This is a genomic window from Streptomyces sp. NRRL F-2580, from assembly GCF_000720115.1.
Taxonomy (GTDB): Bacteria; Actinomycetota; Actinomycetes; order Streptomycetales; family Streptomycetaceae; genus Streptomyces.
The window spans coordinates 57,672-104,986 of record NZ_JOIR01000021.1; the positions used below are offsets into that span (position 1 = coordinate 57,672).

Genomic DNA, 47,315 nt, shown 5'->3' on the forward strand with positions numbered 1-47,315 from the left:
ACCCGCGCCCGGCGTCACCGGAGTGAGGACATGGACCTTGAGCAGCTTCGCGCGACGTGTGAGGCGCGCGTCGAGGCACTTCGACTCCCGCACCGCTTCAGCACCCGCGACCTCCGCGACGCCGTGGCCGAACAACGCGGACGCCCCATCATCCTGCGCCCGCTGAGCACCCTGGGCGCCACGGACGCCCCGTGCGGCATCCGCCTGGAGACCCCGGACGCCGACCTGTTGTTCTACGAGGAGGCCACCTCCCCCCTCCACCAGAACCACATCCTCGCCCACGAGATCAGCCACATCATCTGCGACCACCCCGGCAGTCTGGAACTGGACCAGGACACCCTGCGCGCGATCGGGTTCGACCCCACCCTCGTCCGGCGCATGTCCGGCCGCACCAGCTACACCAGTGAGGACGAACGCGAGGCCGAGGTGATGGCCAGCGTGATCCGGCAACTCATGTACCGGGGACGCGAAAGCCCGTCGAGCCGGCCCGCCAGCGGCGCCGAGAGCTGGGACGCGCTGTTCGCCAAGCCCCACAGGAAGAAACGCCACCGGAAATGATCAACATCCTCTTCACGGGCACGGCCGTCGTGCTGCTGTGCTTCGCCGCGTACTGGGTGGCGCGAGGACGCGGCGGACACCGCCCCACGGGCACCTGGGCGATGGCGGCGCTGCTGACCTCGTTCGCCCTCGCCTTCGCCTCCTACGCCCCCGCCGTGGAGCGCGCGGTCGAATCGGTGGTCCCGCACGTCGCCCGACTCCTCAGCAACACCTTCACCCTGACGGCGGCCACCTCGGTCCTCGCCTTCCTCTTCCAGCTCAATCTGGACCGCGCACGGGCCCACCGGCAGATCCGGCTGCGCGTCATCGCCCTCGCGCTCTCCGTCGCCGGCATGACCGCCTTCTTCCTCGCCGAACAACTCGCCGGCCGAAACCCGGCGTTGTACGCGTGCTACGTGCTCATCTACATCTCCTACCTGGGGTACACGGCCAAGGACTTCCTGCTGCAGACCTGGGCCCAGTCCAAGCGCTCGACCCGCCGCAGTCAGCGCTGGGGCCTGCGCACGACCTCGATCGGCTGCGGCTTCGCCCTCGTCTACGCCGCGTACAAGCTCTTCGCCCTGGTCTCCATCGGCCTCGGACTGGGGCTCGTACCCGACCACGCCCGGTGCTCGACGCCACTGACCCCCGTCCGCTGCACGTTCAGCGTGACCGCGCCCGCCGTCGCCGTCCTCCTCATCACCGTCGGCCTCACCCTCCCCGCCCTGCTGTGGCCGCTCAGCCAACTGCGCCGCCGTCGCTGGGAACGGAACTCGTTCACCGCACTGGAACCCCTGTGGCGTGAGGTCACCTCGGCGGTCCCCGAGGTCGTGCTCGACCCGGGCAACACCGGGGCCGACATCCACGACCTCGACTTCCACCTCCACCGCCGGGTCATCGAGATCAACGACTGCGTGCTGGCCCTGCGCCGGTACCGTCGAACGTCGGTACGGGACGCCGCGGCCGCCGAGGTCGCCCGCCGGGGCACGGCCGACACTCCCGAGGGCGACGCCGAGGTGGAGGCGGCGGTCATCGCCGCGGCCGTCCACGCGAAGCGCGCGGGCCTCCCCCTCGACGGCGACGAGGCCCCGCCCGCCGCCGGCACCCGCTCCCGCAAGGGCGACCTCCCGGCGGAGACCGCGTGGCTGCTGCTCGTGGCGGACGCCTACGCGCGGTGCCCGGCACCCGAGACCGCGGGCGCCGCCTCGTGACCGCCCCGCGGCAGGACCCCCTGCGCGACCCGCACTTCTTCGCCGACCCCTACCCCACCTACGACCGGCTGCGCGGGGGCTGCCCCGTCCAACGGGTCCCCACCGGCTCCGGCGGACACCACGCGTACCTGATCACCGGCCACCCCGAGGCCCGCGAGGCGTTCACCGACCCCCGCCTGTCCAAGGACACGGCCCGCTTCTTCGCCGACCGGCCCTCGAACCGCGACCTGCACCCGGCGATCTCCCGCAACATGCTGGCGAGCGACCCACCCGCGCACACCCGCCACCGGCGGGTGGCGACACGGATGTTCACGACCGGACGCGTTCGGGAACTCCGCCCGTTCATCACCCGCGTCGTGGACGACCTCATGACCACGTGGCGACCGGGCACGGACATCGACCTGGTGGCGGACCTGGCGGTACCCCTGCCGGTCACCGTCGTCTGCGAACTGCTGGGCGTGCCCGAGGCCGACCGCGCCACCCTCGCCGCCCGGTCCCACGACCTCTTCGACGCGACCGACACCGCCCGCATCGACGCCGCGTCGCACCACATCGGCGACTACCTCACCCACATGATCGACACGGCCCGCGCGAACCCCGGCGACGGCCCGCTCCACGCCTTCCTGCGTGACTGCGACGAGGGCGGCCTCGACCGGGACGAGACCGTCTCCCTGGCCGCCCTCCTCCTGGTCGCCGGGCACGAGACCACCACCCAATTCATCGGCAACGCCGTCCTGACCCTGCTCCGGCACCCGGAGGCGTACGACCGCCTGCGCCGGGATGCGGACCTGATCCCCGGCGCCCTCGACGAACTGCTCCGCTTCGACTCCCCGGTGAGCGTGGCCACCTTCCGTCACAGCACGGAGGACCTGCGCGTCGGGGGGGTCGACATCCCGGCGGGCTTCCCGGTGCTCATCGCCCCCGGGGCCGCGAACCGCGACCCTGCGGCGTTCCCCGACCCGCACCGTCTCGACCTCGACCGCGACGCCGGCGGCCACCTCTCCTTCGGCCACGGCATCCACCGCTGCCCGGGCGCCCCCCTGGCCCGCGCCGAGGCCGAAATCGCCCTCCGCGCCCTGCTGACCCGCTTCCCGCACACCCGCCTGGCCATCCCCGCGGAATCCCTGACCTGGCGCCGAACCCGTCTCACCCGAGGCCTGACCACCCTCCCCCTGGCCCTCGCCTGACGAACCTCAAAGCAAAAGCCCGCCGCGGACTCCCGGTCAGGGAGCCCGTCGGCGGGCGTCGGTCGGGGCGGGGTGGATCAGTTGCCGGGCCGGCGGCCCTCTTCGTCTCGATGCGGCCCGTTCCGCGTCCTGGTCGGGCGGGACGTCCGGTCGCGCTTCCACAACGTGTAGGCGGTCAGGGTCAGCGCGCTTGAGATCAGGACCCACGCCATCTGGTACCAGTAGAAGAAGGGGACTCCGCCGAGCATGGGTTCGACCTTCGCGTACGAACCGACCCAGAACATCGCCCCGAACGGCGCGAACAGGCACAAGCCGATGATCACGCGGACCGGAGTCACCGCCGGCGGCTTCGTCTGAGGCGCCCCTGGTCTGTCGCCATGGGCATGCCCCGTCCTGCACGTGGTTCTGGTGATCGGCCGTCTGCGTGATCCCAGTTAATGCTCCGGCAGTCGCGCGTTCACCAGTGCGCCGGGTGTCCGTTTCCCGGGGCGAGGAGGTCGATGGTGCTCCTCATCGTGGCCGTCGTCTGCGCGATCGGCCTGGTGACCCTCTCCAACGCGTCGCCGGACACCCATGTGATCTTCAACAACGACGCCGCCGCCGGCGAGCCGTTGGTCACCCCCACCGGCCACTGAACGCGTCAGCCAGTCGCCGGAGTCCGGTCGAGGCCGATGACGAGGCCCAAGCGGCCGCGCCGACCTGCTTCGACCCCCGCGAGGGCATCCTCCACCACCGCGCAGCGGGCCGGGTCCACCCCTAGCCGTACGGCCGCTTCGAGGAACAAGGCGGGGTCCGGCTTGCCCGCCAGTCCCAGTCCGGCAGCGTCCGTACCCTCCACCAGGTCGATGCCACGGGAGCTCAGGAAGGAGCAAGCCCCGTCCAGCCGGGGCTTGCCGTCGACCCACTGGCGGTCACGGTCCGCATCGAAGGGAGGCTGCCGCCCCTTCCCGGACGCGGCCCGGCGACCAGACAGCTGTCGAAGGCGGTCTTCCAGGCCGCGGTGTGCAGCCGCGCCGAGTCGAGGAGTACCCCATCGGTGTCGAAGACGACGGCGCGCGGGGTGCTCACCCGGATCCCACACGGCGGCCGGTGATCCGGGTGGGGGTCACGGACATCCAGTGCGTACGGGGTCCGCCGGCCCAGGGGAGCGAGCGGGCGACGGAGTACAGGTGGCTGACGCGCTCGCCGTCCGTGACGCCGGAGAGCTCGCCGACGGCCATGACGCTCCAGCCTTCGCGCATCGCGTCGTCGATGTGGTCCACCTCGAAGGCGACCTCGGTCCCTGTCGCCTCGGCGAGGCGCGAGTAGGCCGCCGTGCGGAACGCGATCTCATTTCCCACAACGACGTAGTTGACGGGAAAGACGGCAAGTCCTTCCATGCCGGAGAACCCGACCCGGCCGATGCCGTGGGTGGAGAGCAGGCGGCGACACTCGGCCTCGCTCAGCACCGTCGACGCGGAATCACGCATCGCGGTCCCCATGCCGGGAGGGCTGTCGGTCGTTCTCCCGGTCAGCTCGGCAACGGTGGTCCCCAGCCCGTCCGCGAGACCCACGAGCATGCCCATGCTGGGCGCCGCCGCCCGCTCCTCCACGTAGGCGATGTACGACGCGGCGACCCCACAGCGCTCTGCGAGTTCCTCACGCGTGATTCCCAGCTCTTCGCGGCGGGCGGTCACGCGCCGTCCGAGGTCACCCCGGGCAGCCGGAACCTTGATCGGGGACGCATCTGCGGTGGTCTCTCCCATGATCGTCACACCCTTGCGGTTCGTAGCAGGGACAGGAACTTGGCGACGCACTGGGCGTCAACCTCAGGCTGTACCCGCCGCCGGTGCACGCACAGGGCCGGACGGTCCCCTACCGGGGCCGGTCGGACCCCTGCGGCCCTCTCTCGGGTATGACGGCGAAGGCCGGTTCCCCCGCTGCAGGAAGGCTGGCCATATCCGGGGCGGCCCCGCTCCACTGCGCTTCCTCGGCACCGTGCGGACCCTCACCGGCAGGACCCAAGTCGGGGCAAGCCATCTTGGTTGACCGGAGCCGCTCAAGCCCCTGAACTGTGCCATCGGCCTCGCTGCGGGCCTCTTCACTGCGCGGGAGGCCCACACTCCATGCGGCCGTTGTCGCACAAGGGACCGACCGGCCCCATGCAGGGGCCGGTCCTGCCCTTCCGCCCCCCGGCCTAGGGGAGCACGGTCCAAGCATCGGCTCAACCGGCCATGCCCCGGCCTGCGGTTCGAAGGAGCGCTCATGACGACCACGTACCGGATCGCGGAGCTGGACGCCCACTGGCGTGCCGCGAACTATCTGGCCGCCGGCCAGATCTACCTCATGGACAACCCCCTGCTCGCAGAACCCCTGCGGCCGGACCACATCAAGCCCAGGCTGCTCGGCCACTGGGGCACCGCCCCCGGCCTGAACCTCGTCCACACCCACTTGAACCGGGTGATCAAGGAGCGTTCCCTGGAGGCCCTGTGCGTCTGGGGACCCGGCCACGGCGGGGCGGCCGTCCTCGCCAACTCCTGGCTGGAGGGCACGTACACCGAGACCTACCCGGACATCGGCCGCGACACGGACGGGATGCGCAAGCTGTTCCGCCAGTTCTCCTTCCCCGGCGGAGTGCCGAGTCACGTAGCACCGGAGACACCGGGCTCCATCCACGAGGGCGGCGAGCTCGGCTACTCACTGGCCCACGCGTACGGGGCCGCCTTCGACCACCCCGGCCTGCTCGTTGCGTGCGTCATCGGCGACGGGGAAGCCGAGACGGGCCCGCTGGCCGCCTCCTGGCACTCCAACAAATTCCTGGACCCGGTCCACGACGGCGCCGTACTGCCGGTCCTGCACCTCAACGGGTACAAGATCGCCAACCCGACGGTGCTTTCACGGATCCCCGAGGCCGAGCTCGACGCGCTGCTGCGCGGCTACGGGTACGACCCCCTCTACGTCTCCGGCAGTGACCCCTCCCTCGTCCATCCGGCCATGGCCAGAGCCATGGACCAGGCCGTCGACCGCATCCACGCCATCCAGCGGCAAGCGCGCTCTGCCGGAACGGATCCGGGCAGTGAGCGGGCACGGTGGCCGATGATCGTCCTGCGGACGCCCAAGGGCTGGACCGGACCGGCGACCGTCGACGGGCAACCCGTCGAGGGCACCTGGCGCGCTCACCAGGTGCCGCTCGCCGGGGTCCGCGAGAACCCCGAACACCTGCGGCAGCTGGAATGCTGGATGCGCTCCTACCGGCCCGAGGAACTCTTCGGCGCCGACGGCCGCCCGACGGCACAGGTCCTGGCCTGCGTACCGGAGGGCGAGCGCCGCCTCGGCGCAAGCCCGTACGCCAATGGCGGTCGACTGCTGCGCTCGCTCCCCCTGCCCGGACTGGATGCATGGGCCGTCCCCGTGGACAAGCCGGGCAGTACCCTGCACGAGCCGACCCGCGTCCTGGGCCACTACCTCGCACAGGTCATGAGGGACACGGCCGGACGACGAGACTTCCGGGTCGTCGGGCCGGACGAGACGGCGAGCAACCACCTCGACGACCTGTACGACGTGACGGGCAAGGCCTGGCAGGGCCTGACGGAGCCCACCGACCAGAACCTCTCCCGCGATGGCCGGGTCATGGAGATCCTCTCCGAGCACGTCTGCCAGGGCTGGCTGGAGGGATACCTCCTCACCGGCCGCCACGGCCTGTTCTCCACCTACGAGGCCTTCGCCCACATCGTCGACTCCATGGTCGCCCAGCACATCAAATGGCTGAAGAGCGCGCGCGAGCTGAGCTGGCGCGCGCCCGTCGCCTCTCTCAACTACCTGCTCACCTCGCACGTATGGCGCCAGGACAGCAACGGCTTCTCCCACCAGGACCCCGGATTCGTCGACCACGTCCTCAACAAGAGCCCGGGCGTCGTACGCGTCTACCTGCCGCCGGACGCCAACACCCTCCTCGTGGTGGCCGATCACACGCTGCGCAGCCGTGACCAGGTGAACGTGATCGTCGCGGGCAAGCAGCCCTGCTTCGACTGGTTGAACATGGACGAGGCGCGTTCACATGTCGCGCGGGGCGCCGGGATCTGGGCGTGGGCCGGCACGGACGACGGGACCCGCGAACCGGATGTCGTGCTGGCTTGCGCCGGGGACGTACCCACCATGGAGGTCCTGGCTGCCTCGGCCTTGCTGCGCGAGCACCTCCCCTCGCTGGCCGTGCGTGTGGTCAACGTCGTGGACATCGCCCGCCTGATGCCAAGGGGAGAGCACCCCCACGGGATGACCGACACGGAGTACGACGCTCTCTTCACCACCGACCGGCCGGTCGTCTTCGCGTACCACGGCTATCCGTGGCTGATCCACCGCCTCGCCTACCGCCGGACCGGCCATCCGCACCTGCACGTGCGCGGCTACAAGGAGTCCGGCACGACCACGACGCCCTTCGACATGGTCGTGCGCAACGACCTCGACCGGTACCGGCTCGTCACGGACGTCATCGACCGCGTCCCCGGCCTCGCCGGCCGGGCGGCGGCCCTGCGCCAGCGCATGGACGATCAGCGGATCCGCCACCACGACTGGATCCGCGCCCACGGAACGGACCTGCCGGAGGTCGCCGACTGGTCCTGGCCCTACTGATCATCCGCCCGAGTCGGTACGGGTGGGCCGCACAGGTCCGGAAAGGTACCGAACGGCCCTTTCCGGGCCGGCCGCCACCGACGGAGAGTGGAAGCGGACCCGAACGGAGAACCGCCATGAGCACCTCTTCCCCTCACCGGCTCACCTCCTCCCCCAACCGCTTCGACCACGCCTTCTCCCCGGACCAACGCGGCAGCCTGCTGGCCCTCGCCCACCGGGCGGACTTCCCCGCCGGCGCGCGCATGTTCAACCAGGGTGGGCACACCAGCCACTTCTGGGTCATCCGGTCGGGGAACGTCGGCATGGACGTGCACGTTCCCGGACGGCAGGCCGCGGTGGTCGAGACGGTCGGTCCTGGCGAGCTCGTCGGCTGGTCCTGGCTGTTCCGCCCCTACACCTGGCATTTCGGCGCCGAGGCCAAGACGCCCGTGCGCACCGACGAGTTCGACGCCGCCGCCGTGCGCGAGCTGATGGACGCCGACCCCGCGCTCGCCTCCGCGATGTGGCAGTGGGTGGGTCAGGTGCTCGCCCACCGGCTCGTCTCCACCCACGTCCGGCTCCTCGACCTGTACGCGCCCCACGGCAGCGGAAGCGGTATCTGAGACAATTGTCCCCAGACGTATCCCGACCCGAGGGTGTGGCGTGGATGTCCGATGCACCAGCTGCCGCCCCGGCGCCCACCCGGGTGTTCCTCCTCGACGACCACGAGGTCGTCCGCCGCGGCCTGCACGACCTGCTGGATTCCGAGCCCGACATCGAGGTGGTGGGCGAGGCGGGCACGGCCGCCCAGGCCCTGGCCCGGGGGCCCGCCCTGCGGCCCGACGTCGCGGTGCTCGACGTCCGTCTGCCTGACAGCGACGGAATCACCGTCTGCCGCGAGCTGCGCTCGCGCATGCCGGACCTGGCCTGTCTCATGCTGACGTCCTTCGACGACGAGGACGCCCTCCTCGACGCGATCATGGCCGGCGCCGCGGGGTACGTACTGAAGCAGATCAAGGGCTCGGACCTGGTCGCCGCCGTACGGACGGTGGCGACGGGGCAGTCGATGCTCGACCCGGCGACCACCGCCCGCCTGATGAGTTCGCTCCGGGGCCCGACCGCCGGGAAGCCGCCCGGGGACGAGCGGCTGACGGTCCTCTCCGAACGCGAGCGCGCCGTACTCGAGCTCATCGGCGAGGGCCTCACCAACCGGCAGATCGGCAAACGTCTCTTCCTCTCCGAGAAGACGGTCAAGAACCACATCTCCCGGCTCCTCGCCAAACTGGGCGTCGAACGCCGCGTCCAGGCCGCCGTCATCGCCGCCGAGGTCCGCGAGCACGACGACATCGGCCACTGAGGCCCGCGCTCACGGAGCAGGTTCAATCGGGATCCGCCATTCCAGAAGGGTTCCGCCACCGTTCGGACGCGGTGAGACGGACAGTCCGCCCCCGCAGGCTTCGGCGCGCTCCGCGAGGTTGCGCAGACCGCTTCGACGGCCACCGTCCGTGAAACCCACCCCGTCGTCACTCACCGTCACGGCCAGCACGCCGTCCGCCAGGACGATCCCGACCTCCGCCCGCGCCGCCCGCGAGTGCCGGGCCACGTTGGTCAGGGCTTCGCCCAGCACGGCCACCACGTGGTCGGCGACCGGCACTGGCACATCCGTGTCGATCAGTCCCTCCATGCGCAGGGCGGGGGCGAAGCCCAGTACCGCCGCCGCCGCGCCCACGGCGCGCACCGCGCGGGCCCGGAGCCTCGGGCTGCCCGCCGCCTCGTGGTCGCGGAGGCCGAAGATGGTCGTACGGATGATCTTGATCGTCTCGTCCAGGTCGTCGATCGACCGGCTCAGCCGCTCGGACGCCTCAGGGTGCTCCACGAAGCGCCGGGCGCTCTGCAGCGTCATCCCGGTCGCGAAGAGCCGCTGGATCGCGAGATCGTGCAGGTCGCGGGCGATCCGGTCACGGTCCTCCAGCAAGCTCACCTGCTCACTGTCCCGGCGCCGGTCCGCCAGCTCCAGCGCCAGGGCGGCCTGCCCCGCGAAGCCGGGCAGGGGCGCGACCTCGGCCCCGGCGAACGCCCGCCGACCGGTACGCCTCGCCAGCATCAGCACGCCCCTCAGCTTTGCCCGTGTGCCCACCATGACCGCTACAGCCGGCCCGAAGCCCGTCCAGGCGTCCGGCTGCGCCGCGATCCGGGCATCGGTGGCCACGTCGCCCAAGGTGACCAGACCGTCCCGTGCCAGGGCGAGGGCGGCCAGGATCCCCTCGCCGCCGGGCAGCACGATCCCGCGGTGCGCCTCCGCCCCCTCCCCCAGGGCCAACGACCCGCGCAGCTCGCCGCTGGGCCCCACCTGGTAGAAGACGCACATCTCGGCGGAGATGATGTCCCTGGCCCGCTCGAGCATGCCTTCCAGTACCTCGATCTCGGAGGAGCCCGACAGCAACGCGCTCGTGAAGTCCGAGCCGGCCTCCAGCCAGCGCTCCCGAAGTCGGACCTCCTCGTACAAACGGGCGTTGTCCACGGCGACACCGGCGGCAATCGCGAGGGTGGACAGGACCCCCTCGTCCTCCGCGTCGAAGCCCCTCCCGCCCCGCTTCTCCGTCAGGTAGAGATTGCCGAACACCTCGCCCCGGACCCGGATCGGTACGCCGAGGAAGGAACGCATCGGCGGGTGGTGCTCCGGAAAGCCGGCGGAGGCCGGGTGTTCCGAGAGATCTCCCAGACGCAGGGGCCGCGGGTGCCTGATCAGCTCGCCCAGCAGGCCGTGGCCGGTGGGCAGGGCTCCGATCCGCGCCCGGAGCTGGTCGCTGATGTTCACCGGGAGGAACTCGGCGAGCTTCTCGTCGTCCTCCCCCACCACGCCCAGCGCACCGTACTCCGCGTCCACGAGGACGACCGCGGCCTCCACGATGCCGCGCAGCACCTGGGCCAGGTCCAGTTCCTGCCCCAGCGACATGACCGCTTCCAGCAGGCCTGTCAGCCGGTCACGGGTACCCCGCGCGTCGGTGATCTCTGCCTGGAGCGCGTCCAGTCTCGGCTGCGGAATCCGGCTCGCCGGCGCGTCGCGATCGTCCTCGACCATGGACACCTCCACCGGCATCGAGGGGCTCTGCGCACCAGCCCGGCCTTCAGCGTAGTCCCCCCTGCCCGCGGCCGGTCATGGTCGAAGCCCTGGGTGACGGGCATGAGGGGTCGAGCCGTGGCGAATCCGGTCAGGCTGTTGCCCACGAGCGAGGGCTTGGCCCCCGTTCACCTGCCCGGGACAGTGACGACAGGGCAGTGGGCACGGTGCAGCCGCCCGTGGACGACCGATCCGAGCCGGATGCCCGTGCAACCGCCCCTGCCCCGCCGGTCCACGACCAGGGCCAGGGCCAGGGCCAGGGCCAGGGCCAGGGCCAGGGCCAGGGCATCCTCAGCCGCCTCGGCGAGGCACTCCACCGGGTGCCCGGTGAGCACCTCGCGGGTCAGCGCCGGTTCCGTCCCGGGGTGGCGCTCACGCGCCCGGACCGCGGCCTCTTCGAGGGCCTCCGGGCTGGTGTGGGGCGGAGCCTTCCATGGCTTCCTCCTCTGTCGAACAGCGTCGGGGAGTGCCTTCACACTGCAGCCCGAGCCCGCGCGAGGAACGGGCCGCAAGGGTCAGTCAAGGGACCGAAGGTCCCTTGCCCACCCCGCACCGCCTCACCGGCCGCGCACCGCAGGGGGACCGATCAGGCCTGACACAGGACCGTTCGGCCCCTCGCACCGCGGGCGTACGGGGCGGATGGTGGCTGATGAGGGCCGCTCCGCAAGGTGCTCTCACTGGCCCAATGCCGACAGGAGGGCCGCACATGAAGCATGCCAAGGTCGGCTTCCTGATGACTGACGAGGTCGTTTCGGTCCTCGGAAGGACACCGTCCACCGACGTCGCCGCGCTGCTCGTCGAGCACGACATCGGCGGCGTGCCGGTCGTGGACGCGGACGAGCGCGTCCTCGGAGTCGTTTCGCGGACTGATCTGCTCGTCCAAGACCATCTCACCGCTCAGGACTTGATGACCGCGCCGGCCGTCACGATCCATGCCGAACAGACGGTCACCGAGGCCGCCCGCCTCATCACCCGACGCGGCGTCACGCGGCTGCCGGTGATCGACGACGAGGACCGTCTGGTCGGCATCGTGACCCGCCGGGACCTGCTGCGCGTGTTCCTCCGGCCGGACCACGAGATACGCCGTGTACTGGTCGAGGACGTGCTGGCGGGCACGATGGGCATCGGCGCCGACGCCGTGAGCGTGAGCGTAGTGGACGGGGTCGTCACCCTGGCCGGCCGCCTGCCCGCGAGCAGCCAGATCCCCATCGCACTCCGTCTCGCCGGACAGTTGGACGGCGTGGTCGCGGTCACCGACCGGCTCACGGCCCACTCCGACGACACCCCCACCCGCACCCGCACCCGCACCGCTCCACTGGACCGCGGTACCGAGGACGCACCCCGCTGATCCAGGGTGTGGACCGTTCGGCCCCTGCCCGCCCCACTCGCACCGCGCGAGCATGGAAGGAGGCAGGCTCGCCGCCCCCGAGCGCAGAGGTGCCGAGTCCTGCGGACGGACCCGGGTCATTCCCTCGCTCCGCCCCCGCACTTCTTGAGGAGCACCTTCATGGAAGTCCTGATCTTCGCGCTGATCGCCCTGGCCGTCGTTGCCCTGATAGGGCTGCCGATGGCCTTGAAGATCGTCAAGCAGTACGAGCAGGGCGTGCTGTTCCGCTTCGGCCGGCTCACCGGGACCCGCGCGCCGGGCCTGCGGGTCATCGTGCCGTTCGCGGACGTCCTGCACCGGGTGTCCTTGCGGATCATCACCATGCCCATCCAGTCCCAGGGCATCATCACCCGGGACAATGTCAGCGTCGATGTCTCGGCGGTCGCCTACTTCCGCGTCGTCGACGCCGTGAAGTCGGTCATCGCGATCGAGAGCGTGGGCCCGGCCATCAACCAGATCGCGCAGACCACCCTGCGCAAGGTCGTCGGCCAGCACACCCTCGACGAAACCCTGTCGGAGACCGACCGCATCAACCTCGACATCCGCGAGATCCTCGACGTCACCACCGCCGAATGGGGCGTCGAGGTCACCCTGGTCGAGCTGAAGGACATCCAGCTGCCCGACAGCATGAAGCGCGCGATGGCCCGCCAGGCCGAGGCCGAACGGGAGAAGAGGGCCAAGATCATCAACGCGGAGGGTGAATCGATGGCCGCCGCCGCGCTCGGCGACGCCTCCGACACGATGATGGCCCACCCCCTCGCCCTGCAACTGCGCAATCTGCAGAGCCTCGTGGAGATCGGCGTCGACAAGAACACCACCGTGGTCTTCCCCGCACCGCTCATGAGCACCATCGGCGAACTCGGCGCCTTCCTCGCCCGCGAAACCGCGGCCGCCACCGCCGCTCCGGTCCAGGCACCGCCCATCGCAGAGCTCGCTACGACGATCCCCCGCCCTCCTCAGCCGAACGGAGCGTCAAAAGCCGTGTAGTCGGCAGTCGGTACCGCCGTGCGGAGGCAAAACCTCCGCACGGCGGTACCGACTGTCGGCCACACGGAGTGCCTGCGGGGCATTCGTTGGCTCGCGGGGGCGACGCGTCCCGACGGTGTGCGCAGGGCGGGGGACGGATGGCCGGGGTCGAGGGGCCGAGATCTGGATCGAGGCATGGTGGATCACCCCTTCGGGAGCGGAACCGGAAGGGGTCCGCACTTCAGAGTCACCCCGTGGGACGTCCGTGGGGGCAGGGCCGACGGGATCAGACGCGGGGGCCGACCGGCCCCCGCGACGTGCCGCACCCGGGCCGTCAGGCCTTCTGGACGCGCGAAGGGTTCGAAACGGCCAGGTCGTCGTGGCGCGGCCCGCCCAGTACGACCTTCAGCGCGCCCGTGTCACCGGCGCGGGAGAACACCTCGTACGCCTCCTCCATCTGTCCCAGTTCGAAGCGATGGCTGATCAGCGAAGAGGTCGGCAGCCGTCCGGCCGCCAGCATGCGCAGCAGCATCGGAGTGGAGCTGGTGTCCACGAGCCCGGTGGTGATGGTGACGTCCTTGATCCACAGGTCCTCGAGGTGCAGGGTGGCCGGTTCGCCGTGGACGCCGATGTTCGCGACCCGGCCCCCCGGGCGGACCATGCGGGTGCACATCTCGAAGGTCTCGGGCACGCCGACGGCTTCCATGACGACATCGGCACCGAGACCGTCGGTCAGGTCGCCCACGAGCATCTCCGGTTCCTCGGCGGCGTTCACGACCGCGTCCGCCCCCAGCTCCCGCGCCTTCGCCAGCCGGGACGGCACGAGGTCGACGACGATGACGCGGGCCGGCGAGTAGAGCCGGGACGTGGTGATGGCCGCGAGCCCCACGGGTCCGGCGCCGACCACGACGACGGTGTCCCCGGGCCGCACGTTGCCGTTCAACACCCCCACCTCGTAGGAGGTCGGGAAGATGTCCGCCAGCAGGACGGCATCGGCGCTGTCGACCGTGCTCGGCAGCGGGTACACGGAAAGGTCGGCGAACGGCACGCGGACGTATTCCGCCTGGGTGCCGTCGACGGTGTGCCCGAGTACCCAACCGCCGCCCCCTCGGCACTGTCCGTAGCGGCTATCACGGCAGAACCGGCACCGGCCGCACGAGGAGACGCAGGACACCAGCACCCGGTCACCGGGCCGCACCGAGCGGACGTCACCGCCGCTCTCCACCACCGTGCCCACGGCCTCGTGACCGAGCACCCGGCCGGGAACCACCTCCGGCAGGTCCCCCTTGACGATGTGCAGGTCCGTACCGCAAATGGTCACGATGTCGACGCGCACGATCACGTCGCCGGGGTCCTGGATGCCCGGATCCGGCACCTCCTGCCACGCGGTGTGCCCCGGCCCCTGGAAAACGAGTGCCTTCATGACGCCACCTCTCTCTGTCTCCCGTGCTCCGGCACAGGTCACCTCATGCTGTGCCCGCCTCTCGCTTCCCGGACAGGGCCGGACGGGCCCGCACCGGGGCCTGACAGGCCCGTCCGGCCCGTGCCGCAGGGATGTGATGGTAGGTGGCGGGGTCTCCTTCACGGGGACGACCGCCGATCTCCATGACAGCCCGGAAACCTTCCGCTTTCCCATCGAGGACCATGCCATGACCTCCCGTCCGCATCTCGTCCATGACGTGATGACGAGAATCGTCGTCAGCGTCACACCCCTCGCCGAATTCAAGGAGATCGTCGCCGTCATGCAGCAGTGGCAGGTGACGGCAGTACCGGTCATCGAAGGCCAGGGCGCGAGCAGGATCGTCGGTGTGGTCTCGGAAGCCGACCTGCTTCCGAAAGAGGAGTTCCGCGCTCACGGTCCCGGCCTCATCGAGCAGATGCGGCGGCTGGGTGACACGCTGAAGGCCGGCTCGACCCTGGCCAAGGACCTGATGACGACCCCCGCCGTCACCGTTCCGCCCGATACCACCCTGTCCCAGGCGGCCCGGCTCATGGCGGAACGGCACATCAAACGACTGCTGGTCATCGACCCGGCCGGCGCCCTCCAGGGCATCGTCAGCCGCACCGATCTGCTCAAGGTGTTCCTACGGCCGGACGGTGAACTGGCGGAAGAGGTACAGCGCGAGGTGGTCGGCCGGCTGTTCCCGCTCGCACTGCACAGGGTGCGGGTCGACGTCCACCAGGGCGTGGTCACCCTCTCCGGCGGGATCCTCGACGCATCGCTCATTCCGGTGGCAGCACGCCTCGCACGCGCCGTGGAAGGCGTGGTCGACGTCAACTGCGCCCTGACCACGTCGGCCGCGCAGACAGCCGGAGCGTGAACCTCCATCTCAGCCGAAATACCTGGTCAGAACCCCCTTTGATCCCCGTACCGGAGTAGGGTGGAGATACCGGGAGTATTTCGCGCACCGGATGCAACTCAGGTGCCATTTCCGGCGATCAATACGCCGGGCCGTCAAACTGCGGGCGGCCCGGGGACAGGTCTTCACCATGACCATCGCCCTGGAACGTGCCGCAGCTGCCACCACGTCACCCGTGCTTCCCGCCGTCACGCCTCCTCGCCGCGCTCGCATCGTGCTCACGCCGAAGACCGCCCTCGCTGGGCAACTGGACGGCGCCTGGTGGCCCCGCTCCCGTGATCTCGAGGCCGAACTCCCGGTCCTCGTAGCCGCCTTGGCCGAGCCCTGGGGGCGCATCACCCGCGTCACTGTGAACCCCGACCGCTGGCCGGTCATTCCGCCCAAGGTGCCCGTCGCCGGGCACACCGTGCACGTGGGCTGGTTCACCGAACAGGACCCCGACAAACTGATCGTGCTTTCCTACACCGTAGGCCGCTGGGACCTCCTCGTCGTCCCACCCCAGACCGCACCCGCCGCCGCGGCCCGCCTGATGGCAGCGGCCTCCGTCCCCGGCAGCGTCCTCACCGCGGGCGCACTGATCGCCGCCGAAGCCGTCATCGGCCGAAGGCCCGACGTCCGCAGCCGGGAAGACGCCTGGGAGGACGAAGGCGGAGCTGGCATGTCCCCCATCGGGTCCCCCGCCAGGCAACCGGTCGGCCCCCTGTCCGCCGGCGCATGGTGGTGAGCCCGGCATCGGCCTGACCGCAAGCGGTGACCAGCATGTACTGGTCACCGTTCGTGCGTTCGGGTGCGGGGAGACCACGTCATCCATGCGGGTCCAGACAGCGGTCCTGGCGCCCCGGGTACATCACCGCGGCCGCGTCCACACGGGGGCTCAGGGCCGCGGAGACCGGGAAGTAGAAGGGGGCGGATCCTCCCGCGTGCGGGAAACGCACCAAGCGGTGTTCAGCGCCGCCGGCCGGGTGGAGCGGCGCACCCCCAGGTTGTGGTTTCTGGGGCCGTGGATGTGCCGGGTGGACAGCACGCTGCCCTGCACCTGATCGAGGTGCAGGGCAGCGTGGTCGGTCGTCGTGCTTTCAGGACTCCCGTGTGCCCTGTTCGGCCCGCGCCTGGTCGATCAGCTCCTGGTACGGGACGCCGTCACCGGCGTCGTCCGTCTCGGCCGAACGGTCGAGCAGGCTGACGGACCAGGGAACGGGGCACGGCGGTGCGTGCTCGGGCTCCGGGCACAGCAGCCGCGTGATGCGCTCTTTGATCTCCTCGGCCTGTGCGGGGGTGGCATACAGGCCGAGGCGGATCTCGTGGACGCGTGGGCTCTCGGATGTCATCGGGTCGCTCTCTTCCCGGTGGGCGACGAGCGCGACTCTGGTGGTCCTACCAGATGCGCTTGGTGTCGCAGTGGCGCTTGTAGTGACCGGACGGGACGGGGATGTTGCGGGCCGCGTCCGTAACGGCGGCCTGCTCGGTGTTACCCGTGCCGTCGGCCCGGTCGTATCCAACGACATTGTTGTCGCTGATGCGAACGATCTGGCACTGGACAGTGGCGTGCCAGACCTTCTGTATGCCGAACTTCGCCTGCGAAGCCTCGGACACGGATACCGCGGCAGAGGACGTGCCCGTCACCGGAGCAGCCGAGGCGGTCGGGGCCAGCAGAGCGGTCGCGGCCAGGGCAAGGCCTGCAGCGGCCAGAGTGTGGGAGCGGTACGTCTTGATGAGGGACATCGCAGGTCCTCCAGAGTCGGTAAAGAGCAGTGCATGTTCCAAGTCCGCCGCGGGTGAGCACCAGGGCTGACCTCGGCGGTATCCCGAGACTCGCATCTCTCGTCGCCGAATTGGGTTCTGCGGGGCGGAGTTGGCAGTGCGGTGTCAGGAACCTGCCTTCGGATCCGGGTGAACTCGGAGCGTGAACCGGGCGAGCGGAAAGGGCTACGTACCTCCATGCACGCGCCTTTCGCCGAACAGGAGAACTTCATGCGCCAAGGATCGGTCGCACCGCCTCGCCCCGTACGGCGGGACGACCCTTCAACGCTGACCGTGGTGGGCACGGAACTCGCGCGCAACAGGCGGGGATTCGTGTTCTGGTACCACCTCGTCTCGCCCGTGATCATCACGATTCCTCTCTTTCTGGGGTCGCTCGGCGCGGCGGACGCGGATTCGGAACGGACCTTCGAGGTGTTCCGCAACGTAACGCTGGAGTTCTGGGGGGTCCTCATCCCGATGACCGCCGGACTCGCGGCCGCCCTCTCGGTCCGGGCCGATCAGGACGCCTGGCGTCTGATGCTGTCCTACGGAGTGCCCCGCGGCCGTTACTTCGTCGGGAAATTCGCCGCGCTGGGTGTCCTCGGGTTCGTTTCGTCGACCGTGCTCCTGGTCATGCTGGCGATGGGCGCGCTGCTCAGCGGCCAGTTCCCCGACGGAATGGGGACGGTCGCAGCGGCCGTCTATCTGCCGTGGCTGGCGGGGCTGGCCATGACAGCGCTCGCCGTGCTGGTGGCAGTGCTGTGGGGAATGGGACCGAGCCTCGGAGCCGGAATCGCGGGACTGCTGTGCGGTGCACTCGTCTCCGACAAGGATTTCTGGTACGCCGTCCCGTTCGCGTGGCCGATGCGGGTCGTACTGCCACTGGCCGGCATCGGCCCGAACGGTGTACCGCTTCCGCCGGACAGCCCCGTGAACTCCATGGCAGTCATTCCTCAGGCGCTCGCTCTCAGCGCCGTCCTCACCGGGGTGCTGCTGGTCCTGGGCGCGATTCACATGACCCGTAAGGAAATCTGAACATGTATGAGACCACGCATGGTTCGGGAGACGGCGGGCATGGCGGCATCGCCCTGTCGATCAAGGAGCTGCACAAGCACTACGGGGGGCACCGCGCGCTGGACGGGGTGGACCTCACGGTCAGGGCCGGCGAGGTGTACGGCCTGCTCGGCCCCAACGGCGCCGGTAAGACGACCCTGATGAAGGCTCTGCTCGGACTGCAGCGGCCCACTTCCGGAACCATTCAGATCTTCGGCGAGCCCATCGGCCGGGAGACGCTGGCTCAGGTCGGCGCCCTGATCGAAGTACCGGGTCTGTGGCCGAACCTGACGGCGGACGAGACGCTCAGGGTCCATGCCAAACTGCGCGGGGTACCGCTGGAGTGGGCCGAACCCGCCCTGCGGGTGGTCAGGATGACCGAGGCGCGGGCACGGAAGGTCTCGACCTATTCTCTGGGTATGCGCTGGCGTCTGGGGATCGCCGTGGCTCTGCTCGCGCAGCCGCGACTGATCGTGCTGGACGAGCCGACCAATGGCCTCGACCCGGTGGGCATCCGCGAGATGCGCGGCATCATCCGGACGTTGGCGAGCGAGGGGGCGGCCGTACTGATCGCCAGTCACCAGCTGGCGGAAGTGGCACAGATCTGCGACCGGGTACAGGTGCTCGTCGCCGGCCGGACCCAGTACGAGGGTCCGTTGGAAGGGCTGGCGAGGAACGGGGACCTGGAGGCCGGGTTCTTCCAGTTGCTGGAAGGCGCCGACATGAAGATCCGATGAACGAAAGCCGCCGGGTGGGGGGTAGCCAGTACCCCCCACCCGGCGGCCGGGCAGAATGAGGCGCGGTTACGCGGGCATCGACGCCCTCACCATCAGCTCGGTGCGGCCGCGGACGCCGACCTCGTTGTAGAGCTGTCGGATACGGCGGTACATCGACCGCTCGGAACAGTAGTGACGGCGGGCGATTTCGGCGACCGTCATGGGCGTACAGAGCAAGCGCATGAGTTCCGCATCCTGAACAGGGCGGCCCTGCCTCGTGGACGGAGCCGGCGGCCGGGCCGGGCCGTGGTCACGAGGGGTGCCGGCGACTTGTGGGGAGCCGGGTGCTGTCTGGGTGAGGCACGTACGAGGTTGGAAATGCGTGTGGAACTGGGCGAAGAGAAGATCGAGCTGGCGCTCGGCGGGTATCGCGAGGTTGAGTACGAACTTCGCTCCCGACCTGATGGCGCCGTAGGTGAGATGTCCTGTGACATCGTCGGTGACGGCGGTGATCAGGGACAGCGGATGACGCATCCGGATGGTGCGTATCGTCTCCGCCTGGAACTCGCTGATCACCGGGACCAGGATCGGCACGTCGATCGGTCCGGCGGCGGTGGCGGTGAGTTCCGCGTCGTCGGCGAAGTCGATACGGGACACGCCTGAGCGAAGAGCACTGAAAACAGAGGGCGCACTCTCCGGATGGTCGAAGTGCTCCTTGAATCCGGAGTGGACGATTATCTGGAACTCGCGGTCGACCCGGCGAGTTCGCTTGTGCTTCCGGTCGGTACTGGTGACGCGGTCGTGCGTTTGTGTTTCACGAAGCAACATCTTTTCCCCCATGATGTTTCGTTCCTTACTGTCGTGCAGGCAGTTCTATTGCGTGCTCCTTCGGTGTGTTCGACAGATGCTCAAGAGGGGCGGGTGGCGGGAGCCTGCTCCTGGTGGGCCCTGCAGAGTTTCAGGGTCCGGCTGAGCATGGGTCCCAGGCTGATCTCGTCACCGTTCTCTCCCTTCGCACGTACCGGCCGGGGATCGGCGTATCCTGCTGCGGCCGCACGGTCGTTGAGCGCGTAGACCGTCCCGTCGGGAACGGTGACGACGGCCTGGTCGCCGCCCCGGCATTCCATGACGGCGCTGTCGACGGTCAGTGGCCAGACGTGGCGCAGGTTCTCCTTCCTCACCTCTTGACTGGTGCCCGTAGGACTGGGCAGAGGTACCGGCTTGTCCGCATCGCTCACCGCCTCGCCTCCGCAGGCGGCCAGGGTGGCGACGGCGGTCACGCACGCGAGGACCAGGCCCGCGGTGCGGAAGCGGCGACCGATACTGAAGGGCTCGGTACGGCTCATGGGGATGCCTTTCTGTTCGGAGCAGGAAGTGTCACCGGCCACTGGGGCCCGCGCTCTCCGCTGCCCGGCGGCCCGCCCCGAGCAGGGCGGCGTACCCGTCCTCCAACGACGGTTCGACCGGGCGTGCCCCGGCCGGCGGCCGGGGGGTGACGATGCGGTACTCGGACCCTTCGGCGGTGGCCACGGCGCTCACCACTTCCACATCGGCCGGGGGTGCACCGTGGGTGCGGTGCAGATAGGTGATACCCGCACCGAGTCCCGCGAGGGCTGACGTGGTGTCGTGGAAGACCAGCCGTCCGGCGGCGAGCACCGCCACCTCGGGGCAGGTCTGGGCCACGTCGTCCAGGATGTGTGTGGACAGCAGGACGGTGCGGTTCTGGCCGAGCCCCGCGAGGAGGGTCCGGAACCTCATCCGCTCGTGCGGGTCGAGTCCGGTGGTCGGTTCGTCGACGATCAGTACGGCCGGGTCGCCCATCAGCGCCTGTGCGATGCCGACCCGGCGTTGCATACCGCCCGAGAAGCTGGAGAGCCGATCGCCCGCCCGGTCCCCCAGGCCGACCTCGGCGAGGCGGCTCTCGGCCTGCGCGCGCCGCTCCCGCTTGTCTTCCATTCCCTTGAGGACGCCGATGTAGTCCAGGAATTCGCGCGCGGTCAAGTCGGGGTACAGGGACAGTTCCTGAGGGAGGTAGCCGAGTGAGCGCTTGGCGCCGGTGAGTCCCCCGGTCGTCGACAGATCGTGCCCGGCGACCTCCACGCGCCCCGAGGTCGGGCGCAGCACGCCGGTGAGAATCCTCAGCAGTGTGGTCTTGCCGGCCCCGTTGGCACCGAGAAGGCCCACGGTGCCCCGGTCGATGTGCAGGTCGACGGAGTCCAGTGCGCGTCGGCCTCCGCGGTACGTCTTGTTCAGCTGTTCCGTGACGATGTTCACGATGCTCCGATTCGGCGGGCACGTACGCGTGCGATGAAGTGGCCGAGCAGGTGGCAGGCGGCGGCCAGGGCGAGAACGAGGGCAAGGTTCAGCAGAGCCGTGCCGAAGGTGACGGTCGGGCGCAGGGGGCCGTCGCCCCCACGCGTCGCCCACACTGCGGGGGCGTGTGCCCAGTCGACCAGCGCGTAACCGGCGAGCGGGGACAGCACGGTGCCCGTGGGAGTGGGGACCGGAGAGAAGCTCGGAGGGAAGTGGCAGGCCCACAGCCACACCACGACGGTGATCGCGCGGGCCGCGGCGACCGGCAGGAGCACTCCGATCAGCCCGGCGAGCGAAGTGGCCAGGAGCGCGGCGGGCAGGACGGAGGTCAGCAGCGCGGCGAGCGCGGCACCGAGGGGGGCGAACGAGCCCGAGGTGGCGGTGACCACGGTCGCGTACAGGAGGAAGAGCACTGCTACGGGGGCGAGCGCCGCGAGCATCGGCCCGGCGAGGGCGCCGGCTCCCCGGGCGAGCGGGGAGGACGGGGTGGCGGTGAGCAGTTCGGGCAGGCCGGTGGCTCCGGCGCGCCCGCGCATGCGGTCGGCCAGGGCGAGGCCCGTGCCGAGCGAGCACAGGGTCGTGACGAGGACGGCAGCGGCTCCGACCCGTGCGGCCGGGTCGTCGTGGCCGGTCACCACCGGTGAGCTGCCGGCGAGGAGCAGGCTGAGCAGGGTGAGGGGAAGTACGGCTCCCCATACGACTTTGCGGCGCGCGGCCATCAGGGCTTCGTAGCGGAGCGTCCACAGCAGGATGGTCACGGGGGGTCCTCGTGCTCGGGGATTAAGGAGAGGAGAGGGTCGACACGCCTACCGCTCGATCGGGTCACCCGGGCTCGCGGCGGGTGAGGAGCGGACCTGCTTCGTTGGGGGGAGTCACGGTGCGCAGGGCCATGCCGGCCAGGACCGCTCCGCCCAGCAGGGCGGGAAGGGCCTGTGTGAGGCCCTCGGGAAGAACCCGGTCCACGAGCAGGAGTTTGGCGAGAACGGCTGCCACGACGAGGCCGGTGGCGGGTGCCGCCGATCCGGAGCGGACCGTCACGTAGACCGCCGAGCCGCTCAGCAGTGCGGTCAGTCCCAACAGCTGGAGCAGCATGACCGGGCCGCCGGGGTCCAGCGGAAGGCCGACGAGTACGGCGGCGGTGAGCAGCGCGACGGCGCTGGCCGTCGCAACCGTCGCGGGCCAGGCCAGGCGTCGGGCGAGGGTCCGCGCGTAGGGAGTGGGCAGGGTCAGGTGCAGCTCCGTCATCGGTTCCCGGACCACTATGGCCGCACAGGCCAGCGCGGTCGCGGCGGGGAGCGCGGTGGACAGGAGGGTACGGCCGAGGAGCGCACCTCCTGCGAATCCCGGGCCCGCGCCGTGCGTCCCGCCCACTGCCGCGTAGGCGAGCGCGGCCGCGACCAGGGGCAGTACGGCAGCTTGTTTCCCGCAGCGGCGGATCTCGTACCGCCACCGTGTTCCGGCTCGCATGACATCTCCTCCCGTCCGTGACCGAGCCCCGTTTCGGGGCTGTGCTCGGTACGTAGCGGTTCGACGCTTTCCGGTTCACACAATCGTCCGCATGGAACGCACGGCCCATCCCAGAAGTGCGGCGGCGGCCAGCAGCGTCCAGGGCGTCGTGGACGCGAGCACGTCCACGACCGCGTCGGCGGGGGTGCTGAACGCACCCCGCACGGCACCGAACAGCCACAGGACGCCGCCCGCCGTGGCGCCGGCGGCCGGACCGAACCTGACGGACAGGGCGAGTGCGAGCGAGGTGGCGAGCAAGGCGTGACCGAGCCAGCCGGACACCACCGGCCACCAGCCGGGCCCGCCCACGAGGGCCGAGCAGCCCACCGCGAGGAGGAGGTCGATGCCCAGTACGAGCGTCAACCTGGTCAGGAACACCGCGGTCGGGGTGACCGGCAGGGTGAAGAGGAGCTCACGGCGGGGGTCGCGCCGCGGCGAGGCGACGAGCAGGGCTCCGAACAGCATGAGCAGTACGGTCACGGCGCCGAAGAACCGTGCTCCGAGGCTGACCTGTACGTGCGTGGAGGCCAGCAGGGCGGCCGTGAGGAAACCCGCCGCGTTGAGGGCGGCCCAGCGGACCGGCATCAACGTCATCTGCTGGGCGAAGAGCTGGAGAACGAAAGCCGGCCGGAATGGAAGTCGTCCAGATCTCGATGTGACGCGCGCCTCCTTCCGCGGTCCCGCCGGGTGGCCGACCCGTCGGCCCTCACCGCCGGCGAGCAGCGCCGGCCCCAGAAGCGCGTCGAAGGACGGTGGGGCTACGTTGACGGCATCTGTGCGCAGTGCTTCACCGATCACGTGCCAGGTGTCGAGCCGCGTACGGCAGTCCGTGCACTGCGACACGTGCGGGGGCAGGTCGGGGGTGTCGGACCTGGCCAGCAGGGTCAGTACTTCGTCCGGGGGGTGTTCCCCGGGATGTCCGGTCATCGTCGTCCCGTTCCTTCCAACCGCTTCGCGGTGAGCATGGTGCCGAGTCTCCGCCGTGCGTGGGACATGCGGCTTTTGACAGTGCCCACCGGGATGGAGAGCACGGAGGCCACCTCCGGATAGGGCAAGTCCTCGACCAGCACCAGAGCGAGCACCTCGCGCAGGTGCTCGGGCAGCGCGCGTACAGCAGTGAGAAGTTCTGATTGCGCGGCGTCCCGCAGTACTTGGTCCTCGACGCTCGGTGCGGAGTCCGGGACGTCCAAGGCTTCGGCCAGGTCGACCGACCGGGGTCGGGAGCGGCGCAGCTGGTTGTGCGCCTGGCGCTTCGCGATGCCGAGCAGCCAGCCCCGCACGGAGGACTCGCCCCGGAAGCCTGCTGCCGAGCGCCACACCGCGAGCCAGCTCTCCTGGAGGATCTCCTCGCAGACGCCCTGGTCCGAGGAGAGTCTGCGGATGAGTCGAAGCATGGCAGCGGCATGCCTCTCATAGAGGGTCCGCAGGGCCGTCTGATCGCCGCGGGCGACGGCAGCGATCAGAACTTCGTCCGTACACATGTCTCATACGTATCCCAGAAGCTCCGATCGGTTCACCAGCCTCGGCGAACTAGGTGTACTTTCCAGCCACTTCCGATCGACGGGCGACGTACGACTGCCGAGGGTGTCGAGGGTGGCGAGGGCGTCCGGGCTCCCGGCGGTCCTTCTGGGTTCGACGCTCGGACCTGCCCGGAATCACCGGCGCGAGACCTCACCCGGAGCGCCGGACCGCGGCTCTCCCACCAGCGCCGCCCGCCCCTCCCGGGAGATCCCGACCCGGCCGTCGAGCGCTCCTTCTGCGTCATGGAGCCGGCCCGTCTGTTCCGTCGACTTGCGTCGCACTGCTTGGCAACTGCCACAACTGCCACAACTGCCAACCCAGTTCGGCTCTCTTGAGCACCCCCGACCACCTGTGGTTCCGTGATCAACAGATCGCGATCCATGAACATCCAGCCACATTCGATGAAGGAGTGTCCATGGGCCTGACCATGTCGCCCCAGCCCCAGAACAACACGAACCTCTTCGACCTCGACCTCGAGATCGGTGTCGAGAGGTCCATCGCGGGCCCGGCCATCACGAGCGTTTCGTACTGCACCCCGGGCTGCACCAGCGAGGGCGGCGGCTCCGGCTGCAGCCACTGCTGCTGATCTCACGCATCACGTACGGTCCGGCGGCTCACCGGCCGCCCGTCCGTGAGCAGTTCCCGTAAATGACGTGCGTGCGCACCGCGGGCGCACGCACGTCACCACGGATGCACGCACGCAGGGACACGAAAGGGAAAGATCCATGGGGGAACCAGAACCGACGGCACTGTTCGAGGCGCGGGACATCTTCCTGCACCGCGCACCGCTGGCGCAGTTCACCGGTACGGGTGCGGGAGCTGCCATCGCCGCCGAACACGGGCCCGACCCCCAGGATCTCGAAGCCTGCGCCGCTCTTCTCTCCTCCGTACCGGCCAACCATCGTCTCCAGGAGGCGCTGGCCTTGGCCTCGCCCAGCCTGGACGCGCTGGTCCGCCGGGTCGCCGAACGCGGACCTGCCGGCATCAGGCCGGGCCAACTGCGCCGCGCCGCTCTCGCCGTACTCCGCTACGACATCCGGATGCGGACCAGGCCCACCCCCTTCGGCCTGTTCGCGGGCGTCTCCGTCGGCCGCTTCGACTCGGCCGCGAAAATGGAGCGCGGAAGCGACCACCGCACACGCACTCATGCGGACATGCAGTGGCTGACCCGGATCGGGCACCGTCTCGAACAGGACCCGGCCGTCATCGCCGGCCTCCCCGTCCAGGCACACCAGGCGCTGGTCCCCAGAGGCGACCGTCTCGTCCTGGCTTCCCCCTCCACCCAGGGTGTGCGTCCGGGGGACAACGGCGAGGGGCGCTCCACCGTTTCGCTGCGCCGCACGCCGGTCGTCGAGCGGGCCCTCATCGAGGCCGCGTCCCCGCTGCCGTACGCCGAGCTCGTGCAACGCACCGTGGCCGCTTTCCCCGGCGCCCCCACCGACCGGGTGCGGGACCTGCTCGCCGAGTTGGTGCGCCAGGAGTTCCTGATCACAGGGCTGCGCCCGCCGCTGGACGGCGGTGACCCCCTGCACCACGTACTCGGCCTCCTGTCGGGCGTGGACATGGACGCGGCAACCGTCGAGACCCGGCAGATCCATGCCGGCCTGATGGCCGTCGAGCACGAACGGCAGCTCTACGACACCCAGGCCGTGGGCGAAGGGAGCGAGCAGCTGGCCCGGCTCCTCGCCGCCGCGCGAGCCGTCGAACCGGACGACACCCCCCTGCACATCGACACCCGGACCGACTCGTCGCTCCATGTTCCACATGGCGTGCGGAACGTCATCGAGCGGGCCACGACCGTCATGTGGCACCTGTCCCGGCCCAAGCTCGGGCTCTTCTCCCTGCGTGACTTCCACCGCCGGTTCCTCGACGTGCACGGAGCCGATCGGCTCGTCCCGATCCTGGAACTCCTCGACGAGTCCACCGGTCTGGGGCCGCCCGCCGGCTACGGCTGGCCCAACAGTGAGGCCGCACCCGTCCCGCCCGCCGACCCGCGCGCGGCGACCCGCGACCGCGCACTGGCCCGCCTCGCAGCAGCGGCGCAGCGCGGTGGCCATCGGGAGATCGTCATCGGCGACGACGACCTCGCCGAACTGTGCCATGACGGGGTGGAGGAGCCCGCCGCAGCACACTCGGCCGGCCTGCCCAACTCCTGCGAGGTGACCGTGCAGTTGGTCGCGCCCCAGGTGGAGGCACTGGATGAGGGCGACTTCCTGGTCTTCCTCTCGCCCTCGCCGGGCTCCCACCGGGCCGGATCGACCTTCGCCCGCTTCGCGGATCAACATCCCCAGTGGAAGCAGGAATTCGCCGCCCTTCACCGCGACAACCCCGTGCACGTCCAGGACGCGGTCCCGGTGGACCTGGCGTTCCGACCGCGCTCGGGGCGGGCCGCGAATCTCGCGCACACCGTTCCGGCGACGGGCGTGCGGATCAGCGTAGGAGTGCCGAACGTCACGAACGGCGATCGAAGTGTCGGCTCCCGGGAATCGGGGACGCCGGAAGGCGTCGAAGAGCTCGCGCTCTCCGACATAGGCATCGGTGCCACTCTCGATCGCCTCACAGCCGTCCATCTGCCCACCGGCCGCGAACTCGTGCCGGTTCTGGGCAATATGGTCAGCGCCCCGGCCCAGGCACCCAACGCCATACGTCTCCTGTGGGAGATCGGGCTCGAAGGGCAGCGCCTGTGGGAGCCGTGGAACTGGGGACCACTCGCTGACGCGCCCTTCGTACCGCGCGTTCGGTACGGGCGGTTCGTGCTCGCCTGCGCCGTGTGGCGGCTCGACACCCTGCGCGCAATGGCGCAGGAACTGCGGACCCGAACCGCTGAGCCGCAGGCCGAAGAATGGGCGGCGGCAGTCCGCACGTGGCGCTCGCAATGGGACGTACCGAACCGCGTGCTCGCCGTCACCGCCGACCAGCGTCTGCTCCTCGATCTCGACGACGCCTGGCACCGCGAGCTCCTCCGGGACCAGGTGCTGCGCCACCACGACCTGATCGCCCAGGAGGTCCCCGGCGAGCACGAGGGCTGGCTCGACAGCCCCCTGGCCGGACACACGTCGGAACTGGTCGTTCCGATGGTGCGCCGGGACGCGGTCGCTGCGGAAGCCGACTCGACGGTCTCCGCCGCTCCTCCGGTCCCCGGTCCCGCCGGGTTCTCCCTGCGGCGGCCCTACGCGGGCAACCGCCGGCTCGCGCGCACCGTCCACGGTCTCGGGGGCGAGTGGCTCTACCTCAAGCTGTACTGCGCGGCACGCTCCCAGGACGAGCTGATCCGTGATCACCTGGCCGAGCTGGTCTCGCTGGCCGCCGGCCTCGGCTGTGACAACTGGTTCTTCATCCGCTACACCGATGCCGACGGCCACCACCTGCGGGTACGTCTGCACGGCACCGATCCCCGTGTGCTGTGGGGCGAAGTCGCTCCCGCAGTCGGTACGCTCCTGGACCGCTGGCAACGGTCGGGGCTCGTACGCGGCCATGCGGTCGCACCCTACGATCCCGAGATCGAGCGGTACGGCGGCCCGGCCGCGCAGCACTTGGCGGAGCAGGTGTTCCGGTACGACAGCGAGGCCGCCGTCGAACTGCTCCGGCTCGTCAAGAACCCCGTGACCGCGTCCCACGGCCCCGGGCGGTTCGAGCGGCTCGACCTCGACGATCTCGCGGTGGTCTCCTGTGCGGCCCTGGCCCACGCCTTCGGCCCGCCCGCACCCGACAACCCCAGGCTCGCGGACATGCTGGCCGACGGCGACTTCGGGGACGACCCGGCGGTGGCTTGGCTCTCCATGACGGGCACGCGCCGCGAGCTGCCGTCCGCCTTCCGCTCCCGCAAGGCGCACTGGCGCCGTTTGGTCGATCCGCACGACGGCTGGCCCGGGCTCGCCCCGGACCCGACCGGGGCCCGGGTGCTCGCCGTCCTGGACGAGCGGAACCGCGCCGTGCGAAGGCTGGCCGACGCGGTCCGTGCGGGAGGACCGACCCCGGAGGGGCGCGTGGTGGGCAGCCTGCTCCACATGGTCTGCAACCGGCTCTTCGGCGGCGACAGCGCGCGCGAGATGACTGTGCTCGGCACGGCCCGCGGCGCGGTGCAGGACCACTTCAACCGCCGGAGGCACCAGAACACATGACGACCCACACACAAGGCACGGCAACCCCACAGTCCGCGGCCGGCCTCGTGACCGCAGGCTCCACGCCGGCCCCTCTCACGGCTGAAGCGGCCATCGCTCTCGTGGCGTCCCGGCTCGCCGACCCCGGGCACGTCGCAAGCGTCGCCTCGCACGAGGACAACCGCGACCCCATCTACGACTCCGTGATGTGGGGTCCGATGACGCTGGCCAACGGCCTGCCCGGCACCGCCCTGCTCTACGGCGAACTCGCCCGGTCCGACGACGCCTGGCGGCCTGCCGCCCATCAACACCTGAGCGCCGCGGGCCGCGCCATGAACTCCGCGCCGAGCCTGGGCCTGTTCTCCGGGCCGGCGGCCCTGCTCGCAGCCGCCCAGACCTGCGCCGGACCCGAGGGCCACTACGGGTCGCTCCGCAAGAGCCTCGCCGGCTGGCTCGCCCAGGACCAGACCGAACGCCTGGACGCCTTCCGCGAACGGAGCGGTGCCGGTGCCCCCGGCGTCGACTGGGCCGCGTACGACCTCATCAACGGACTGGCGGGCACGACCCGCCTCCTCCTGGACTCGGCGACGGATGCCGCCGAGTCCGGTCCCGCCGTCGAGGCCGCGCTCAGCCGTTCCCTGCGGCACCTGATCGCGCTCACCGAGCCGGTGCGGGTCCGCGGACGAGACGTTCCCGGATGGTGGGTCCCCGCCGAGCTCCAGGTCACCGAACGCGACCGCACGACGTACCCGCGAGGCGACTTCAACCTCGGCATGGCCCACGGCATCACCGGCCCGCTCGCCGTGCTGACCTCCGCCTACGAGATGGGGCACGGAGAGGCCCCCCTGCGCGATGCCATCGTCCGGATCGCCGAGTGGCTGCTCAGCTGGACGCTGCACGACGAGGCCGGCCCCTACTGGCCCGCCCGTGCGAGCTGGGACGACGAAGTCGCCGACGAGCGCCCCGGTCGGCTCTTCACCCGTACCGCCTGGTGCTACGGCACCCCCGGTGTCGCGGCTGCCCTCTTCCGGGCCGGCCGCGCCCTGGACCGCCCGGAGTGGACAACCGCGGCCGTCGACGCGCTGCGGGCCGCCCTGCGGCGCGACGAGTCCGACTGGGCGATAGAGGGCGCGACGGTATGCCACGGTTACGGCGGACTGCTGAGGATCGTCGGCCGCGTGGCCCGGCACGTCACGGACCCCCAGGCACGGGCCGAACTCGATCTCGGGAAGGCCCTGCTGGTCAAGCGAACCCTGGACTGTGCGGACGCGGACGCGCCGTTCGGCTTCCGCCACCTCATGCGGTTCGCAGCCGCCGCCAATTCACCGGTCCCGCACCGGGCCGTCAACACCGCGGGCATGCTCGAAGGTGCGGCAGGTGTCGCCCTGTGCCTTCTCCCCGTGCACGACTCCCCGCTTCCCTGGGACCGCACGCTGGGGCTCGCATGATCCAGCCGCCCCGTGCACCAGAGGGAGACGCCGCCGTGCACACACCCGACCTTCCTCCCGCACCCATTGCGGCCTTCGAAACGACCGGTCTGGTGGTGCGGTACGGCAGCGTCACCGCCGTCGAAGACGTGTCCCTCAGCTCGCCCCCCGGCCGCATCACCGCTCTCCTCGGGCCGAACGGCGCCGGGAAGTCCAGCCTGTTGGGGGTCCTCTCGACCGCCTCGCGGCCCCACTCCGGACGGGTACGCATCTTCGGGCACGACGTCGAGGAGGCGCCGATGGCCGCCCGCCGGCGGCTCGGTCTGGTCTTCCAGGAACGCACACTGGACAAAGAACTCTCCATCGACCGAAACCTCTGGTTCCACGCCCGCCTCTTCGGCGTGCCCCGAGCGGAGGCGCGCGCCCGCATAGACACCCTCCTCGAACGGTTCGATCTCACCAGCCGGCGCCGGCAGCCCGTCGAGGAACTCTCCGGCGGCCTCGCCCGGCGGGTCGAGATAGCGCGTGCCCTGCTGCACCGCCCGGGCCTGCTGATCCTCGACGAACCCACCAACGGCCTCGACCCGGCCGTACGCGCCGGAGTGTGGTCCGATCTTCGGCAGCTGCGCGACGATCTCGGGGTCACCGTCCTGTTCGCCACGCACTACATGGACGAGGCGGAGTACGCCGACGACATCGTCATCCTCCAACGCGGACGCATCATCCGGCACGACAGCGTCGACCGTCTCAAGAGCAGCCTCAAGTCCTCCCGCATCGTGGTGTCCTGCGCGGACGACGAGGCCGCCGCACGACAACTGCGCGCTGCCGGATTCGAGCCCCTGATCGAGCACGGGGGCGTCGCAGTGCACTGCCCCGACCCGGAGGCCCGCATCGCCGACGTCGTCCGCGCCCTCGACGTACCCGGCCTGACGGTCTCCGTGCACCGCCCGTCCATGAACGACGTGTACCTCGCGGCCGCCGCCCACCCCGACAGCACCCGCCCGCCGCAGACGCAGGAGAGTGTGAGCCACCGATGACCGTCGCCCCCGCTCCGCCGACCGGACGGCTTCCCCGGCACGCTCCGGACAGCGCTTCGCCCCTCACCCCGGCCGACGCCCCCCTGCGAACCGCTCTGCGCGCCATCGCGGTGATCGCCCACCGCGATCTGCTCCGTCAGGTGAAACGGCCGGGAGTGCTCCTCAGCCAGGCCGTGCAGATCCTGTTCTTCGTCCTCGTGTACGCGGTCGGCTTCGACGGAATGATCGGCACCGTCGGGGCCGACGGACCGGGCGGTCCGGTGGAGTTCAGCGCGTACGTCTTCCCCGGCATCATCGCCATCCAGGTCGTCTCGATCGGCGTCGCTTCGGGCCAGACCTACGCCTGGGACCGCGAGTACGGCGTACTGCGCGAGCTCATCGTCGCCCCCGTTCCGCGGATCTGCCTCCCCCTGGGAAAGGTCGCTGCCGGAGCCGGGATGGTGACCGTACAGAGCGTGCTGATGCTCGCCCTGTCCCCCCTCATGGGCGTCCATCTGACTCCGCTGCGGTTCATCGCCGCGGTCGGCTGCTACGGGCTCGCGGCCACCGTCTTCAGCGTCATCGGCCTCTGCCTGGCCACGGTCATCACCCGCGTGCAGACCCTTCAGGCAACCGTCCAGCTCGCGATGTTCCCCATGCTGTTCCTGTCCGGCTCGGTGTTCAGCCCGCAGGACGCTCCCGCCTGGCTCGGCTGGATCATGCATCTCAACCCCATGACCTATGCCGTCGACCTGGCCCGTCAGACCCTCCTCGGCAGCGGCGGCCTCCTCCCCCTCTGGGCGGACCTCGCCGTGCTCGGCGGAATCCTCCTCGCCGTCCTGGCCCTGCTGCGGCTGCGGAGCGGCCGATGAGCGCGGCCTCCCGGGTCCTGGCGGGTGCGCTCGGCTGGCTGGAGACCAACCTCGAATGGTTCGCCCCCGAGCGCTGGGAGGAACACCTGCCCCGGCGGCCCTTCCCGCCGAGCACGCTCCTCGAACTACTGGGCCTGGTGAGGCTCCTGAGCCGGTCCGGCGTCCACGCGGAGGCCAACGCCGCCTTCACCCGCCGTGCCGTCGAGCTGGCCGCGCGCACGGCCGCCGCGCCCTCCTTCGGCGAAGGCCTGCGCAGGGGCGACGAGCTCTTCCCCTACCACCTCAATCTCGTGTCCCTCCTCGACCTGCTCGGCCGCCCTCAGCCCACGTCACGCACCCGTTGCCAGGCGCTGTTGGACGCCGATGCCGGCGGACACACCCAGCCGCACAAACCCGTCCTCAACCGTCTTGAACTGCGCTACTTCCTCGACCGTGGCGGTTTCGCCGCCCCGTCGCGTCTCCCCGACGCCGAGTCGCTGTACGCCCAGAGCATTGCCGCCCTCAGCCCCGACGTACACCAACTGACGAGCAGCGAGACGTACGCGCTCACGCACTCCGTCTTCTACGCCACCGACTTCGGGCAGCGCCCCTGCCCGGACACACCCGGAAGCGAAGCCCTGCGAGAGGCCGTACGCGTTCTGCTCGGTGTGCATCTGGCACGCAGGAACCTGGACCTGCTGTCCGAGCTCCTGCTGTGTGCTCGGGCACTGGGCGGGCCCACCCTGACCTTCGAAAGGCAGGGGTGGGAAGCCGTCGAAGCCGCACAGCGCTCCGACGGTGCCGTTCCCAGCCCGGTGCACAGGCCCGAGGTCCTTGAGGGTCTGACCGGAGACAAAGCGGCCGCCTATCTCTTCGGCACTTGCTACCACACGACTCTCGCGGCCGCGCTCGCCGCGACGGTGACCCTTCGTTCCGTCTCCCCCGGACCGGACCTCGGAGTCCCGATGCCCCGCGCAGACCGTACGGAGGTGCTCGCCTGGGCCAACGAGGTCCGCAAGAGCCCCTCCGCTCATGACGCGTGGCGCGAACAGCTCGACCCCCTCCTGGTGATCGCCGTGCAGGATGCCGACCCGATGCTCCTGGACGAGATCCTGCACGCCGCCGAACACCTCGGCATGCAGACCGCACCGCTGCCCCGTTCGGCAACCGCGCTGCGCCTCGCCGTCGATTGGGACTGCCCCGCACCATGACCACCACGCAAGCACGGGGGTATGTCAGCGCACTCGGCGCGGGCCGGGGTGCACCACACCGCCGGTGAAACGGCCTGCGGCTCAGGCGTCGTCGCGGATCGGCTCCAGGATCGCGACGCACTCGACAGGATGCGTCCCAGGAAACGCCTTGAGAGACAGAGCGCTCAGCGAACCGCAGCTCGAGGCTCTCAGCCATCGACAATAGCGAGCAGCATGCGTCGGAGGAGCGTCACCAGTTCTCACACTCGAAGCTGCCGCCCAGCTCTGAGGACATGATCCACGTCCTGTTCTAGGATTGCGGTAACCATCTCAGCGGCCCGCCGGGCTTCCGCTCCACTTCCGTGGAACTGAAGGACATGCCCCCACCCGCACGAGCTACTTCGTGCTGCCTGGGGGCATTTTCTTGCTGTTCCGTGAGTCCGCGGCGTCGTTGGCCACCCGCACCCACCTTGAAGGACGGCTGGCACAGCTCCTGAGCGAGAACTTCCTGCACAAGCACCGCCACCGGCCCCACCCGTCGGAGGTGCGCTCCTGGGAACGCAGCATCCCGGCGCTTACCAATGCGCTGGTCGAAGCCGGACTCGGCGACGTGGAAATGCTGCTGGAGTACGGACTGCCCCTGACCAGTAAGCGCGCGGACGTGATACTGGCCGGCGTTCATCCGGCCACCGGCGGACCGTCGTACGTGGTGGTCGAGCTCAAGCAGTGGAGCAACGCCTACCCAGAGGACGGCGACCCGCTGCGGTGCCGCATCGACGCGTACCCGCGCCCCGTCCTCAACCCGATCGAGCAGGTGCGGGGCTACTGCGACTACCTGGTGTCATTCAACGGGGCGTTGGAGCAGGCACCGGAGTCGATCGCCGGAGTGGCGTACCTGCACAACGCGACCGAGTTCGGAGTGGCAGGGCTGCGGGATGTCACGGAAGACCGCCGGGGGCGGATGTTCACCGGTGAGCAGCGCGGCGCCTTCCTGAACTACCTTCGCTCGACGCTGGCACCGAAACCCGGCGCCGATGCGGCCGACGCCCTGCTCCAGGGCAAGGTAAGGCCGTCGAAGCAGCTGATGGCCGTTGCCGCCGAAGAGGTCCGCAACCGGGAGCAGTTCGTGCTGCTGGGCGAGCAGCGGCTCGCATACGAGACGGTGATGTCAGCGGTCCGAAAGGCACGGAGGTCCAACCACAAGCAGGTGGTCGTGGTAGCCGGCGGTCCGGGCTCCGGCAAGAGCGTGATCGCCCTGTCCTTGCTGGGCGATCTCTACCGGCGCGGTGTGCCCGCCCTTCACGCCACCGGTTCGCAGTCGTTCACCAAGACGATGCGCAAGGTCGCGGGAGCCCGCAAGCCTGAGGTCCAGAAGCTCTTCCGCTACTTCAACAGTTTCATGGAGGCCGAGCCCAACGACCTGGACGTGCTCGTCTGCGACGAAGCACATCGCCTCCGCAAGACCTCCGCCAACCGCTACACCAAGGCCGCCCTGCGCTCTGGCCGCCCCCAAGTGGCGGAGCTGATGGACGCTGCCCGGGTTCCCGTGTTCCTGCTGGACCAGCACCAGGTGGTGCGCCCGGGCGAGAAGGGAACCGTGGAGGAGATCCGGGAGGCGGCGTCCGAACAGGGGCTGGAGTGCACGGTGGTGGAGCTGGACAGCCAGTTCCGGTGCGGTGGCAGCGACGCGTACCTACGATGGGTGACCGGCCTGTTGGGGCTGGAGGGTGACGGACCCGCCGAGTGGGAGCCCGACGGCAAGGTCCAGCTGCTGACGGCGGACAGCCCGCAGGAACTGGAGGAATTCCTGGCCGCACAGCGTGCCCAGGACTACGAGGCTCGGCTGTCTGCGGGCTACTGCTGGAAGTGGACGACGAAGATCACTCCGAGCATGACGGAGCTGCCCGCCGACGTGGTCATCGGAGACTGGGCAAAGCCGTGGAACCTGTCCGGAGACCGCTCCCTGCTCGGCGCGCCGCCGGCACCCCTGTGGGCCACCGATCCCGCGGGTTTCGAACAGGTCGGATGCGTCTACACCGCTCAGGGCTTCGAGTACGACTGGTCCGGCGTGATCATGGGTCCGGACCTCGTCTGGCGCACCGACCGCTGGGTCGTGGATCGTACGGCGTCCAAGGACCCCTCCTTCACCAAGGCCACCCCGGACGAGGACGTCGACCGCCTGGTCCGCAACACCTACAAGGTGCTGCTGACCCGCGGCATGATCGGCACGATCATCTACTCGACGGACCCGGAGACCCGCGCGAAGCTCCGCACTTTGATCCCGCCCATCGCCGAGGTCTCGACCGCCGAATAGGGCCGGACCGGTGGGACGAACTGCCTGCCCATACGACGTGGATCGGCATGTTTACGCCAATGAACCATCCAGTTCCAGAAACAGTGCCATAGGCATCGATCCCTCTGGATATCCTCACGGGCTCGTGCTCGCCGCACGAGGAAACCAGGGGGACAGTAAGCATGAACACCATCCACACGGCTTCACCCGGCTACCGCATCTCCATCGTCGACGAGGACCCGCTGCGTGCCCGCCGTGAAGCACGCGAGCTCCTCGCCACGATCGGCGATGTCGACCCCCTGGCCGCTCTCGACGTTCCCGGTCAGCGGACCGGCCGCGAGACCGACAAGGGCGGCGCGGTCACCGACCTCATCGGGCTGGTGTTCAGCGGAGGCTCCCTGGTCGCCGCGGGCGTGCAGGTCTGGCTCGCCCGCGTGCCGCAGCGGACCGTTGTGGTCACCCGCCCGGACGGGGCGACCCTGCGCATCTCCGGCAAGGAGGCTCGCGCCGATGACGAGCAGATCGCACGGTTCCTCGATGGGGACACTCGGAACAGCGACGGCGATGAGGGCGGGCCGGGCGCCGAATGAGCGAGAACGACCGGTACGCCATCCTCATCGGCGTATCCACGTACGACAGTGACCACTACCACGATCTGCCGCCGGTCCGGGCCGACCTGCACTACATGCAGGCGGTCCTGGAGAGCACCGAGATCGGCATGTACAACGACTGCGCCATGGTCGCGGAGCCCACCCGCGCCGAGATGCTGCACGCCATCGAGGCGTTTCTGGAGGAGCGGCAACCCAGCGAGACGGCCCTGCTGTACTTCAGCGGGCACGGCGAGTTCTGCGAGGCCGACAACCAGCTGTACTTCCTCACTCGGGACGCCGACCCGGATGACCTGCCGGGCACGGCCGTCTCCGCGGAGTTCCTGGAGCGCATGCTCCAGTCCTGCCGCGCCTCTTCGAAGGTCGTGCTGCTGGACTGCTGCTCCAGCGGCTCCGTCGTCCAGGGGTGGACGGCCAAGGGTGCGACGGACGCGGGAGACCGGCCTTCGCCCAGCACCCTGCTGCGGCCGACCGGCGTCTACTTCATCACCGCCTCCGACGCACTCCAGGCAGCCTCCGCCATGGCCCCGGTCGGATCGTCCCTCGGCACCTCTCGGTTCACCGGGGAGATCGTGGAAGGGCTGCGCACCGGCCGGATCAAGGAGAACGGCAGCTGGATCACACCGGACGACCTCTTCGAGTACCTGACCTCCCAGATGGTGCGGCACGGTGTGCCCGAGGAGCAACGACCGACCAAATCGACGATCCGCGCGACACATAGCCTGCCCTTCGCGCGCTCCGTGGCCCGGACCGTCCACCTCCAGCCCCCGCCCCGCGACGCCGCCGAGGCCGCACAGCGGTCCCCCGCATTGCTCAAGGCGCAAGAGCTGGCCGCGCGGGACGCTCACGACGGCGTGGAGTGGCAGCGGCTGCTGCGCTATTACGTGCACTGCCTGACCGCGCAGGCCGCATCGGGAACGCTGCCCGACCGGGACAAGGGGCGCGACTCCGCCTACTTCCTGCTGGGACGGGGCCCCGAGACGATCCAGTCCGGCCTCGGGTCGTCCTTCCCCGCCCCCGCGCAGCTGCCGAAGCCCAAGAGCAACGGCGCGCAGCAGAACACCGATGCGCTGCAGGAGTACTGGTACGGATATCCCGCCATCACCCTTCCCGAGCGCGGCGGAGACGGCCGGCGACGGGCATCGATGCGGATCGCGCCGCTGCTCATCCAGCCAATGGAACTCGCTCCGGACGAGAACGGCCGGGACCTGCTCCGCCCGAGCGGAGTGCCCTCCCTGCACACGGGTGTGATCACGGAGCTGCTGGGTGACGACGAAGCCGCCGATATGCTGGCCCGCTGGCAGCCGACCTGGCAGGAGGGCAACGACAGCCAGATGGTGCGCGCCGTACGGGAGTTGCTCACGGAGCTGGGTGTCCCGGAGCTGGAGCCCCTCGACCTGTCCGCGCTGAGCGAGCAGTCCGTGATGCAGTCTCTGCGTCCCGGAGCCCACAACGCCGCCGTACTCCTGGCGCCCACGGGTGTGGAGCGCATCGCCACGCAAGCCCTGGTGGACAACCTGCTCCAGATGTCGGCCCGTACGGGACACATCCCTGGTACTGCGCTGGACGCGCTCCTGACGGGAGGGGATCCCGGCACCGTCCTCGATGCGCCTGAGACCGTGGTCGCGCCTGGACCGAGCAACGAGAGCCAGCAGCTGGTGATCGCGTCGGCGATGTCACGCCCTCTCACCGTCGCCACCGGGCCGCCCGGCACCGGAAAGAGCGAGGTCGTGACCGCCGTCGTCACCACCGCCGTCGCCGCCGGCCAGTCCGTGCTCGTCGCCTCCACCAACAACGAGGCGGTCGACGTCGTCGCCGAGCGCTGTGACGCCATCTCGCCCGGGCTGCTCATGCGGACGGGTAATGCCGCGGCCCTGGAGCGCGAGGCCGCGAAGCTGGAGCGGCTGCTCTCCGAGCCCGGTGAGATGCCGCGGCGCGGCTCGGCGACCGTGGCGGGAGAGCTGCGCAACCGCCAGGCGGTGGCAGCCGCACGGCGGGCGGAGGCAGCCGGCCTGGTCGGCGAGGAAATCCGGCTGCTGGATCTTCTCCGCGAGCGCGCCGAGCGGGCCGGCAGTCTCGCAATGGCGGTGGAACTACTGGAGCGGGCCTGGGCGGGCGACGGGTCCCCTCCTCTCGCCCGTTGGCAGGAGCGGGCCCGAAAGGCGGCTTCGGCGGGTTGGTTCTCGTTCGGCCGGTGGCGCAGGGGGCGGGTCCTGTCCGCACTCGTCGCCTCTCAAGCCGCCGATCCGGCGTACCCGTGGCCGGCATGGGCCGCCGAGCGGCCCGCCTCGCCCGAGCTGCTCGGCTCTCTGGCCGATGCCGCGTCCGTGGAACGAGCCCTGCGGGAACTCGTACCCGAGCACCTCGCCTGCGACGAGGAAGAGCTGAAGCGGGCGCGGCTGGAGAGCGCGGCCGGACTGTCGGAAGCCTCGGGCGAGCTGTCCCGGGCCGTGGCCGCCGAGGCCATGTCGCGCGGGCGCTCACTGATGGGCCAGCGGCTACAAGCCCTGCGCCAGCGCTCCGGCTTCCAGAAGAGCCAGCGGAATCTGATGGCCCACATCAAGGGGTGGGCCATCAGCACTCACTCGGTGCGCCAGCTCGAGCTGACCCCGAAGCTCTTCGACCTCGTGGTGATCGACGAGGCGAGCCAGTGCTCGATTCCGGCGATCCTGCCGTTGCTGTTCCGCGCGAAGCGTGCGCTGATCATCGGAGACCCGATGCAGCTCGGCCACATCCCGGGCATCTCTCCCGAGCAGGAGCGGCAGGCCCGGGTGCGCGCGGGGCTGAGCGCGGCGCTCCTTGAAGATCACCGGCTCGCCTACCACGTCTACTCCTCGTACCATGCGGCAGCGCAGCACGGTGAGGCTGCGCTGCTCCTGGACGAGCACTACCGGTGTCATCCGGCGATCGCGGACGTGGTCAACGGCTACTGCTACGCGGGCCAGTTGCAGGTTCTCACCGATGTCCGCAGGCAGGTGCCGGCGCTCGATCCGGTCGGGTCCGCGGATCCGACTCCGGTCCTGGGCTGGGTGGACGTACCGGGCGGCGAGTCCGCGCGAGGCGCCGACGGGCAGTCCTGGCGCAATACGGCCGAGGCCCGAGCCGTACGGACCACGGTGGACGAGCTGCTCGCCCGGCTGCCGGAGCACGCCACCGTCGGGGTGGTGACACCGTTCAGGGCCCAGAAGGAGGCACTCGCCCGCATCTGGGCGGACGACGACCGGGTACGGGTGGGCACCGTGCATGCCTTCCAGGGCGGCCAGCGGGATGTCATGGTGCTCAGCCCGGTGGCGACGCACAACACCCCGCCACGGACGGCGCACTGGGTGGCGAGCCAGGTCAATCTATGGAACGTGGCGATCACCCGCGCGAAGTCGCAGCTGGTCACCGTAGGCAGCCACACCTTCTGGCAGGGGCAGGCGGGACTGCCTGCTCTGCTCGCTGAGCGGTCCTCCCTGCTGAGTGCGGTCGCGCACGGCGCCGCGGACCCTGACGTCAGGCCGGTGACGGCGCCAGTGACGACGGCGTCCAAGTTCCGTGAGGAACTCGCGGACCGGATCCAGCAGCACCTCGCCGCACGGGGCGTCACCGATCTGGAGCGGGCGGCGCCGGTCGGCGGGCACACTGTGGACCTGCTCTTCACCGCCGACGGCGCGAACACCGCGGTACTGATCGACACCGGCCCCCAGCACGGCCAGGACCCCGAACGGCACCTGCGCCTCACCCACGCCCGCGGCGACCTACTGGTGGGGCTGCCGTCCGGCGGCCTGGGAGCGAAGACCGGTCCGGTGGAGCGCACGGTCCGGGTGCCGGCCTGGCGGATCCTCGCCGGAGACAGGGCCCTGGAGCCACTGTTCGGCATGGGACCCACTCCTGCAGCTCAGGAAGTCCGGTAACCCTTCCGGGGGGGCCGATCCCTTCCGTGCCCGCTTGCTCACGGCTGCCCCTGATGTCGGGCTCCGCCATTAGGATCGCTGCGGACACAACAGATCCACGAAGCGGGGGCAGCACATGCGGGAAGGCCGGTGGACCACGGTCACCGAGTCCGAGTTCGATCATGAACGCCGCGGTCTGGAGTCCATCCGCGAGAAGCTGCCGGACTCCGACCCGTGGCGGGCCTGGTCGAACTTCACCTTCACCGCGAACACGGGGCACGTCCGGGAGGTCGACCTCCTCGTCGTCGCCCCCGGCGGGGTCTGCGTCATCGAGCTGAAGAACTGGCACGGCTCGCTGACCAGTGAGAACGGCACCTGGGTGCAGACCACCCCGAACGGTCACCGCCGCCCGCACGGCAATCCGCTGCACCTGGTCAACAAGAAGGCCAAGGAGCTCGCCGGGCTGCTCGGGCAGAACGGCAAGCGCGTCTGGGTCGGCGAAGCCGTCTGCTTCACCGACGACGGCCTGCGCATCCGCCTCCCCGCCCACGACGAGAACGGCGTCTACACCATCGCCGAACTGGTCGAGATGCTGAAGCAGCCGCCGCGCGACGAGCGCCGGCGGATCACCGCGGTCGACTCCCGCGAGATCAAGGCCGCCCTGGAGCGGGTCGGCATCCGCCGCAGCGACGCCGAGTACAAGGTGGGCCCGTACCAGCTGGAGCGGAAGTCCTTCGACTCCGGCCCGACCTGGGCCGACTACCTGGCCACCCACAGCGAGCTGCCCGAAGCCGCCCGCGTCCGTATCTACCTGCGCGAACGCGGCTCCGACGCCACGATCCGGCAGTCCGTGGAGGGCGCCGCCCGCCGGGAAGCCGCCGTCCTGCGCCGCTTCCGCCACCCCGGCGTGGTCCAGCTCAAGCAGTACGACCCGTCCGGGCACTCCGCGGGCCCGGCGCTGATCTTCGACTACCACCCGCAGACCCTCCGCCTGGACGACTACCTCCTGCAGTACGGGGACAAGCTCGACATCCTCGGCCGCATGACACTGGTCCGCCAGCTCGCCGAGACGATGCGCTCCGCGCACTCCAGCCGCATCCACCACCGGGCACTGGCCGCCCGCTCCGTGCACGTCCTGCCCCGCAACCGCGGACCGCAGGGCAAGGTGCTCGGCGAGGACGCAGCCTGGCTGTCGCCGCACCTGCAGATCTCCGACTGGCAGATCGCCACCCAGCGCAGCGGCAGCTCCGGGCAGGGCGCGACCCGCTTCGCGCCGACGGCGCTGTCCGCGATGCACCTGTCCGAGGGCTCCGATCCGTACCTCGCCCCCGAGTTGACCGCGCTCAACGCCGACCCGGTGTACCTGGACGTCTACGGCCTCGGCGTCCTCACCTACCTGCTGGTCACGGGCAGGGCTCCGGCCGCCAGCCAGGCCGAGCTGCTGACCCGTCTGGAGGCAGGTGAGGGCCTGCGCCCCAGCTCCCTGGTCGACGGTCTGTCCGAGGACATCGACGAGCTGGTCCAGGCGGCCACCGCCTACCGTCCCGACCAGCGGTTGTCCACGGTCGACGAGTTCCTGGAGATGCTGGAGTGCGTCGAGGACGCGCTCACCTCCCCGGCCACTCCCGCCGCCCCGGAGGCCCCCGAGAAGGACCCCCTCGAAGCGGTCGCCGGCGATGTCCTGGCCGGCCGCTGGGAAGTCCGCCGCCGCCTGGGCACCGGCTCGACCAGCCGGGCCTTCCTCGTCCGCGATCTGCAGGCCGAGGAGCGCAAGACGCGCCCGCTCGTCGTGCTCAAGGTCGCGCTCTCCGACAACCGCGGCGAAATCCTGGTCCACGAAGCCGCGACCATGCGCCGACTGCGCGCCGACTCCCGCATCATCCGCCTCGTGGAGCCCGAGCCCCTGCACATCGGCGGCCGTACCGTCCTCGCCCTGGAGTACGTGGGCGACGAACGGGACGACAGCGGCGACGGCACCGACCCGGGCGCCTCCCGCACCCGTCGCCGTGAGGAGACGGTGGCGCGTCAGCTGCGCGAGAGCGGCCGCCTGCAGATCGACCAGCTGGAGGCGTACGGCGACTACCTGTTCGGCGCCGTCGACTTCCTGGAGGGCGAGAGCGTCTGGCACCGCGACATCAAGCCGGACAACATCGCCATCCGCATCCGCCCGAACCGCACGCGCGAGCTCGTCCTCATCGACTTCTCGCTGGCCGGCTACCCGGCGAACGAGTACGAGGCCGGCACCGAGGGATACCTCGACCCGTTCATCGGCACCCTGACCCGCACCGCCTACGACGCACATGCCGAGCGGTACGCGGTCGCGGTCACCCTCCACGAGATGGCCTCGGGCGAGCTGCCGAAGTGGGGCAACGGCTCCGTGCTGCCGCGGATGACCGATCCCAAGGAGCACCCGTTCCCCACGATCGCCGCGGACGCCTTCGAGCCGGCGGTCCGCGACGGCCTGGTCTCCTTCTTCCGGAAGGCCCTCCACCGCGATGCCGCCCAGCGGTTCGCCGAGCTGAAGCCGATGCGGGACGCCTGGAAGAAGATCTTCCTGGACATCGCGCAGATCGTGCCGTCCAGCCACCGCTCCCGCCACCCGGAGACGGCCCCTGGGGCGGATGTCCCGGCCGCCATCGCGGACGCCGAGCCGCTCACCGCCGAACAGCAGCGCGAGCAGCTGGCCGCGGAGGTCACCCGCGACACCCACCTGTCGGCCGCCGGCCTGACCCCGGCCGCCGAGTCCTTCCTCTACGGCCTGGGCGTCACCACGGTCGGCGAGCTGCTCGACCACAGCCGCCGCAAGCTCGTCAACGCGCCCGGCCTCGGGGCCAAGACGCGCAGCGAGGTCCAGCGCCGGCAGCGCGAGTGGGGTGAGCGGCTGCGCGAGACGCCCATCTCGCCGCTGACCCCGCGCGGCCGCGCCGAAGCCAAGGAGGAGCTCGACCAGCTGTCCGCCGCCGAGTCGGCGCTGCTCGGCGGCCTGGCCACCGGCGAGGACGCCGGCGGCCTCAGCGGCTCCGCGCTGCGCTCGGTCAGCCTGGACACCCTCGCCACGATCTTCGTTCCGGAGCTGAACAACAACCGCTCCAACCACAACAAGGTCGAGATGGTCCGGCTGCTGCTGCGGCTGCCCAACGAGCGCGGCGAGCTTCCCGACATCGGCGTCTGGCCCAAGCAGAAGGACGTCGCGGACGCGCTCGCCCTGTCGGCCGGCCGCATCCCGCAGATGCTGAAGGAAGAGCGCAAGCGCTGGAAGAAGCACCCGGCGGTGCAGGCGCTCCGCAAAGAGATCATGGATCTTCTGGTGGGCCTGGGCCGGGTCGCCTCCGCCGCCGAGATCGCGGACGCCCTGGCCGTACGACGCGGTACGCAGCTGTCCGAGCGGGAGCAGCGGCGCGCGCTCGCGCTGGCCGCCGTACGAGCGGTGGTGGAGGTCGAGCAACTGGAGCCGGAAGAAGCCGAGTTCCAGCACCAGCCCAACCGCAAGGCCACGGAGGAGGCACTGGGCGCGGGCCTGCTCGCGCTGGACGTCCGGGAGGACGACGCACCCGACACCCCGACCGCCCCGGGCCTGCTCGAGTACGCCGTACGCCTGGGCCGCAAGGCCGACCGGCTGGCGGATCTGGACACGCTGCCGACCGCGACGACCGTCCTGAGCGAGCTGGGCGCCCTGACACCGCCGCCGGGCACGGTCGACTGGGACGAGCGCCGCCTGGTGGAGCTGGCCGCCGCGGCCTCCCTGAACGCGGCGGCGACGCCCCGCCTAGAAATTTACCCCCGGGACTTGTCCCTGGTCCGGGCCCTGCGGCTCACCCAGGCGGGTCTGGTCCGGCTGATCCCGGGCGTACCGGAGGGCCGCCAGCCGGGCCTGACCGGTGATGACGTGCACGAGCGGGTACGGGCCCGGTTCCCCGAGCTGGTCCTGCGGGACCCGCGCGGTGCGGCCACGCACGACCTGCCGACCGGCGGCCCCCTGACGAAGGCCCTGCGAGACGCGGGCTTCGACCTGACCCTGTCCACCCGCGAGGACAGCAAGACGCCGCGGTACCTGCCGACCCGGATGGACAACGCGTCCAGCTACCTGACCACGGGCGCCTGGCGGCAGACCACCGACCTGGGAACCACCGAGACCCGCTACTCGGACGATCCGCTGCTCGCGGGCCGCGCCCAGGCCGACGAACGCCTGGCCGCGTCTGCGCGGAGCGACGGCTACCGGGTACTGACGGTCCGCCAGGGCTCCTCGCGGCGCGCAGTACTAGCCCTGGAGGCTGCTCCCATAAGCGCCGAGGTCGTGTCGGTGACGGAGCTGTTCCTGGAGGCCATGCACGAGCTGGCCCCGGAGGGCTCGAAGCCGACGTGGGAGACCCTGCTGAAGGCAGACGTGGCCGAGGCGGGCTCGCGCGGCGCGATGAAGTTCGCGGAGTACGCGCGGACGGCGTGGGGCAAGGTGGAGCCGCGCGTGCGGGGGCTGCTGGGCGGTGGTGCGGGTTCGAGCGCGGGGCCGGTGCTGCTGACGGAGGCGTCGGTGTTCGCGCGGTACGACGCGATGGGCATCCTGGACGGCCTCGCGGAAGCCGCCCGGCAGGGCGGGCGAGGCCTGTGGGTGGTGGTGCCGCAGGGCGACCCGTCGCGGGAACCGAAGCTGAGCCAGACCGCGGTGGCGTATCAGTCCGGGCTGGGCGAATGGATCCAGCTGCCGGATTCGTGGGTGGAGAAGGCGTACCGGGACCGTGTGCTGAGCACGGACACAACCGGCGTTGTTGTTGATGAGACCGAGGGAGACACCAAGTGATCGACCGCAAGGCCCTGTTGGATGACCTGAAGCAGCAGGTCAAGGCGGTCGAGGCTGATCTCGCCAAGCAGGTGAAGGTCGTATCGGAGGGTGCGAAGCTGCGCGCCGAGTACGACCGCGCCCGCACCCTGGGCCGCACGGCGGCGACGTGGAACTCCTGGCTGGACGAGCGGATCACCCAGGTCGCGGTGGCGTGGGTATTGGGCACGGTCTTCGTCCGCTTCTGCGAGGACAACCAGCTCATCCCGGAGCCCTACCTGACGGCCCCGGAGGCCGATCGCCGCGACCTGGCACTGGCCCGGTACGAGGCGTACGTCGAAACGGACGACGACCCGACGTTCCGCGGCTGGCTGGAGCGCGCCTTCGCGGAACTGGGCGCCGGCCAGGCGGGGCGGCTGCTGTTCGACCGCAAGCACAACCCGCTGTTCCAGATCCCGCTGTCGCACGACGGGGCGCGGGAGCTGGTCGCGTTCTGGCGTGAGCGGGACGAGGCGGGCGCGCTGGTGCACGACTTCACGGACCAGCTGAACGAGGACGGCACGGAGGGCTGGGACACCCGCTTCCTGGGTGACCTGTACCAGGACCTGAGCGAGGCGGCACAAAAGACTTATGCGCTGCTCCAGACCCCGGAGTTCGTGGAGGAGTTCATCCTCGACCGGACGATGAACCCGGCGGTCCGGGAGTTCGGTTACGAGGGCCTAAAGATGATCGACCCGACATGCGGGTCGGGTCACTTCGTCCTGGGCACGTTCCGGCGGCTGATACGTCTGTGGGGTGAGGGTCAGCCGGGCAAAGACCTGCACGAGCGGGTACGGGCTGCGCTGGATTCGGTTCACGGAGTGGACCTGAACCCGTTCGCCGTGGCTGTGGCTCGGTTCCGGTTGCTGGTTGCTGCGATGGCAGCGAGTGGTGTCGAGACGGTGGCGGAGGCCGCGAACCACGAGTGGCCGATCCACCTGGCGGTGGGCGACTCGCTCATCAAGCACCGGTACCGGCAGGGCAACCTCTTCGAAGACACGGAAGCCGAAGCTGTCGACGAAGTGGCCGAGTTCAAGTACGAAACAGAGGACGTGCAGGAGCACCGGGATATTCTGCTCCAGGGCCGGTACCACGTTGTGGTGGGTAATCCGCCGTACATCACCGTGAAGGACAAGAATCTCAACGAGTTGTACCGAGGACTGTACGACGCTTGCGCGGGCACATACGCACTCTCGGTTCCTTTTGCACAGAGGTTCTTCGAACTGGCTAGAAAGGGCGAACCGGAGAGCGGGCGCGGGTATGGCATGGTCGGCCAGATCACGGCAAACTCCTTCATGAAGCGGGAGTTCGGCGCACGCCTCATTGAGAAGTACTTCGGGCATGAGGTGGAGCTGACCGAAGTTATCGACAGCTCGGGGGCCTACATCCCTGGGCATGGGACACCAACAGTAATCCTCGTCGGCAGGCAGCGCGGCGGCAATCACCGTTCCGAGACGATTCGCACAGTACGTAGCATCCAGGGAGAGCCCGTAGCCCCCGAGAACGGCGAAGATGGGCTGGTGTGGGGTGCGATCGTGGACCAGATTGACAAGCCGGGGTCCACGAGTAAGTGGGTGTCAGTAGATGACCTGGAGCGTGGCCGTTACTTCGGCAGTCAACCATGGATTCTCGCAGCTGGCGGTCGCGAAATGGTCGAGCAGCTCGACCAGGCCAGCGTACAGCCCATGAAGCGTGCTATTGAACCTCCCATCGGCCGCGCCATCCGCGCAGGGGCGGATGAGGCATACGTCAGACCTCTGCGCAGCACATACAAGGCCACCGCAAACCACAAAGGGCTTCGCCCTCTCGTTAATGGAGAGATTGTTCGTGACTGGGGGGCCGAATCAGAGGAAGCAATCTGGTTTCCTTATGCGGAGGAACTTCATCCAGACGGACTAAATGCCGAGCTCTGGCCGTTGCGCCGGACGCTTCAAGCCAGGCGCACTTTCCAGGGCGACATGGCAGACGCCGGCCTTGAGTGGTGGGACTACATGCAGTACACCTCGTCCGCCTACCAGACACCGCTTTCTATCACCTTTGCCGAAGTGGCCACACACAACCATTTCGCTATGGACCGAGGTGGACGTGTATTTAAGCAGACCTCTCCAGTAATTAAGCTCAACAAGGAAGCTAGTGAGAAAGAGTACCTGGGTCTACTGGGGCTGCTCAACAGCTCTACCGCTTGCTTCTGGCTCAAAATGGCCTGCCAAGACAAGCCCAGCAACGGCGTGGGGCGCGGCTTGGAGTCCGAGAAGTGGACAGTCCGATATCAGTTTAACGGCACCAACGTTGAGCGGTTGCCGCTCCCCTCTGCTTATCCCACAATTCTCGCAACGGCCCTCGACGCACTCACCCAGAAGCTCACGGCAGTTACCCCCAGCTCGCTAGCGGCTCAAACGACGCCGACCGCAACCTCCCTTCGCGAAGCCTGCGTTACCTGGCACGCAACTCGCGCCCGGATGATTGCACTCCAGGAGGAGCTAGATTGGCATGTCTACTCCCTCTACGCCCTTCACTCTGAGGATCTACGCGTACCAGACGCGCCCGACGACCTCACCATCCCTCAGATCGCCCTCGGTGAGCGTGCTTTCGAAATCGCACTCGCACGACAGGTTGCGCACGAGGGGGTAGAGTCCGACTGGTTCAGGCGGCACGGCTCGAGAGCTATCACCGAGATCCCTGAAAATTGGCCTACCCCATATCGTGAAATCGTCAAGCGGCGAATTGATGCCATCAAATCATCTCGCGCGATCGGGATGATCGAGAATCCTGAGTTCAAACGACGCTGGCTTTCGGAGACCTGGGACGAACTCCAGGAGAAGGCACTCCGCTCATGGCTACTAGGCCGTGTATCGAAAGTGGATCTTGAGCTGTGGATGATCACGGTTCATGGGTCGGGGAGATCTCACGGATGAACAGTGGGCGGTGTTGGAGCCG

The 47,315-nt window shown here is 69.9% G+C and carries 37 protein-coding genes and 3 pseudogenes; 24 read left to right on the forward strand and 16 right to left on the reverse strand.

Annotated elements, in window-relative coordinates; genetic code table 11:
- The first annotated feature begins 30 nt into the window (after positions 1–30).
- From IF88_RS0123235 to IF88_RS0123245, 3 genes are read left to right on the forward strand one after another with little or no spacing between them, the layout of a single operon-like run.
- Positions 31–558, forward strand: coding sequence for a hypothetical protein (locus IF88_RS0123235; protein ID WP_030715735.1), 528 nt, complete (start codon positions 31–33; stop codon positions 556–558).
- The gene (locus IF88_RS40695; protein WP_030715739.1) at positions 555–1,748 is read left to right on the forward strand and encodes an MAB_1171c family putative transporter; all 1,194 of its coding nucleotides are present in this window, start codon (positions 555–557) and stop codon (positions 1,746–1,748) included. The genes IF88_RS0123235 and IF88_RS40695 overlap by 4 nt, the downstream gene beginning before the upstream one ends.
- The gene (locus IF88_RS0123245; RefSeq protein ID WP_030715742.1) at positions 1,745–2,935 is read left to right on the forward strand and encodes a cytochrome P450 family protein; all 1,191 of its coding nucleotides are present in this window, start codon (positions 1,745–1,747) and stop codon (positions 2,933–2,935) included. The genes IF88_RS40695 and IF88_RS0123245 overlap by 4 nt, the downstream gene beginning before the upstream one ends.
- A 77-nt stretch (positions 2,936–3,012) precedes the next feature.
- Here IF88_RS0123245 and IF88_RS48095 read toward each other — a convergent pair whose 3' ends face one another.
- On the reverse strand, positions 3,013–3,273 hold the full coding sequence (locus IF88_RS48095; RefSeq protein ID WP_030715745.1) for a DUF3311 domain-containing protein: 261 nt from the start codon (positions 3,271–3,273) through the stop codon (positions 3,013–3,015).
- Between the two features lie 162 nt (positions 3,274–3,435).
- Between IF88_RS48095 and IF88_RS49080 the strand changes: the two genes are divergently transcribed.
- Entirely contained in the window at positions 3,436–3,570 is a 135-nt protein-coding gene (locus IF88_RS49080) for a hypothetical protein (protein ID WP_267884518.1), read from the forward strand.
- An 11-nt stretch (positions 3,571–3,581) separates the two neighbouring features.
- Here the strand turns inward: IF88_RS49080 and IF88_RS43865 are convergent.
- Together IF88_RS43865 and IF88_RS0123265 are read right to left on the reverse strand one after the other, a co-directional pair.
- Positions 3,582–4,009: pseudogene (locus IF88_RS43865) on the reverse strand (HAD family hydrolase); the annotation flags it as partial.
- Positions 4,000–4,680, reverse strand: a complete 681-nt coding sequence (locus IF88_RS0123265; protein ID WP_051837408.1) for a helix-turn-helix domain-containing protein — start codon at positions 4,678–4,680, stop codon at positions 4,000–4,002. The gene IF88_RS0123265 and the pseudogene IF88_RS43865, both read right to left, overlap by 10 nt.
- 499 nt (positions 4,681–5,179) lie before the next feature.
- On the opposite strand from IF88_RS0123265, the gene IF88_RS0123270 reads away from it, so the two are divergent.
- The 3 genes from IF88_RS0123270 (at position 5,180) to IF88_RS0123280 (ending at position 8,879) form a co-directional block, all read left to right on the forward strand.
- Positions 5,180–7,543: a phosphoketolase gene (locus IF88_RS0123270; protein ID WP_030715750.1), complete on the forward strand. Its 2,364-nt coding sequence runs from the start codon at positions 5,180–5,182 to the stop codon at positions 7,541–7,543.
- Between the two features lie 116 nt (positions 7,544–7,659).
- Positions 7,660–8,145, forward strand: a complete 486-nt coding sequence (locus IF88_RS0123275) for a Crp/Fnr family transcriptional regulator (protein ID WP_030715752.1) — start codon at positions 7,660–7,662, stop codon at positions 8,143–8,145.
- Positions 8,146–8,189: 44 nt separating this feature from the next.
- The gene (locus IF88_RS0123280) at positions 8,190–8,879 is read left to right on the forward strand and encodes a response regulator (protein ID WP_030715756.1); all 690 of its coding nucleotides are present in this window, start codon (positions 8,190–8,192) and stop codon (positions 8,877–8,879) included.
- A gap of 9 nt (positions 8,880–8,888) precedes the next feature.
- Here IF88_RS0123280 and IF88_RS0123285 read toward each other — a convergent pair whose 3' ends face one another.
- Positions 8,889–10,604, reverse strand: a complete 1,716-nt coding sequence (locus tag IF88_RS0123285; RefSeq protein WP_030715759.1) for a GAF domain-containing protein — start codon at positions 10,602–10,604, stop codon at positions 8,889–8,891.
- 167 nt (positions 10,605–10,771) lie between these two features.
- Positions 10,772–11,119, reverse strand: coding sequence for a hypothetical protein (locus IF88_RS49620; RefSeq protein ID WP_420710996.1), 348 nt, complete (start codon positions 11,117–11,119; stop codon positions 10,772–10,774).
- A gap of 230 nt (positions 11,120–11,349) precedes the next feature.
- Here IF88_RS49620 and IF88_RS0123295 point away from each other — a divergent pair, with 230 nt between their 5' ends.
- Both IF88_RS0123295 and IF88_RS0123300 read left to right on the forward strand, forming a co-directional pair.
- Positions 11,350–11,991: a CBS domain-containing protein gene (locus IF88_RS0123295; protein WP_051837409.1), complete on the forward strand. Its 642-nt coding sequence runs from the start codon at positions 11,350–11,352 to the stop codon at positions 11,989–11,991.
- Between the two features lie 159 nt (positions 11,992–12,150).
- Positions 12,151–13,017, forward strand: coding sequence for a slipin family protein (locus IF88_RS0123300; RefSeq protein WP_030715767.1), 867 nt, complete (start codon positions 12,151–12,153; stop codon positions 13,015–13,017).
- Positions 13,018–13,330: 313 nt separating this feature from the next.
- Here IF88_RS0123300 and IF88_RS0123305 read toward each other — a convergent pair whose 3' ends face one another.
- A complete protein-coding gene (locus IF88_RS0123305; RefSeq protein WP_030715770.1) occupies positions 13,331–14,419 on the reverse strand; it encodes an alcohol dehydrogenase catalytic domain-containing protein in 1,089 nt (362 codons plus the stop codon).
- Positions 14,420–14,645: 226 nt separating this feature from the next.
- Here IF88_RS0123305 and IF88_RS0123310 point away from each other — a divergent pair, with 226 nt between their 5' ends.
- Together IF88_RS0123310 and IF88_RS0123315 are read left to right on the forward strand one after the other, a co-directional pair.
- Positions 14,646–15,317 (forward strand): CBS domain-containing protein, encoded by a 672-nt coding sequence (locus IF88_RS0123310; RefSeq protein ID WP_030715781.1) that lies wholly within the window; start codon positions 14,646–14,648, stop codon positions 15,315–15,317.
- Positions 15,318–15,486: 169 nt separating this feature from the next.
- On the forward strand, positions 15,487–16,080 hold the full coding sequence (locus tag IF88_RS0123315) for a DUF5994 family protein (RefSeq protein ID WP_051837411.1): 594 nt from the start codon (positions 15,487–15,489) through the stop codon (positions 16,078–16,080).
- Between the two features lie 88 nt (positions 16,081–16,168).
- On the opposite strand, the pseudogene IF88_RS48100 reads toward IF88_RS0123315, so the two are convergent.
- The 3 genes and pseudogenes from IF88_RS48100 to IF88_RS0123325 form a co-directional block, all read right to left on the reverse strand.
- Positions 16,169–16,294, reverse strand: a pseudogene (locus IF88_RS48100) (thioesterase); the annotation flags it as partial.
- A 138-nt stretch (positions 16,295–16,432) separates the two neighbouring features.
- Complete coding sequence (locus IF88_RS0123320) at positions 16,433–16,684, reverse strand: hypothetical protein (protein WP_030715787.1); 252 nt, start codon at positions 16,682–16,684, stop codon at positions 16,433–16,435.
- A gap of 46 nt (positions 16,685–16,730) precedes the next feature.
- Positions 16,731–17,078, reverse strand: coding sequence for a hypothetical protein (locus IF88_RS0123325; protein ID WP_234323660.1), 348 nt, complete (start codon positions 17,076–17,078; stop codon positions 16,731–16,733).
- A 315-nt stretch (positions 17,079–17,393) separates the two neighbouring features.
- On the opposite strand from IF88_RS0123325, the gene IF88_RS0123330 reads away from it, so the two are divergent.
- Both IF88_RS0123330 and IF88_RS0123335 read left to right on the forward strand, forming a co-directional pair.
- Positions 17,394–18,131: an ABC transporter permease gene (locus IF88_RS0123330; protein WP_324617206.1), complete on the forward strand. Its 738-nt coding sequence runs from the start codon at positions 17,394–17,396 to the stop codon at positions 18,129–18,131.
- A gap of 2 nt (positions 18,132–18,133) precedes the next feature.
- Entirely contained in the window at positions 18,134–18,886 is a 753-nt protein-coding gene (locus IF88_RS0123335; protein ID WP_051837413.1) for an ABC transporter ATP-binding protein, read from the forward strand.
- A gap of 66 nt (positions 18,887–18,952) precedes the next feature.
- Here the strand turns inward: IF88_RS0123335 and IF88_RS0123340 are convergent, their stop codons facing one another.
- From IF88_RS0123340 to IF88_RS0123370, 7 genes are all read right to left on the reverse strand, one after another.
- Entirely contained in the window at positions 18,953–19,705 is a 753-nt protein-coding gene (locus IF88_RS0123340; RefSeq protein WP_051837415.1) for a helix-turn-helix transcriptional regulator, read from the reverse strand.
- A gap of 68 nt (positions 19,706–19,773) precedes the next feature.
- The gene (locus IF88_RS0123345) at positions 19,774–20,211 is read right to left on the reverse strand and encodes a DUF2511 domain-containing protein (protein ID WP_234323661.1); all 438 of its coding nucleotides are present in this window, start codon (positions 20,209–20,211) and stop codon (positions 19,774–19,776) included.
- A gap of 31 nt (positions 20,212–20,242) precedes the next feature.
- The gene (locus IF88_RS0123350) at positions 20,243–21,139 is read right to left on the reverse strand and encodes an ATP-binding cassette domain-containing protein (RefSeq protein ID WP_051837416.1); all 897 of its coding nucleotides are present in this window, start codon (positions 21,137–21,139) and stop codon (positions 20,243–20,245) included.
- Positions 21,136–21,936, reverse strand: a complete 801-nt coding sequence (locus IF88_RS0123355) for a hypothetical protein (protein ID WP_030715807.1) — start codon at positions 21,934–21,936, stop codon at positions 21,136–21,138. Before IF88_RS0123355 ends, IF88_RS0123350 begins: the two co-directional genes overlap by 4 nt.
- 64 nt (positions 21,937–22,000) lie before the next feature.
- On the reverse strand, positions 22,001–22,645 hold the full coding sequence (locus tag IF88_RS0123360) for a hypothetical protein (protein ID WP_051837418.1): 645 nt from the start codon (positions 22,643–22,645) through the stop codon (positions 22,001–22,003).
- Between the two features lie 75 nt (positions 22,646–22,720).
- Positions 22,721–23,611 carry a hypothetical protein gene (locus IF88_RS0123365; RefSeq protein WP_030715810.1) on the reverse strand — a complete coding sequence of 297 codons (891 nt, stop codon included), beginning with the start codon at positions 23,609–23,611 and terminating at the stop codon, positions 22,721–22,723.
- Complete coding sequence (locus IF88_RS0123370) at positions 23,608–24,165, reverse strand: RNA polymerase sigma factor (protein ID WP_030715815.1); 558 nt, start codon at positions 24,163–24,165, stop codon at positions 23,608–23,610. Before IF88_RS0123370 ends, IF88_RS0123365 begins: the two co-directional genes overlap by 4 nt.
- A gap of 455 nt (positions 24,166–24,620) precedes the next feature.
- Here IF88_RS0123370 and IF88_RS43875 point away from each other — a divergent pair, with 455 nt between their 5' ends.
- From IF88_RS43875 to pglX, 11 genes and pseudogenes are all read left to right on the forward strand, one after another.
- Complete coding sequence (locus IF88_RS43875; RefSeq protein ID WP_078893069.1) at positions 24,621–24,791, forward strand: gallidermin/nisin family lantibiotic; 171 nt, start codon at positions 24,621–24,623, stop codon at positions 24,789–24,791.
- 139 nt (positions 24,792–24,930) lie between these two features.
- Complete coding sequence (locus IF88_RS0123380; RefSeq protein ID WP_030715816.1) at positions 24,931–28,326, forward strand: lantibiotic dehydratase; 3,396 nt, start codon at positions 24,931–24,933, stop codon at positions 28,324–28,326.
- A gap of 101 nt (positions 28,327–28,427) precedes the next feature.
- A complete protein-coding gene (locus tag IF88_RS0123385) occupies positions 28,428–29,753 on the forward strand; it encodes a lanthionine synthetase C family protein (protein ID WP_234323663.1) in 1,326 nt (441 codons plus the stop codon).
- A gap of 35 nt (positions 29,754–29,788) precedes the next feature.
- Positions 29,789–30,769, forward strand: coding sequence for an ABC transporter ATP-binding protein (locus tag IF88_RS0123390; protein WP_051837420.1), 981 nt, complete (start codon positions 29,789–29,791; stop codon positions 30,767–30,769).
- Positions 30,766–31,620 carry an ABC transporter permease gene (locus IF88_RS0123395; RefSeq protein ID WP_051837422.1) on the forward strand — a complete coding sequence of 285 codons (855 nt, stop codon included), beginning with the start codon at positions 30,766–30,768 and terminating at the stop codon, positions 31,618–31,620. The genes IF88_RS0123390 and IF88_RS0123395 overlap by 4 nt, the downstream gene beginning before the upstream one ends.
- Complete coding sequence (locus tag IF88_RS40705) at positions 31,617–32,810, forward strand: DUF6895 family protein (RefSeq protein WP_051837424.1); 1,194 nt, start codon at positions 31,617–31,619, stop codon at positions 32,808–32,810. The genes IF88_RS0123395 and IF88_RS40705 overlap by 4 nt, the downstream gene beginning before the upstream one ends.
- A gap of 403 nt (positions 32,811–33,213) precedes the next feature.
- Positions 33,214–35,103, forward strand: coding sequence for a DUF2075 domain-containing protein (locus IF88_RS0123405; RefSeq protein ID WP_037806766.1), 1,890 nt, complete (start codon positions 33,214–33,216; stop codon positions 35,101–35,103).
- 161 nt (positions 35,104–35,264) lie between these two features.
- A complete protein-coding gene (locus IF88_RS0123410) occupies positions 35,265–35,672 on the forward strand; it encodes an effector-associated constant component EACC1 (protein ID WP_030715834.1) in 408 nt (135 codons plus the stop codon).
- Positions 35,669–39,586, forward strand: coding sequence for a caspase, EACC1-associated type (locus IF88_RS0123415; RefSeq protein ID WP_051837426.1), 3,918 nt, complete (start codon positions 35,669–35,671; stop codon positions 39,584–39,586). Before IF88_RS0123410 ends, IF88_RS0123415 begins: the two co-directional genes overlap by 4 nt.
- A 115-nt stretch (positions 39,587–39,701) precedes the next feature.
- On the forward strand, positions 39,702–44,360 hold the full coding sequence (gene pglW / locus IF88_RS0123420; protein ID WP_030715839.1) for a BREX system serine/threonine kinase PglW: 4,659 nt from the start codon (positions 39,702–39,704) through the stop codon (positions 44,358–44,360).
- A pseudogene (gene pglX / locus IF88_RS0123425) lies at positions 44,357–47,242 on the forward strand (BREX-2 system adenine-specific DNA-methyltransferase PglX); the annotation flags it as partial. The gene pglW and the pseudogene pglX, both read left to right, overlap by 4 nt.
- Between the last annotated feature and the right edge of the window lie 73 nt (positions 47,243–47,315).

Coding starts and splice junctions, on each gene's coding strand:
- IF88_RS0123235 (WP_030715735.1), top strand. CDS start 31: ATGGACCTTGAGCAGCTTCGCGCGACGTGTGAGGCGCGCGTCGAGGCA.
- IF88_RS40695 (WP_030715739.1), top strand. CDS start 555: ATGATCAACATCCTCTTCACGGGCACGGCCGTCGTGCTGCTGTGCTTC.
- IF88_RS49080 (WP_267884518.1), top strand. CDS start 3,436: ATGGTGCTCCTCATCGTGGCCGTCGTCTGCGCGATCGGCCTGGTGACC.
- IF88_RS0123265 (WP_051837408.1), bottom strand. CDS start 4,680: ATGGGAGAGACCACCGCAGATGCGTCCCCGATCAAGGTTCCGGCTGCC.
- IF88_RS0123270 (WP_030715750.1), top strand. CDS start 5,180: ATGACGACCACGTACCGGATCGCGGAGCTGGACGCCCACTGGCGTGCC.
- IF88_RS0123275 (WP_030715752.1), top strand. CDS start 7,660: ATGAGCACCTCTTCCCCTCACCGGCTCACCTCCTCCCCCAACCGCTTC.
- IF88_RS0123280 (WP_030715756.1), top strand. CDS start 8,190: ATGTCCGATGCACCAGCTGCCGCCCCGGCGCCCACCCGGGTGTTCCTC.
- IF88_RS0123285 (WP_030715759.1), bottom strand. CDS start 10,604: ATGGTCGAGGACGATCGCGACGCGCCGGCGAGCCGGATTCCGCAGCCG.
- IF88_RS0123295 (WP_051837409.1), top strand. CDS start 11,350: ATGAAGCATGCCAAGGTCGGCTTCCTGATGACTGACGAGGTCGTTTCG.
- IF88_RS0123300 (WP_030715767.1), top strand. CDS start 12,151: ATGGAAGTCCTGATCTTCGCGCTGATCGCCCTGGCCGTCGTTGCCCTG.
- IF88_RS0123305 (WP_030715770.1), bottom strand. CDS start 14,419: ATGAAGGCACTCGTTTTCCAGGGGCCGGGGCACACCGCGTGGCAGGAG.
- IF88_RS0123310 (WP_030715781.1), top strand. CDS start 14,646: ATGACCTCCCGTCCGCATCTCGTCCATGACGTGATGACGAGAATCGTC.
- IF88_RS0123315 (WP_051837411.1), top strand. CDS start 15,487: ATGACCATCGCCCTGGAACGTGCCGCAGCTGCCACCACGTCACCCGTG.
- IF88_RS0123320 (WP_030715787.1), bottom strand. CDS start 16,684: ATGACATCCGAGAGCCCACGCGTCCACGAGATCCGCCTCGGCCTGTAT.
- IF88_RS0123325 (WP_234323660.1), bottom strand. CDS start 17,078: ATGTCCCTCATCAAGACGTACCGCTCCCACACTCTGGCCGCTGCAGGC.
- IF88_RS0123335 (WP_051837413.1), top strand. CDS start 18,134: ATGTATGAGACCACGCATGGTTCGGGAGACGGCGGGCATGGCGGCATC.
- IF88_RS0123340 (WP_051837415.1), bottom strand. CDS start 19,705: ATGGGGGAAAAGATGTTGCTTCGTGAAACACAAACGCACGACCGCGTC.
- IF88_RS0123345 (WP_234323661.1), bottom strand. CDS start 20,211: ATGAGCCGTACCGAGCCCTTCAGTATCGGTCGCCGCTTCCGCACCGCG.
- IF88_RS0123360 (WP_051837418.1), bottom strand. CDS start 22,645: ATGCGAGCCGGAACACGGTGGCGGTACGAGATCCGCCGCTGCGGGAAA.
- IF88_RS0123365 (WP_030715810.1), bottom strand. CDS start 23,611: ATGACCGGACATCCCGGGGAACACCCCCCGGACGAAGTACTGACCCTG.
- IF88_RS0123370 (WP_030715815.1), bottom strand. CDS start 24,165: ATGTGTACGGACGAAGTTCTGATCGCTGCCGTCGCCCGCGGCGATCAG.
- IF88_RS43875 (WP_078893069.1), top strand. CDS start 24,621: ATGGGCCTGACCATGTCGCCCCAGCCCCAGAACAACACGAACCTCTTC.
- IF88_RS0123380 (WP_030715816.1), top strand. CDS start 24,931: ATGGGGGAACCAGAACCGACGGCACTGTTCGAGGCGCGGGACATCTTC.
- IF88_RS0123395 (WP_051837422.1), top strand. CDS start 30,766: ATGACCGTCGCCCCCGCTCCGCCGACCGGACGGCTTCCCCGGCACGCT.
- IF88_RS40705 (WP_051837424.1), top strand. CDS start 31,617: ATGAGCGCGGCCTCCCGGGTCCTGGCGGGTGCGCTCGGCTGGCTGGAG.
- IF88_RS0123410 (WP_030715834.1), top strand. CDS start 35,265: ATGAACACCATCCACACGGCTTCACCCGGCTACCGCATCTCCATCGTC.
- IF88_RS0123415 (WP_051837426.1), top strand. CDS start 35,669: ATGAGCGAGAACGACCGGTACGCCATCCTCATCGGCGTATCCACGTAC.
- pglW (WP_030715839.1), top strand. CDS start 39,702: ATGCGGGAAGGCCGGTGGACCACGGTCACCGAGTCCGAGTTCGATCAT.